Source organism: Cupriavidus sp. OTU4054 (genome assembly GCF_038440175.1).
Classification (GTDB): Bacteria; Pseudomonadota; Gammaproteobacteria; order Burkholderiales; family Burkholderiaceae; genus Cupriavidus; species Cupriavidus pauculus_D.
In genome coordinates, this window is sequence record NZ_JASATF010000003.1 from 285,053 (window position 1) to 340,961 (window position 55,909).

Consider the following 55,909-nt stretch of genomic DNA (forward strand, 5'->3'; position numbering starts at 1 on the left):
ACCGCGGGGCTGAAGCCGAGCTGCCAGGCCAGCGCGGCGCATGCGCGGCCCATATCGGCGGGCGGGCAGACCAGTACGGCACGCCGTAGCGGCAGCCCTTCGCGAATGGCCAGCGCCGTCGCCGGACCGCCGGCCGAATGCGAGACCACCGCGTGGACCGGGCCCACATGCCACGCCACCGCGAGCAGCGACCGCGACAGTTCGACGATCGAACTGCGGTCCCCACCTTGCGCGCCGGCGTCGGAGGCACCGTGCGACAACGCGTCGAATGCCGCCACGCGCATGCCGGCCGCGAGCAGCGGCTCCACCATCGCATGCCACTGCGCCGCATTGCCGCCCCAGCCGTGCGCGAGCAGCACGACGGGACCTTCCTGCCCCCAGCGGTACACGCGCACGCGCCGGCTTGCCCCCTGGCCCGTCACGAGCGCCCAGTCCGCGCGCGCGGCGTCGAGCATGCGCTGCCCGTCGGCCGATATGGGCGCGCGCGGTGGCGAGAACCAGAGGCGCTCGAGTTCGCGTGCGGCGCCGGCCGGGTGCAGCAGCGAGGTCGCCTGCCAGCGGAGGCGGTACCAGCCCGGAATACGCGGCGACGCCGGCGGACGTGCGGCGGGGGGCGCATAAGGCGCCGCCCGGACGGCCGCGCGGGAATCCTGTGAGGGGGAGCTGGATGCAGAAGACAGCACTTCGGACACGGCAAGGACCTCCGGCATGAACGGTAACGGTGGTCGGCGCGGCATCGTGGCGTCGCTTCGCCATCGCCGACGCATTTTTTTGCATTTTGCGACCGACCAGTCGTGCTATTTTTAGGGCAACAAAATGCGGCAAGAATGCCTTTGGAACCCCCGCGCGCGCGCCCTGGCGCGCGGGGTTTCGGTGTCAGTGCGCGCCGGTCGCGGGCATGCGCGCGGGGGTCCCCGCATCGGCGAGCAGGCGCGCGAACGCGTGGCGCGCCATGGCCTGCGCATCGTCGCGGCCCAGCAGCTTGAACGAGGTCTGGAACGACATGCCGATGCCCACCATGTCGAATGCGAACTGGCGCGGTTCCACGTCGGCGCGAATCGCGCCGTCTTCGATTGCATCGCGAATCACGCGCGCGATGGTGCCGTGCCAGTCCTTGAGCGCCTGGACCACCAGGTCCCGGATGGCGCCCGGACGGTCGCGGTATTCCTGTGCCAGCGCCATGAACAGGCAGCGTCCGCCCGTGACCGTGCCGCCCACCCATTCGAGATATCCGTCGAACAGCGTCTGCAGGCGCGGGACACCGCGCGGCGCGCGCATCGCGGGCTGCACGACGATCTCGCCGAAGCGCTCCACGGCACGTTCGAGTACCGCCTCCTGCAGCGCTTCCTTCGACTTGAAATGGGCGTAGAGGCCGCTCTTCGACATGTGGGTGTCGGCCGCGAGCGTGGCAAGCGACAACTGCTCGAAGCCGACCTTGCTGGCGGACGCCAGGGCCTGTTCGATGATCGCGGTGCGGGTGAGTTGGCCTTTCTGCATGCGGTGCAGATTAGCACGACCGGTCGGTTTGTCAACTTGCCTTACTGCACACTTCGACAATACTTATGTGACGTCAACGCAAAGCAGACATCCCCGTTAGTGTGTGTGCGCAGGCCAATGTTGTGCTGTGTACGCCTTTCGGACTAGAGCCCGGAAGACCGGAAAGCGCCATCATAGGAAATCTGCAAAAGTGTTTCGCAAAGGACCTACGGAACGCTTTACGTGCTCTATACTCGAATGCACGTCCGCGCACTTTTTTTTGACTGGTGACTGGAGACCGACATGAACAGTACAGCCGTGCCAAGAGGCGCTAGCGAACCGTTCCGGCAACTGCGGGCGTTGCGCCGTGCGCGCAAGCTCAAGCAGGAGGACGTCGCCCGTAAGGCCGGGATTTCCCGGGAAGCCTATTTGCGGGCGGAATCGGGTCAAGCCGATCCGCGTATGTCCACGTTCCTCGCCGCGTGCGAGGCGCTGGGGCTCGAGGTGGTGTTAGCGCCTCAGCATCTGGCCGCAGACGTGAATGCATTCATTGCCAGCCGCAATGGCGGCGTCACGGCAGCCTCGATGGCTGGCCAGCCCGCACCGTCGGGCGGCACGCCTTCGAGCTCCGCGCCGTCGTCTGGCGGCTTTGGCGCCGGTTCCGCTACCGGCGAAGGCCACAAGCCCCTGTAATGCCCGGCGCCGCCTCCGGGCGGCCTGGTGACGATTGTCGTCGTTCGCCGGTGCCTCGCGCGCCGGCGGCGTCGCTGCCGCCTCGTGCTGCACCGTGCCGCGTGGGTTTCGTCCGCGCCGCATCAACTCGCCTTCCATTCTGCGTTCCCTTACGCGTTCCCTTACGCGTTCCGCTACGCGTTCCCTTCCGCTTTTCACGCCCCGTTTCATTTCCTCACCCCCACCGGGGATTTGACACGCCTCGCCGTCAAAATTACGATTAGAGAAATTCGTTAATCAATACGTAATTCAGGAGATGCCGCCATGAGCGATGCAAGCGACCTGCGCTATCAGTCGGGCTTCGCGAACGAGTTCGCGACCGAAGCCCTGCCGGGGGCATTGCCGGAAGGCCAGAATTCGCCGCAGCGGGTGCCCTACGGGCTGTACGCGGAGCAGATCTCCGGTACGGCATTCACGGCGCCGCGCGCGCACAACCGCCGCAGCTGGCTGTATCGCATCCGGCCGGGCGCGATGCACCGGCCGTTCGTCCGCATGGACGCGTCGCGGTGGGTCAGCCGTTTCGACGAGGTGCCGCCCACGCCGAACCAGCTGCGGTGGAGTCCGCCGGCCATGCCGTCCGCGCCGACGGATTTCGTGGATGGCATCGTCACCATGGCGGGCAATGGCGGTCCGGCCGATTTCACGGGCTGCGGCATCCATCTCTATCTGGCCAACCGGCCGATGATCGACCGCTTCTTCTACAATGCCGATGGCGAGATGCTGATCGTGCCGCAGCTGGGCCGTTTGCTCGTCGCCACCGAGATGGGGCGGCTCGAGGTCGCGCCGCAGGAGATCGTCGTGATGCCGCGCGGTGTGCGGTTTCGCGTGGAGCTGCCCGATGGCGAGTCGCGCGGCTATATCTGCGAGAACTTCGGCCAGTTGTTCCGGCTGCCCGACCTCGGCGTGCTCGGTTCGAATGGCCTCGCCAATCCGCGCGACTTTCTCTCGCCCGTGGCGAGCTACGAGGATCGCGAAGGGAAGTTCGAGCTCGTGGCCCGGTTTCAGGGCAATCTGTGGCGCGCCGAGATCGACCACTCGCCGCTGGACGTGGTGGCCTGGCATGGCAACTACGCGCCGTACAAGTACGACCTGCGGCGCTTCAACACGATCGGTTCCATCAGCTACGACCATCCCGATCCGTCGATCTTCCTCGTGCTGCAGGCACCGTCCGATACGCCGGGTGTCGATACGATCGACTTCGTGATCTTCGGCCCGCGCTGGCTCGCCGCCGAGCATACGTTCCGGCCGCCCTGGTTCCATCGCAATGTGGCCAGCGAATTCATGGGGCTGATCAGCGGTGTCTACGATGCCAAGGCCGAGGGTTTCATGCCCGGAGGCGCGAGCCTGCACAACTGCATGAGCGGCCATGGCCCGGACGCGGACACGTTCGAGCGCGCGAGCCGCGCGGACACCAGCGCGCCGCACCATGTCACGGACACGATGGCGTTTATGTTCGAGACGCCCACCGTCATTCGCCCGACGCCGTACGCCGCGCAATCCGCGCTGCTGCAGCAGGACTACTACACGTGCTGGCAGGGGTTGCGGAAGCATTTCGACCCGACGCAGCGTTGAATACCAGGAACACGAGACACGCTTCATGACCACGCTCAGCTGGATTCCCTCGGCCAATGACGGCCGCACGCATTTCTCCTTGCAGAACCTGCCGTACGGCATTTTCTCGACGTCCGAGCGTACGCCGCGCGCGGGCGTGGCGATCGGTGCGATGGTGCTGGACCTCGCGGTGCTCGACGAGGCGGGCCTGCTGCCGGCCGCCACGCGCGGCACGTTTGCGCATGCCACGCTCAATCCCTTTATCGCGCTGGGGCGGTCCGCATGGCGCGAGACGCGCGCGCGGCTGACGGCGCTGCTGTCGGAAGGGGATGCCACGCTCGCTGGCGATGCGGCGCTGCGCGAGCGCGCGCTTGTGCCGATGGCCGGCGCGGCGATGCATCTGCCGGTCGATATTCCGGGCTACACGGACTTCTATTCGTCGCGCGAGCACGCGACCAATGTGGGGCGCATGTTCCGCGACCCCGAGAACGCGCTGCTGCCGAACTGGCTCGAGATTCCCATCGGCTACAACGGCCGCGCGAGCTCGGTCGTGGTCAGCGGTACGCCGCTGCATCGGCCCAATGGACAGATCAAGCTGCCGAACGAGGCGCGGCCCGTGTTCGGGCCGTGCCGCAAGCTCGACTACGAACTCGAGATGGGCTTTATCGTCGGCCATCCTTCCGCGCTCGGGGAGCCCATCGATGTGGCCGATGCCCCCGCGCATATGTTCGGCATGGTGTTGCTCAACGACTGGAGCGCGCGCGATATCCAGCAATGGGAGTACGTGCCGCTGGGACCGTTCAACAGCAAGTCGTTCGGCACGTCGATCTCGCCGTGGATCGTCACGATGGAAGCGCTGGAACCGTTCCGCCGCGACAATCCCGCGCAATCGCCGGAACCGCTCGCGTATCTGCGGCAGCAGGGGCGCAATGCGTACGACATCGCGCTCGAGGTGGCGCTGAAGCCCGCCGGGGCGGCCGACGCCACCACGGTGTGCCGCACCAATTTCCGTGCGATGTACTGGACGATGGCGCAGCAGCTGGCGCACCACACGGTGTCCGGGTGCAATGTGCGCGTGGGCGACCTCATGGGCTCGGGCACGATCAGCGGCACGACGCCCGGTGCGTTCGGCAGCCTGCTGGAGACCACGCGCAATGGTGCGGAACCGTTGACGCTGGCCGATGGCGCGCGCCGCGGTTTTCTCGAAGACGGTGACGAGGTCGTGATGACGGGATGGTGCCAGGGCGATGGCTATCGCGTCGGGTTTGGCGAGGTGGCGGGCCGGATCCTGCCCGCGCGCTGACGGCTTCGGTCTCGGGCGATCAGTTCACGCGTTCCAGCGTCGCGCATGCGGTGCGCAGGATTGCCGAGAACCGCTCGATATTCGGTTCGATGCGATACACGGGGCCCGCGATCGAGATCGCATAGCATTCGCCGGACAACCGAACGGGCCATGCGAGCGCGCCCACGTCCGGCATCGACTCGCTGAGGTTGACGAACGCGCCACGCTCTCGCGAGGCGCGCAGTTCCGTTTCGATGTCGTCGGTGGTGGTCAGTGTGCGAGGCGTAAAGCGTTCGAGCGGCAACTGCGCGAGCAGCGCCGCGCGCTCGGTTTCGTCCATGGCCGCAAGCAGGGCCTTGCCGATGGAGTTCGCATGGAGTTCGCGCGCTTCGCCGGCGGTGGCGATATAGCGAATGGCGTGCGGGGATTCGAGGACGTCGAGGTACAGCACCGCGCGGCCTTCGTGCAGCTTGCCGATGACGATGGTTTCGCCGGTGGCTTCGCGCAGCTCGGCCATGGTGTCGTGCACGCGGTCGAGCACGGGGTCGTGGCGGGCGATCTGCTGCGCCATCGCGAGCAGGCGGCCGGTGGGATAGTAGCCCTGGCGCCGGCTCGTTTCGTACAGATACCCGAGCGAGGTCAGCGTGCGGATGAGCGCGAGGCAGCTCGAGGCCGGCACCGCGAGCAGCCGCGCGAGTTCCGAGAGCGACAGGGCGCGCCGCTCGCGCGCGAAGGTCTCGATGATCTCGATGACGCGCAGGGCGGTCTTGACGTTGGCGGAGGCAGCAGGGGGTCTGGACGTCGGCGAATTCATCGGCGAATTATAGGGCCACGCCCGTGGTGCGGCGGATGAACGTCGCGGCCTGGCGGAGGGCGGCACGGGCTTCCGGCAGGAACGGCGCGAAGCATGGCCATGCGTGCGGCATCGCATGCCAGATCGCGAGCTCGGCCGCGCTGCCCGCGCGGCGCAACCGGGAGGCGAGCAGGCGGGCGTCGCGATACATCGTCTCCGCGTCGCTGATCTGGATCTGCAGCGGTGGGAGCCCGTGCAGGTCGGCATGCGCGGGGGAGGCCAGCGCCGGCAGGTCGTGGTCGGCGACTGGCTGGCCGCCATCGCCCAGATACATGCGGGTGGCCATGGCCATCGCGGACTGGGAGAGGGGCAATGCGCCGCTGTTCCGCTGGGTTGCGTGGCTGAGGTCCGCCCACGGCGAAAACAGCACGGCGCCTGCGGGCAGATCGACGCCCGCGTCGCGCAAGGCGACCAGCGTTGCGAGGGCGAGGTTGCCGCCGGCGGAGTCCCCGGCGAGGACGATCGACCAGGGCGCGATGCCGCGCGCCAGCAGCGTGCGATAGGCATGCACGGCGTCGTCGAGCGCGCAGGGGAACGGGTGCTCGGGGGCGAGGCGGTAGTCGAGCGACAGCACGGGCAGCCTGGTCAGGCGCGCGAGCGCCGTCGTGACCGCGCGATGGGTGGCGGAGGAGCCGAAGGCGAACGCGCCGCCATGCAGATAGAGCACCGCGCCGTTCGGCGGCGGCCGCGCACCGCCGCCCCGCGCCGCGATGCCCGCCATCCGATCGGCCGAAGCCGGCTGGCCCGGCGCTCGGGCGGATGCGGGCGCGGTGCCCCGGGGGGCGGCCGGCTCGGTCCACTCGCCCGCGAGTTCGCCATCCGCATGCCGCGACACCCGTGCGCCCCACAAACGAGCGACGAACGCCCCCGGCCGGGCGAGCCGTTCCGTGCGGGCCCGCAAGGCCGGGACGTCGCTCAGCGGTGTCGCGCCATCCGTCACGCCCGCCGCGACCAGTCGTGGCAGCATCCTTACGAGCAGCCGGGCCTGCCAGCTGGCACGGCTGCCAGCATCCGGGGCGGGGGGAATCGTGGCCATGGCGTCGGCTCCTTCGCGATCGTTGGGTTTCGGGTCGTCCATCACTTCCATCCGCCACCGGGCAGCGGCCCGTGGTACGGCGTATCGCGGCAGTGGCCCCACGGGCCGCGCCAGAATCCAATCGGGCAGCCGTTCGGACGCACGGTCACCGCGGGCAGGGCCGGCACCGCGATCGGGTAGACGACCGGCGGCCGCGCATAGCGGCAGTGGCCCCACGGCCCACGCCATCCGCCCGGGCCGCACCCTTCGGCGGCATAGGCGGAGTTGGCGGAGGCGGCCGAGACCAGCAGCAGGCCGGCGACGGCAAGGACGGGCGCGAACGATTTCATGATGGTTCTCCTGCAAAGTCCGGAAACGATCCCAACGATGGCTCAGCGCGTGATCGTGACGGCCGACGCTTCCATTTCCGACTGGGCCTCGCGCAGCAGCGCAATGGCGCGGGCCGCGTGGCCGTTCATGTCGTAGTGGTTGGCACGCTGCGCGGCCTGCATGCGATCGATCGCCTGCTGCGCATGGAAGCTGGCCTGCTCGATGTTCGGATGCCGTGCCATCGCATAGTCGGCGCCGGCGTCGTAGTTGTAGCCGTAGCCAACATCGGCCGTGGCGCAGCCGGAAACGAGGGAAAGGGCCAGTGCGCTGGCGGCAAGGACTGCGTAGGGTTGCGTCATGATGACCTCCGAGGTGTTGGTGTTATCTGGGTCAGCGGGGTCGCCGGCTCGGATGAGTCCATTGTGGGAACGCAGAATGAGCCGAAAATGAGATGACGCCGGGTTCACTCCCGGGTCTCTCAGGGTTCACCCCGTTGACGCTGCTTTTCATATCTATAAAATTGAATTCATAAACATGAAAAAGCGAGCGCCATGACTGACACCTATTTCGTCCGCACCGAAGAGGTCGAGGGCTACCACCCCGCCAACCACGTCGGCACGCTCAACCGCCGCATCATCGGGCGCGAGAACGTCGGCGCCACGCAGATCGAGGTCATCCACGGCACGATCGAGCGCGGCAAGGGCGCGCTGCCCCATGCGCATCCGGGCATCGAGCAGGTCTGCTACATCCTCGAAGGCCGGGCGCGCGCCGAGGTCAACGGCCAGTCGCGCGAGCTGGGTCCCGGCGAATGCTGCTTTTTCCCGGCCGATGCGATGCATGTATTCACCGTGGTCAGCGAAGAACCGGTCAAGCTGCTCGTCATCTACGGCCCCCCTTACGAGGAATCGCCGGATCGCGTGATCCGTCCCGCCGCCTGAGCCCATGCGCTGACCGAACGAGGGTCCGAGACAGGACCCCGACAACAACATCTGGAGACAACCATGCCGAATTTCCGCGTGCGCCGGCTGCTGGCCGCCACCGTCCTTACGCTCGCCGGGCTCCCGGCCCTGATGGTCACGGCCCCGGCGTCCGCCGCCGATGCCTGGCCAAGCCGCCCGCTTCGCCTCGTGGTGCCGTTCGCTGCCGGCAGCGGCACGGACGCGGTGGCGCGCATCACGGCAAAAGAACTCGGCGATGCGCTGGGCCAGAACGTGGTGGTGGACAACCGCCCGGGCGCAAACGGCGCGATTGCCGCCGAACTCGTCGCGCAGGCGGCACCGGACGGCTACACGCTGTTCATGACGACCAACACGACGCATTCGGCGAATCCGTCGCTGATGAAGAAGCTGCCGTACGACCCGATCAAGGATTTCACGCCGGTGGCGCGCATGGGCAACCTGCCGTTCATGCTGGTGATCAATCCGAAGCTGCCCGTCAACAACGTGGCCGAGCTCATCGCCTATGCGAAGTCGCATCCGGGCATGTCGTACGCGAGCGGCAACAGCACGGGCATCGTCTCCGGCGCGACGCTGGGCCGCATGGCCGGCATCGATCTGCTGCACGTGCCGTACAAGAGCACGCCGCCCGCGATGACGGACGTGATCGCGGGGCAGGTGCCGATGATGTTCGTCGATGTGGCGGCCGGCATCGCCAACGTGAAGGCCGGCAAGATGCGCGCGCTCGCGGTCACCACCGCGCAGCGCAGCCGCCTGCTGCCCGATCTGCCCCCGATCGGCGATACCCCGGGCCTCAAGGGGTTCGACATCACGTCGTGGAACGGCGTGTTCGCGCCGGCCAGGACGCCGCAGCCGATCGTGGAGCGGCTCAATCGCGAGCTGTCGAAGATCGCCGGCAGCAAGGAGGTGGCGCCACGCTTCGAGGCACTCGGCTTCGAGGCGTTCGGCCAGACGCCGCAGCAGTTCTCGGGCTTCGTCGCAAGCGAGCTCGTCAAATGGACGAAGCTCGTCAAGGACGCGGGCATCCAGCCTGAATAAGAGGGTGCGACACGCATGAACTTCGAACGAACTTCCGAACAGAACGCGATCGTCGAGGCCGTCGCGCAGTTGTGCGCGGACTTCGGTCCCGATTATTGGGCGGATCTGGACACGCGCCACGAGTTTCCGCATGCGTTCCACAAGGCGATGGCGGGTGCGGGGTGGCTCGGCATCGCGATGCCCGAGCAATACGGCGGCGCGGGGCTCGGCATCACGGAAGCCGCGCTGATCATGCAGACGGTGTCGGCGTCGGGCGCGGGTTTCTCGGGCGCGTCCGCGATCCATATGAACGTCTTCGGGCTCAACCCCGTGGTCGTGTTCGGCAGCGAGGCGCAGCAACAGGCCGCGTTGCCGCCGCTGATCGCGGGCGAGGAGAAGGCCTGCTTCGCGGTGACCGAGCCCGATGCGGGCCTCGACACGACGCGCCTGAAGACGCAGGCCGTGGCCACGGCCGATGGCAGCGCGTACCGCGTGGATGGCCGCAAGATCTGGATCTCCACCGCGCAGGTGGCCACGCGCATGCTGCTGCTCGCGCGTACCACGCCGCTGGACAAGGTGGCCAAGCCCACGCAGGGGCTGAGCCTCTTCTATACGAAGCTCGACCGCGAACGCGTGGAAGTGCGCGAGATCGACAAGATGGGACGCGGCGCCGTCGACTCGAACATGCTGTTCATCGACGGGCTGATGGTGCCCGCCGCGGATCGCATCGGCGAGGAGGGCAGGGGGTTCGAATACATCCTGCACGGACTCAACCCCGAACGCATCCTTATCGCGGCGGAAGCGGTGGGGCTCGGGCGCGCCGCGCTCGAGGCCGCCACGCGCTATGCGCGCGAGCGGACCGTATTCGGACGGCCGATCGGCCAGAACCAGGGCATTCAGCATCCGCTCGCGCAGGCATGGATGGCGCTCGAAGCCGCGGACATGATGGTGTGGAAGGCCGCGTGGCTTTACGACAACGGCAAGCCGTGCGGCGCGGAAGCCAATGCGGCCAAATACCTGGCCGCGGAAGCCGCACATCAGGCCTGCCAGACGGCGGTGCTCACGCTCGGGGGCATGGGCTATGCGCGCGAGTATCACGTGGAGCGCTATCTGCGGGAGTCGTATATCCCGCGCATCGCACCGGTCAGCGCGCAACTGATCCTGTGCCATATCGCCGAACGCGTGCTAGGCCTGCCGAAGTCCTACTAGCACGTGATACGTCGCGCTGCGATAGAAACGGAAAAAGAAAAAGCCCCGGGATATCCCGGGGCTTTCCTTTTGGAGGTTTCCCACGCGCCGCGTCATGCAACAACATGTCGAGCGTAACGCCTTTCAGCGATGAAACACGTAGCGCACGACGCGGCGGTGGCGGTGGACTCTTCCCATCAAGAGCCACACCGCGCAAATCTGGGGGACCCTGCCCGTCCGTCCAGACAGCGGAAAACGTTACAGCCTGCTTGTTCTTTACTTGCCCTTTACTTGCCCAACTCGTGGCCGATCACACCGCCGACCACCGCGCCACCGACCGTACCCGCGGTGCTGCCGCCGGTCAGTTCATGGCCTGCATAGCCGCCGGCAGCAGCGCCACCGAGCGTGCAGCCGGACATCGCCCACACACAAGCGCCCACGGTGAGCGCACCTGCTATTCGCTTCCACATGTTGTGTTCTCCTGTGTTCGCTGCCATGACTGAAGCATAGGCGCCGCCAATGGCGTGGCCTCTCCGACGCACGCCGATTGCCGTGTAGGAATCGTCGGACGTTGCGTATTGCGGGCGCATTGCATGTCAAGCATCGTATTGATATGTTTCAGGCCGCTTGAGTTTGCTGCCGATCCTGCCGATATTGACCTGTCGTCCCGCGCCTTTCCCATGATGTCCTCCAGTTACGACGCGCTTCTCGTCCTGTTCTCGCTGCTTGTCGCAGTCCTCGCGTCGTATACGGCGCTCGATCTCGCCGGGCGCATTGCCACCGCGCGCGGCCTGCAGGCATTCGTCTGGCTGGCGGGCGGGGCCACGGCGATGGGCGTGGGCATCTGGTCGATGCACTTCGTCGGCATGCTCGCATTCCGGTTACCGATTCCACTGGCCTACGATGTGGGCATCACGATCCTGTCGCTGGCCATCGCGATCGGCGCATCGGCATTCGCGCTCTGGCTCGTGCGCGGCGACAACCTGCCTTGGCAACGGTTACTGCTGGGCGCGCTGATACTCGGCGGTGCGATCGCGAGCATGCATTACACGGGCATGGCCGCGCTGCGCATCGAGCCGGGCATTATTTACAACCCGTCGCTGTTCGCGCTTTCCGTGCTGATCGCCGTGGGTGCATCGGCCGCGGCGCTCTGGATCGCATTCCAGCTGCGCCGGAACATGCCGCGCGTGCATCAGCTGCGCCTGGGCGCCGCGGTGATCATGGGCGGCGCGATCGCGTCGATGCACTACACGGGCATGGCCGCCGCGCAGTTTCCGCTGGGCAGCGTCTGCGGTGCAGTGGGCAAGGGTCTGCCCGGCGAGTCGCTCGCGCTGCCGATTCTGGTCATCACGATCTGCGTGCTCGCGGTGGCGCTGATTACCTCGGTGCTCGACATGCGGCTCGAGATGCGGACCGCGATCATGGCGGAGGCCCTTGGCGCGGCCAATCAGGAACTCGAATTCCTCGCGCTGCACGACAAGCTCACGCGCCTGCCCAACCGCGCATTGCTCGACGACCGCTTCAATCAGGCCATTCAGACCAATATGCGCCAGCAGGGCAGTTTCGCGGTGCTGTTCGTCGACCTCGATGGCTTCAAGGGCATCAACGACAGCTACGGTCACCACGTCGGCGATGCGCTGCTGGTGGAAATCGCGGGCCGGTTGCGCACGATCATGCGGTCGGAGGACACCATCTCTCGCGTGGGCGGGGATGAATTCGTGCTGCTGGCGTGGGTGGACGAGCCCGAGGATGCGGGCGTCATTGCCGAGTCCCTGCTGGCCGCGCTGCGCGAGCCCGTCTATGTGGCCGGCATGACATTGCACGTCTCGGCCAGCATCGGCATCGCGGTGCATCCGGCCGATGGCGCCGATCAGGACGCGCTGCTGACCAATGCCGACGCGGCGATGTATCACGCCAAGGCGAGCGGCCGCAATGCGTACTTCTTCTTCGAGCGGTCGATGAACCATCAGGCCCGCGCGCAGCAGACGCTGCTGCAGGATCTGCGCGGCGCGCTCAAGCAGGGGCAGCTGCGCCTGCACTACCAGCCCAAATATGCGGCGGGCGACGGCGCGCTGATCGGCGCGGAGGCGTTGCTGCGCTGGGATCATCCGGTGCAGGGGCTGCTGATGCCGGACCAGTTCATCGCGCTTGCGGAGAAGACCGGCGCGATCGTGCCGATCGGCAACTGGGTGCTCGACGAAGCCTGCCGCCAGCTGGCGGTATGGCATGGGGCCGGGCAGACCGAGCTGTCGATGGCGGTCAACCTGTCCGCCTTGCAGTTCTGCCATGTGGGGATGGTCGATGCCGTGGCGCAGGCGCTCGCGAACCATGGCGTGCCGCCGCCGTCGTTGACGCTCGAGATTACGGAAAGCACCGCGATGCGCGATGTGGAGACGAGCCTGGCCATTCTGACGCGGCTCGACGACATGGGCGTGCGCATCGCGATCGACGATTTCGGTACCGGTTACTCGAGCCTGCTGCACCTCAAGCGCATTCCCGCGAGCGAACTGAAGATCGATCGCGGCTTCGTGCGGGAACTGGAGGAAGACTCGGAAGATGCGGCCATCGTGTCGGCGATCGTCGCACTGGGACGCACACTGAACCTGCAGGTGGTGGCCGAGGGGGTGGAAACTGCCGCGCAGCGCGAGTTTCTCGCGGGGCTGGGCTGCGACGCGCTACAAGGGTATCTGTTCGGCAGGCCCATGCCCGCCGAACAATTTCCCGCCTCGGCCGATCACACCCTGCGGGCGCGCGAGCCCGCCGAAGGGATTACGCACCCCGCGTGAACGGGTCGCGCTGATCGTGCACGCCGCGCGCGCCGTCGGTGAACGGGCTGCGCTGGTCGTTCACGGCGCGGGCGCCGTCGGTATAGATGTCTCGCGCGCCCGTGCGGGCACCGTCGAGGTAGGGATCGGCGGTGCGCGTGCCCGCACCGGCCGCGCTCGCGATGCCGGCCGTGCCGGCCAGCGTGGCGAGCAGAGTGGTGGACAGCAAGACATGCCTGAGATTTCGCATCGTTGACTCCTGTTGGTATTCGCTTCGTCTGCGGGCCGGCACTGCACCGACCCACGAACACAGTCTACGAATCGGCCGGCCACGCGAGCATGACTGCGCCATGACAATGCTGTCATGCCGCAAAATTTGTCAGGATTGACAAAGATGGAAGACGATTGAGGTCGCGCGCATGGCACGGCAGCGATTCTCGCGTTCTTGACCCCACTCGCGAGGGGACTCCGGCGCCAACACGCGGTAGAATGTTTCGCGTTCTTCTCGCATCGCCGGTCGTTCGGATTCTGGTTCTGAGGTTCCCCCCCAGATTTCCCAATCTCCGGTATCCCGTTTTCCCGTTTTCATTCGCCCGCTCCCACACGCGGGCCCCGCATACAGTCATGTCCGAGTCAGATTCCGCCAAGCAAGCCGCCGTGACCTGGATCCACGAGCAGATGGAACATCATGGTCTGACCTTCGAAGATCTGGTCGAGGCCGGATGCTTTGCGGATATCGATGCCGCGGACGCGGATGGCGAATCCCACGACGAGGGCGAAGAGAAAGAGATCAAGGCCGTCGCGCCCGCGCGCGCCACGGCGCTCTACCGCAATGCGATGGGGCAGACCTGGGACGGCACGGGCGAGTACCCGGACTGGCTCCAGCGCGCCGTCAACGCGGGCCAGTCCATCGACTTCTATCGCGTCGACTGAGCTTCCGTATATTCGAACGCCACGGTGCCCTTCGGGTGCCGGTACCAGCCCGGATCGCGATAGTCGTTGGCCGCGAGTCCCTCGCGCACCTTCAGCGTGGTGAACATGCCGCCCATCTCGATCGGACCGAACGGGCCCTGGCCCGACATCATCGGCAGTGTGTTCTCGGGCAGCGGCATCTTCATCGCGCCCATGTCCGCCATGCCGGACTCTCCCATCGCCATGTAGTCGGGCACCAGCGCGCTCATGCGGCTGGCCAGGTCCTTCTGCGGCACGCCGATCATGGTGGGCATGTCATGCCCCATGGCATTCATCGTGTGGTGCGCCTTGTGGCAGTGGAAGGCCCAGTCGCCGGGGTTGTCGGCGATGAACTCGATCGCGCGCATCTGGCCCACGGCCACGTCGGTGGTTACCTCTGGCCAGCGTGCCGACGGCGGCACCCATCCGCCATCGGTGCCCGTGACCTCGAAGCGGTGGCCATGCAGATGGATCGGATGGTTGGTCATCGTCAGGTTGCCCACGCGAATGCGCACGCGATCGCCGAGCCGTACCGGTAGCGTGTCGATGCCCGGAAACACGCGGCTGTTCCACGTCCACATATTGAAGTCGGTCATCTCCGCGACGCGCGGCGTATAGGTGCCGGGGTCGATCGCGTAGGACGCGATCAGGAACACGAAGTCGCGGTCCACGCGCATGCGGCGGCTGTCGCGCGGATGCACGACGATAAAGCCCATCATGCCCATGGCCATCTGCACCATCTCGTCCGAATGCGGGTGGTACATGTAGGTACCCGCGTGTTTCATCTCGAATTCGTAGACGAAGGTCTTGCCTGGCGGGATATGCGGCTGCGAGAGGCCGCCCACGCCGTCCATGCCCGCGGGCAGGATCACGCCGTGCCAGTGCACGGTCGTGTGTTCGGGCAGCTTGTTCGTGACGAAGATGCGCACGCGGTCGCCTTCCACGCATTCGATCGTCGGTCCAGGGCTTTGTCCGTTGTAGCCCCACAGGTGCGCGGTCATGCCGGGCGCCATTTCGCGTTCGACGGGCTCGGCCACGAGGTGGAATTCCTTCCAGCCGTTGCGCATGCGCCAGGGGAGCGTCCAGCCGTTGAGCGTGGCCACGGGTTGATAGGGGCGGCCGTTCGACGGCGCGAGCGGCGGTTGCATGGTCGGGCTTTGCTGCAGCGGTGCCTCGGGCAGCGCGGCGGCGCCGGCGCGCGAGACCATCGCGGCGCCCAGCATGGCGGCGGCGGAGCCGCCGAGAAATTGACGTCGGGAGACCATGGTCATCGTTGTTCGTTGGAGGTGGGGCCCTCGGGCAGGCGGCCGCCGAATGTGCCACCCAGCGCGCCGCGCAGTTCCGCGTCGGCGAGCCAGTAATCGCGCTGGGCGTCGAGGTAGCCGTTGACGGCCGCGATCTGGTCGCGCGCATCGGCCAGCAGTTCGAACACGCTGAGCAGCATGCCGTTGTAGCGCAGCAGGTGTTCGTTGCCGATGCGCTTGCGCAGCGGCACGACCTCGTCGCGATAGTGGCGTGCGACGTCGTAGCGCGCCTGGTACGACGCGTACCGTTCGCGTACCGACGAGCGCGCGGCGATCGCGCGGTCTGCGAGTTGCGCGGCGGCCTGCGTGTACACGGCTTCGGCGCGGGCGACGCGCGCCGTGCCCCAGTCGAACAGCGGTACCTCGATATCGATGCCGTAGCCCGTTTCGCGGCGGCCGTTGTCGCTGTTGTGCAGGTAGCCGACGTCGATCACGCTCACGAAGCGCGTGGCGCGCGTCAGGCCGAGCGAGCGCGCGAGGCTTTCCAGCTGGGCGCGGCCCGCCTGCAGGTCGAGGCGCTGCGCGATGGCATAGCTCTCGAGGTCCTGCATTTCCGGGCGGGTGCCGGGGAGGTCGGGCAGACGCTCCGGCAGGCGGTACTGCCGGGCGTCGTCGCCCCACAGGCCGAGCTGGCGCGTGAGGCGTTCGCGCGCGGAGACCGTGCGTTCGCGGGCGCGCGCGAGTTGCGCGGCGGCGTCGGCGTAGAACGCCTGCTCGCGGGCGTGGTCGAGTGCGCTCATATTGCCGGCGCGGGCCATGTCGCGGGCGAACAGCGCGCCGGTTTCGGCGGTGCGGCGGACCTGTTCGGCATAGCGCATGGCCTGTTCGGCGGCGACGGCCTCTACCCACGCGCGGCGCGTGACTTCGGCATGCCGCAGGACGGCGTCGGCGGCCTGCAGGCGGGCCTGGGCGAAGCGGCTGTCCTCGATGCGCGCGGCAAAGGGGAGCGCCAGCAGGTTCATGACGCCGATGGTGACCGCGCGGTCGATCTTGAGCACGTCGTCGCCGCTTTTGCGGCTGAACGAGAAGCCGGGGTTGGGCAGGCGGGTGGCTTGCACGTAGTCGGCTTCGGCGATGCCGAGATTGGCGAAGCTCGCTTGCAGCGCGGGGCTGTTGAGCAGCGCGACCTGGATGGCGGCGTCGGCGTCGAGCGGCGCGGCAAGCAATTCGCGGGTTCGGGTGCGCGCGGCACTGCGGTCGTCGTCGGTGCGGAGCCATGCGGCGTCCTTGCCGAGGCGTTCGCGCGCGGTGTCGGCGACGGGGGTGAAGCCGCCGTCGGACGAGAACTGCGCGCAGCCGGCGAGCAGGGCGGCGGAGAGGAGGGTGGTGAGGGTTTTAGTGGGCATGCGGGGGCTCCTGCATGGGGGAGGTATGACCGGTGGGCGCGTCATGCCCGCTCGTCGCGTGACCTGCGTGTGGATCCGATGGGGCGCCCATGTCATGGCCCGCGCGTGGATCCGATGGGGCGCCCATATCGTGACCCGCGTGCGGGTCCGGCGCGGTGCCCATGTCACGGCCCGCGCGTGGATCCGATGGGGCGCCCATATCGTGACCCGCGTATGGGTCCGGCGCGGCGCCCATGTCATGGCCCGCATGCGGATCGGGCGCGGCGCCCATGTCATGGCCCGCATGCGGATCGGGTGCGGCGGTCATGTTATGACCCGCATGCGGATCGGGCGCGGCGCTCATGTTATGACCGGCATGCGCGTCCGGTGCAGCGCTCATGTCGTGACCCGCATGCGGATCGGGCGCGGTGGTCATGTTATGACCGGCATGCGCGTCCGGTGCGGCGCTCATGTCGTGACCCGCGTGGAGATCGGGCGCGGGGCTCATGTTGTGACCCGCATGCGGATCGGGTGCGGCGGTCATGTTGTGGCCCGCGTGTGGATCGGGTGCAGCGGTCATGTTGTGGCCCGCGTGTGGGTCGGGCGCGGCGGTCATGTTGTGGCCCGCGTGTGGATCGGGCGCGGCGGTTATGTTGTGGCCCGCGTGTGGATCGGGTGCGGCGGTCATGTTATGACCCGCATGCGGATCGGGTGCGGCGGTCATGTTGTGGCCCGCGTGTGGGTCGGGCGCGGCGGTCATGTTGTGGCCCGCGTGTGGATTGGGTGCAGCGGTCATGTTGTGGCCCGCGTGTGGGTCGGGCGCGGCGGTCATGTTGTGGCCCGCGTGTGGGTCGGGCGCGGCGGCCATGTTGTGGCCCGCGTGTGGGTCGGGCGCGCTGGTCATGTTGTGGCCCGCGTGTGGGTCGGGTGCCGTGGCCATGTTGTGGCCGGCGTGCGCGGGCATTGACGATGCGACGCGCGTGTTCGACTGGCGCCAGCCGGCGATGGCCACGGGCGCGAATGGGATGTAGCCGTCGAGCGCACCGACGGCGGGCAAGGGCGGCACCGGCGCGCGCGGGTCGAGCGGATCGGGCGCGCCGGCCGTGCCAGACGGCTGTGCCGCGGCGTGCGTGGCGGCGGACAGCATCAGGCTGGCAATTGCCAGAAGACGCATGGCTTGCATGAAAGACCTCGAGTTCAGGGCGACGCGTGCAATGCGTCAGCGAGACCAACAGGAGCACGTCCGCCGGATAGCGAACGCATGCAGGCGCAGCCAGCGGCCCCGCACCGCGCGCAACTCAGGCGCGCCGTGCGTGCGATGGACGCACCTCGGGTGTCAGCAGACGGGAGTAGGCGGGCGCTCGGCCGGCAGGGGGAGGTAGCTCGCGAATGCGGCAGGCGCCGCGAGCGGTGCGGCATGACGCTGGTGAATCAGCGCCACGGCGGGAATTTCAGGCAGCAGCATCGCACCGGCCGCACAGGCCGCACACGCGCTGCACATGCCACCGGCATGATGGCCGGCATGTGAAGCATGCGTGCCGATCGGCAGCGCGGAGGCACTGCCATCGCGGTCCTTGTCGCCGGCATCGTGCCAGACCGGCTGGTCCTCGGCTTCGCTGACGCCCTGCATATGGCAATGCGCGTGCGTGGCATCCATGCCGATCTCCGCCTCGGCTTCCGCCTTGACGGCCGCATGGCGCTCCGTCATCGACAGGCCCGCCGCTTCCGCCGCGCTGCACACCATCATGACTGCCGCCGCGGCACCCTGGATCGGGAGCGCGAACATGGCAAGACACAACAGGAAACTGGCGAACAGACGTTTCATTACAGGCGGCAGAAACCGGAGCAAGATGCGCGAAAAGGACAGCGGGCATTGTACCGGGTTTGCACGGATAGAAACGGCGCCGGAACGTGACATTTCTGCAATGTATGGCCCTCCCGGCGATTCCTCGGCTATCGTGCGGTTCTGAACAACGGAAACACGGGCACGCTGCCTATGATGGAAGGGCAAAGTGCCAATGAGTGATTGTCAATGCGCATCCTGATCGTGGAAGACGAACCCAAGGCGGGCGATTACCTGCTGAAGGGACTGACCGAATCCGGCTTCGTGGCCGACCTCGCGCGCGATGGCGTCGATGGACTCGCGCATGCGCGCGAGCATCACTACGACCTGATCGTGCTCGACGTGATGCTCCCGGTCGTGGATGGCTGGCAGGTGCTGCGCGAACTGCGGCGCGACAAGGACACCCCCGTGCTGTGCCTGACCGCGCGCGACGAACTGTCGGACCGGCTGAAAGGCCTCGAGCTCGGCGCCGACGACTATATGGTCAAGCCGTTCGCGTTCGCGGAACTGGTCATGCGCATCCGCACGATCCTGCGCCGCGGCCCGCTGCGCGAGAGCGAGTTCATGGAAGTGGCCGACCTCCAGATCGACGCGATCCGCCGCCGCGTGACGCGCGCGGGCCAGCGTATCGACCTCACGTCCAAGGAGTTCGCGCTGCTGCAACTGCTGGCGCGCCGGCGCGGCGAAGTCCTGTCGCGCTCCCTCATCGCCTCGCAGGTGTGGGACATGAACTTCGACAGCAATACCAACGTGGTCGATGTCTCGATCCGCCGCCTGCGGGCCAAGGTGGACGACCCTTTCCCGCGCAAGCTGATCCATACGCGCCGCGGCATGGGTTATGTACTCGACGACGTGGACGAATCCTGAGTGCGGGGCGGCGTGAGTGACGAGATTCCCGCGACGCCGCATCGGACCGCGCACATGAGCTGGCTGCGCCGGCGCATGTCGTCGCTGACCGCGCGCCTGGCGCTCGCCTATGGACTGACGACCGTGCTGATCCTGATCGGCGTGGCCGCCTACCTGTCGAGCGCGCTCCAGAGCCAGCTGGAAGGCCATGCGGACAGCGAACTCGTGAGCGAGGTCCTGCGCGTGCGGCACGTGCTGCGCGAGGTGGAAAGCGAAACCGAGATCCGCGCGGACACCCATCGTTTTGCCGATATCGCCATGGGCCACGAGGGCCTGATCCTGATCGTGCGCACACGCGACGGCGAGCCGCTGATCACCCTCAACCCGCGCAACGAGACGCTGCCGCCCCTGCGCGTGCACGCGGCCAACGTGACGCCCGACCGTGGGATGCTCGAGTCATGGCGCCCGCGCAATGGCACGCCGTCGCGCGGGCTGGCCGCGCTGGGCGAGGTCGGCACGACGGGCCGGACCGTGGAGATCCTCGTGCTCAGCGACGCGGGCTCCCGTTTCGCGCTGATGCGCGAGTATCGCGGGCAGGTGCTCGGCGCCACCCTGTGCGGCGCGATCGTCGCGGCCGCGCTCGGCTTTCTGCTGGCACGGCGCGGGCTGCTGCCGCTGCGGCGCATGGCCGATGACGCCGCGGCCGTGACCACGAGCCGGCTGGCGACGCGGCTCGACGTCGGCAACGCGCCCGAGGAGTTGCGCGAACTCGCCGGCGCGCTCAACGACATGCTTGCGCGCCTGCAGGACAGCTTTACGCGGCTCTCCACGTTCTCGGCCGACCTCGCGCACGACTTCCGCACGCCCATCAGCAATCTGGTCGGACAGACGCAGGTCACGCTCGCGCAGCGGCGCAGCCCCGCCGAATACGAAGCGCTGCTCGAGTCGAACCTCGAGGAGTTCGAGCGGCTGTCGCGCATGATCGAGAACATGCTGTTCCTCGCGCGCGCCGACCACGCGCAGGTGGCGCTCGACCAGCGGCAACTCGACGCGCGCGCGGAGCTCGACAAGGTGGCCGAGTATTTCGACGCGGTGGCGGCCGAGCGCGACCTGACACTGACGATCTCGGGTGCGGCCATGATCAATGCGGACCAGACACTGCTGCGCCGCGCGGTCACGAACCTGCTCGACAATGCGCTGCGGCACGCGCCCGTGGGCAGCACGGTCCGGCTGGCCGTGCTGCGCGCGCGGCCCGGCCATACGGGCATTTCCATCGCCAACGCTGGGCCCGCCATCGAGGCGGAGGCCCTGCCGCAGCTCTTCGGGCGATTCTTCCGCGCCGATCCGTCGCGGCGCAATTCGGCGACCTCCACCGGGCTGGGCCTGGCGATCGTCGATTCGATCATGCGGCTGCATGGGGGGAGCGTGTCCGTGCGCAGCCAGGAGGGGCTGACCGAGTTCGAGCTGCTGTTCCCCGATACGGGACCGTTTCCGAAAGGAACGGTTTAAGGACGGCTTGACTCTGTAGCGGCTACAGGGTCTTCAATGGATTCCATCTTGGCTCACCCCCTTCCGGAATCACGTTATGGCCCGGCACCCGGCACAGGACACGCATCGCGATCATGATCACGCCGCTCATGGGCACGATCATCACGCGCATGACCACCACGATCATGGAGGTCACGACGACCATGGCGGACACGAGCATTGCGGTCATGGGCACGAAGCTGCACCTGTAGCGCCCGTCTCCGCCTGCTGCGGCGGCGGTTGCGGCACGCCCGTGACACCCGCCCGCACGCCCGTCGAGGCCCCGGCCGGCACCCGTGCCGCGCGCTACCGCATCGCGGCCATGGACTGCCCCACCGAGGAAACGCTGATCCGCAACAAGCTCGGCGGCATGGCCGGCGTGGCGGCGCTCGATTTCAACCTGATGCAGCGCGTGCTGACGGTCCACCACACGCTGGACGAGACCGACGTCGTGGTGCGCGCCATCGGCACCCTCGGCATGCAGGCCGAACCGCTCGCCGATGCGGAGGCCGGGGTAGGTGCCGAGGGAGCGCCGGCGGAAGCCGCCGCGCCATGGTGGCCGCTCGCGCTGGCCGGCGCCACCGCGCTGGGCGCCGAGGCGGCCGAATGGTTCGGCATTGCCACGCCATGGTTACCCGCCGCGCTGGCCCTCGCGACCATCGCGATCTCGGGCCTCGGCGTGTACCGCAAGGGCTGGATCGCCCTGCGCAATGGCAATCTCAATATCAACGCGCTGATGAGCATCGCCGTGACGGGCGCCGCGCTGATCGGCCAATGGCCCGAGGCCGCGATGGTGATGGTGCTGTTCGCGGTGGCGGAGCGCATCGAAGCCGCATCGCTCGACCGCGCGCGCAATGCCATTCGCGGGCTGATGGCCATGACGCCCGAGCAGGCCGTGGTGTTGCAGCCCGACGGCAGCTGGCAGCCCGTGACGGCGCGCGACGTGGCCGTCGGCGCCCGCGTGCGGCTGCGCCCGGGCGAGCGCGTGGCGCTGGACGGGCGCGTCGTGCGGGGCCAGTCCGCGTTCGATCAGGCCCCGATTACGGGCGAGAGCGTGCCGGTGGACAAGACTGTGGGCGATCCGCTCTACGCGGGTGCGATCAACCAGTCGGGCGAGATCGAGTACGAAGTCACCGCGCCCGCGAGCGATTCGACGCTCGCGCGCATCATCCACGCCGTGGAAGCCGCGCAGGGCAGCCGCGCGCCCACGCAGCGCTTCGTCGATCGGTTTGCGCGCATCTACACGCCGGCGGTCTTCGCGATCGCCGTCCTGGTGGCGGTGGTGCCGCCGCTGGCAACGGGCGCGGGGTGGCAGGAATGGATCTACAAGGCGCTGGTGCTCCTGGTCATCGCCTGCCCGTGCGCGCTCGTGATCTCGACGCCCGTGACCATCGTCAGCGGCCTGGCCGCCGCCGCGCGGCGCGGCATTCTCGTCAAGGGCGGCGTGTATCTGGAGCAGGGGCGCGACCTCGCATGGCTCGCGCTGGACAAGACCGGCACGCTCACGCACGGCAAGCCCGCGCAGACCGATATGGCGAGCCTTGTCGATGAGACGCACGATGGCGCATCGGCCGGCACGCGGGCCCGCGCCATCGCGGCCAGCCTTGCCGCGCGGTCCGATCACCCCGTCTCGCGCGCGGTGGCCAATGCCGCCGCCAGCGATGGGGTGGCGTTGAGGGAAGTTGCCGAATTCGAGGCGCTACCGGGTCTGGGCGTGCGCGGGCGTATCGATGGCGTGCAGTATTGCCTGGGCAATCATCGATTGATTCACGACCTCGGCGCGTGCTCGCCGGCGCTCGAGGCCCGCCTCGAGGCGCTCGAGCGGCAGGGCAAGACCGTGGTGCTGCTCGCCACGATGGCGCCGAAGCCCGACGCGACAATGCTGTTCGGCGTGGCCGATACGGTGCGCGAGACGAGCCGCCAGGCGATCGAGGAACTGCACGCGCTCGGCATTCGCACGCTGATGCTGTCCGGCGACAACCCGCACACGGTTGCGGCCATCGGCGCGCAGGTCGGTATCGACGAGGTGCGTGGCAACCAGATGCCCGGCGACAAGGCCGATGCGATTGCCGCGCTCGCGGACAAGACGCACTCGGGCGGACGCAAGGTGGCGATGGTCGGCGACGGCATCAACGACGCCCCCGCGCTGGCGCGGGCCGACATCGGGTTTGCAATGGGCGCGGCCGGAACCGATACCGCCATCGAGACTGCCGATGTCGCGTTGATGGACGACGATCTGCGCAAGATTCCGGCGTTCGTGCGGCTCTCGCGCCGGACGTCGGCCATCCTGCGCCAGAACATCGCGCTGGCGCTCGGTATCAAGGTGGTATTCCTCGCGCTGACCGTCATGGGCATGGGCACCATGTGGATGGCGGTGTTCGCCGATATGGGCGCGAGCCTGCTGGTGGTGTTCAACGGCCTGCGGCTGACACGCCGTTGAACGGAGCAGGTTGGAGGCCGCTCAGGGCTGGATGATCAGCTCGCCGCTGCGGCCTTCGATCTCGCCCCACGTCACCGGCAGCCGCGGCAGCGTCGAACGGTCGAGGTGGCGGTACCACGTGGCCATCGAGACCAGCTCGTGGCCCTGCGCGCGCCAGCCGGCCAGCAGCTTCTCGAACACGGGGGCCAGCTTGCCGCCCTCGAGTTCGGTGTGCAGCGTAAAGACATGGTCGCGCGGATCGGCCTCGGTCTGGCGCAGGATCGCTTCGTGCACGTTCTCTTCGGTCCAGCCGTCCACGCCGATCAGCTCGTCGAGCGTTGGCAGTGTGGTCGGCATCTGCACGTGGCGGCACGCCACGCCATCGACGGTCGGGATATACGGCGTCACGCCGCGGCCGTCGGACGCATAGGCCATGCCCCAGTCGTCGATCTGGCGGAACGCCTCGTCGTTCATCTGCCAGCCCGCCGCGCCATGCGTGGGCGGCGCCTCGCCGAAGATTTCGCCGTAGCGGTCGAACGCGTTCTGCATCTGGCGGCGCGTCCAGGCCGCATCGCGGCCGCGCACGTTGTCCTGCCAGTAGACGTGGTCCCACGTATGGATGCCGCACTCATGTCCCGCGGCGCGCGCGGCACGCATCTCGGCGGCGCCCTTGCGGCCGATGTCCGGCGCCGGCAGCAGCACGCCGTACATCAGCGTGCGCACGCCATACAGCGAGACCACCGAGGTGCGGGACACCTTCTTCAGAAAGCCGGGCCGGAACACGCGCCGCAGCGCCCAGCCCGTGTGATCGGGGCCGAGGCTGTAGAGGAACGTGGCCTGCGCCCGCGCGGCGGACAGCATCGACAGCAGCTTCGGCACACCTTCGCGCGTGCCGCGCAGCGTATCGACGTCGACCTTGAGCGCGATGCGGCCCATATCAGTTCGCGGAGTCCACGAGGGTGCGGGCTTCCACGACCTTGCCGCGGTATGCCTCGAAGATGCGGCGCAGCGCGTCTTCCATCGTCACCTCGGGCTTCCAGCCCAGTTCCTGGATCGTGTTGTCGATCTTCGGCACGCGGTGCTGCACGTCCTGATAGCCCTTGCCGTAGAAATCGCCCGACGACGTCTCGACGATCTGCGTCTTGCGCGCTTCGTCGGCGTACTCGGGGTAGTCGGCGGCCATTTGCAGCATCATCTCGGCCAGTTCACGCACCGAGTGGATATTGGCGGGGTTGCCGATATTGAAGATCTTGCCGCTGGCGACGCCGTCCTTGTTCTCGATGATCTGCATCAGCGCGCTGATACCGTCCGAGATATCGGCGAACGCACGCTTCTGCTCGCCACCGTCCACGAGCTTGATCGGTTCGCCGCGCACGATATGGCCGAGGAACTGCGTGACCACGCGCGACGAGCCTTCCTTCGATTCGAAGATCGAGTCGAGGCCGGCGCCGATCCAGTTGAACGGGCGGAACAGCGTGTAGTTGAGGCCTTGTTCCATGCCGTAGGCGTGGATCACGCGGTCCATCAGTTGCTTGGAGCAGGCGTAGATCCAGCGCGGCTTGTTGATCGGGCCGTAGATCAGCGGCGAAGCTTCCGGATCGAACTCTTCGTCGGCGCACATGCCGTAGACCTCGGACGTCGACGGGAACACGAGGTGCTTGCCGTACTTCACGGCGCTGCGCACGATGGGCAGGTTGGCCTCGAAATCCAGTTCGAACACGCGCAGCGGGTTGCGCACGTACGTGGCCGGCGTGGCGATGGCCACGAGCGGCAGGATCACGTCGCACTTGCGGATGTTGTACTCCACCCACTCCTTGTTGATGGTGATGTCACCCTCGGAGAAGTGCATGCGCGGGTGCTCGATCAGCTCGCCCAGTCGGTCCGACGACATGTCCATGCCGTAGACCTCCCAATTCGTCGTTTCCAGGATGCGGCGCGTCAGGTGGTGGCCGATGAAGCCATTGACGCCAAGAATCAGGACCTTTTTCATCGGTTTTCCTCGTTGGGCAGAACGGTAATAAGAGAAGCGAATTCGGATGGGGTGACGGCAACGCCGTCGTCCGCGCTGCGGCCTTGCAGCAGCGTCTGGATATCGAGCAGGCCCCCGTCGCCGCAGACGGCGACGATGCGGCCGTCGCGCACGTGCAGGCCAGGCGACAGGGCACCGGCACCGGCACCAGAGATACGGCGTGCGCGCGCGACCACGAAGCGGCGGCCGCCCAGATCGGTGAAGGCGCCGGGGTAGGGCGGCGCCACCGCCCGAATCAGGTTATAGACGTCCGCCGCCGGCTGCCGCCAGTCGATGCGGCCATCCTCGGGCTTGCGCCCCGAATAATAGCTGCCCTCGGCCAGCACGTTGGGGCGTTGCGGCGTGTGGCCCGCGATCATCGCGGGCAGCGCGCGCCACAGCGTCTGTTCGGCCGCCACGGTGACCTTCTCGAAGACTTCGCCAGCCGTGTCGTCGGGCAGGATCGGTACCGCGGTCTGGTCGACGATAAAGCCCGCGTCGGGCTTGGCTTCCATCGCGTGAAGCGTGGCGCCGGTTTCCGTCTCGCCGTGCAGCACGGCCCAGTTCACCGGCACGCGGCCGCGATACTTCGGCAGCAGCGAACCGTGCATGTTGAACGCGCCGCCCGGCGCCACCGCGAGCAGCGCGGCGGGGATCATCGAGCGGTAGTAGAAGGAGAAGATGACGTCGGGCGCGGCATCGCGCACGGCCTGTGCCAGCGCGGGATCGGCCGGATCCTCGCCATAGACGAACGGCACGCCGAGCTCGGCGGCGGTGTCCGCCACGCGGCGGAACCAGATGTTCTCGTCGGGCCGGTCGCGATGCGTGACGACGAGCGCGACGTCCACGCCGCGCGCATGCAGCACGCGCAGGCAGCGGTCGCCGACGTTGTGGTACGCAAAGACTACCGCTCGCACGAGGCTGCCTCCACATCGTTGCTGGCGGCGCCATCGCGGCCGCCCGCGCCAGCCGCGCCGCCGGTGCGTTCGAGCACGGCCTGGATACGGTAGCGCGGACGATCGCGGACTTCCTGATAGATGCGGCCGACGTACTCGCCGAGCAGGCCGATGCCGAACAGCATGATGCCCATGAGGAAGAACGTCAGGGCGAACAGCGTGAACACACCCTGCACTTCCGAGCCGAGGATGAAGCGCCGGATCAGCAGCACCACGAACAGTCCGGCGGACGACAGCGACAGGATCGTGCCGATGGCCGAGAACCACTGCAGCGGCACGATCGAGAAGCCGGTGACGAGGTCGAAGTTCAGGCGGATGAGCTGATACAGCGAGTACTTCGACTCGCCCGCATGGCGCTGCTCGTGGCCGACCTCGATCTCGATCGGGTTCGACGAGAACGTGTACGCCAGTGCCGGGATGAACGTGTTGACCTCGCGGCACGCGTTGATCGTGTCGATCACGTTGCGGTCGTAGGCGCGCAGCATGCAGCCCTGGTCCGTCATGCGGATCTTGGTGATCTTCTCGCGCAGGCGGTTCATCGCGCGCGACGCATAGCGGCGGAACGCGGTGTCGTTGCGCTGGCGGCGGACGGTGCCGACATAGTCGTGGCCCTCGCGCATCTTCTCGACCAGGCGCGGGATCTCTTCCGGCGGGTTCTGCAGGTCCGCGTCGAGCGTGATCACGATGCGGCCGCGCGTATGCTCGAAGCCCGCGAGAATCGCCATGTGCTGGCCGAAATTGCCGTTGAACAGGATCACGCGCGTCACATCGGGACGCTTGTGATACTGCGCGGCCAGCATCTGCGGCGAGCGGTCGGCGCTGCCGTCGTTGATGAAGATGATCTCGTACGACGTCCCCAGGGCATCGAGCGCCGGATAGAGGCGGTCGAACAGTGCCTGCAGACCGTCTTCCTCGTTGTAGACCGGAATGACGACCGAGACTTCGACCGGGCTTAGTGAGAGAGGCGTTTGCATGTGTCGGTAAAGATTTCGCATACCCGCTCGACGTCGGCAGGCTGCATCGCGGGGAACAGCGGGAGCGTGACGATTCCCTGGCCGATACGTTCGGCATGCGGGAGCATGCCTTCGCGCCAGCCCAGGGAGCGGTAATGGGTGAACAGGTGCACGGGAGGGTAATGCACGCCCGTGCCGATGCCGCGTTCGCGCATCGCTTCCATGAACTGGCGGCGCGCGGTGGCGGGGCCGCCGGCCATGCGCGCGGTGGGCAGCACGACCTGGAACATGTGCCAGTTGGTGGTGGCGGCGTCACGGTCGATCGGCAGCGGCAGTTCGGCGCCGAGGTCCTCGAAGCCGGCCGTCGCGCCAAAGCACTGGAAGTACGTCTCCGCGAGCATCGCGCGGCGCGCGGTAATCGCGTCCAGCTTTCCTAGCTGCTGCAGGCCGACCACGGCATTGACGTCCGTGAGGTTGAACTTGCCGCCGGGCTCCTCGACGTCCATGCCGTCCATGCCCGTGCGGATGACGCCCTGCAGGCGCAGGCGCTCGGCGCGCTGCGCTTCGTCGGGCGAGTTCATGACCAGGCAGCCGCCTTCGATGGTCGTGATGTTCTTGTTGGCCTGGAAGCTGAAGCTGACGAGGTCACCGAACGCGCCGATGCGGCGGCCGCGCCAGCGCGAGTCGATCGCCTGCGCGGCATCCTCGATCACGCGCAGGCCGTGGCGGTTCGCGATCGCGTACAGGCGGTCCATATCGACGGGCAGGCCCGACAGGTAGACCGGCATGATGGCGCGCGTGCGCGGCGTGATCGCGGCTTCCACGGCATCGAGGTCGAGGTTGCGCGTGCGCGGGTCGATATCGACGAAGACGGGGCGCGCACCGACGGCGAGCACCACGTTGGCGGTGGCGACCCACGTGATCGGCGTGGTGATGACCTCGTCGCCCGGGCCGATGTCGGCGATGCGCAGCGCGATCTCCATCGTGGCGGAGCCGTTGGCGAACGTGCGCACCGGCCGGCCGTCGAACAGCGCCGACAGCGCGGCCTCGAACGCCTGCATCTTCGGGCCGGAGGTGATCCAGCCGGATGCCAGCACCTTGCCGACCTCGGCAATGGCCTCGGCATCGATGTCGGGCCGCACGAACGGCAGGAACTCGTGTGAAGCGGTCATCGTGATTTCCTATGAGCGGGCGATCAGGAAGACGCCAGCCAGGATCAGCAGGATGCCGGCCACGCGCAACGGGCCGATCATCTCACCAAACAGCCACCAGGCGGCCAGTGCGTTGACCACGTACCCGAGGGACAGCATCGGGTAGGCGATCGATACATCGACGCGCGACAGCCCGATGATCCACACGCCGACGCTGATCACGTAGAGCGTCAGGCCGCCGAGCACGGGCCACTGCGTGATCACACGGAACGCGGTGTCCAGCAAGGTCGCGCGATCGAGCGTGATGGCGCCCACCGCGTTGGTGCCGGCCTTGAGCAGCAGCTGCGCGCATGCATTGAGCAGCACGCCGGCAAAAATGAAAGCGAAGGTCGAGAGCGTCATGAAGCGGGTTTCGTCTGTTCGGATTGCGCCGGCAGCGGGAAGTTGCTGACGACCACGCGGCGCACGTCCCGTGCGACCACATGCATCGGCACCTGCTGCGCCCGCAGGCCTTCATAGGTGTCGGGCGACATGATACCCAGCGCGGGCTGGCCATCGTTCCATTTGGCGATGAACGCGGCCACGGTGGGAATCCACCGGTCGGGCGCCTGCGTGACACCGAATTCGAGTTCGTCCGGGTGTTCGACCATGGTCAGCGTGTGGCCGAGGTAGAACGGCAGGGTGTGATCGAGCACGCCGACGCCGTAGAACGGCATGTCGGGCTTGAGCACGGCGCGGATCGCGGGCAGCAGGTCCACGCCGGAAGCGCGCCGGCCCATGACCTCGTGGCCGAGCAGCGCCACGGTGCAGCACAGGTACAGCCCGAGCGCATAGGCCGTGATGCTCGGGAACAGCCCGCGCGTCCGCAGCAGGCGGCGCGCGGCGATCGCGCCCGCCAGCAGCACCACGAAGGCGGCACCGACCCAGATCGCGAACAGCCGGTAGACCGCGTTCGGCGTGGACGGCTTGTCGAGCGTGGCGAGATACGGCGTGGCCAGCAGCCCGACCACGGCCAGCACGAGCATCGCATTGATCTGCCGGTTCCACGAGCGCTCGTTGATATGGTCGAGCGCCACGCCGGCGAGGATGGCGAGCGCCGGAAAGATCGGCACGATGTAGCCCGGCAGCTTGGAACTGGACAGGCTGAAGAACGCGAAGATCGCGATGGCCCACACGGCAGCCAGCAATGCGGGCTGGAACGGCTTGCAGCCGGCACCGCGTTGGGCGGTCAGGTCGGCCCCCGCCCGCTCGCGGATCTCGCTCCACATCCGCGGGAGCAGGCCCAGCCACGGCAGGAAGCCCGCGACGAGCAGCGGCACGAAGTACCAGATGCTGCCCTTGCGCTCGTGCACGGTGGACGTGTAGCGGTCCCAGTGTTCGTGGATAAAGAAGAAATGCGCGAATTCGGGATTGCGGGAGTCGATGAGCCAGAACCAGGGCACCGTCACGACCAGCATCACGACGATGCCGGCAACGAGGTGCAGGCGGCGCCAGAGGCCGATATCGCGCGTGATCAGCGTGTAGACCACGAGCACGAGGCCCGGCAGCGCCAGGCCCACAAGGCCCTTGGTCAGCACCGCGACGCCCATCGCGGCCCAGCAGGCCAGCATCCAGTTGCGCCGGGCGGCGGGCGTGGCCGAGGGGTGCTGCGCGACGAGCATGAACGCGAGCACGCAGGCGAGCGCGCCGGACAGCGTCATGTCGAGGGAATTGAAATGGCCGGCCACGCTCCACATCGGCGCGGCGACCAGCGCGAGGCCGGTCAGCAGGGCCACGCGCGGGCCATACCAGCGCACGGCGGCGAACATCGACGCGGCAAGGCCCACGATGCCGGACAGCGCCACGCACAGCCGGGCCTGCCAGTCGCCCACGCCGAACAACGTATAGGAGAGCGCCGTCACCCACATATGGAAGGGCGGCTTCTCGAAGTACTTGAGGTCGTTGTAGCGAATCGTGACCCAGTCCCCGCTCAGGAACATCTCGCGCGAAATCTCGGCGTAGCGGCCCTCGTCGGGGCGCAGCAGATGGCGGGCGTCGAGCGTGCCGAACCATACCACCAGAATCGCGATGGCCACCATGGCGATCATGCCGACGGGCAGCCCGGCGAGGCGCGAGGGCGAGGAACTGCGCATAGATCTCCTGGATTGGGCCGGATCCGGCGGCGCGGCCGGCATGGCAGACCACGGACAACGCGGCATGCCTGCATTCGGTGGACAACAGAGGTGCTGCAATTGAGACCGTCATCGTCATGACGGTTCCCCACGCAGTGCCCCGTCGGGGCACCATGGCGTTCGGGCGCGCAATGTTAGCACGAGCGCATCCCTGTGCCCGATAGGACATGGGCCGATAAACCCTTGGACGCGATTTCGCGCAATACTGACGGGTGCAGATTAAGCAAGCCTTAAGTTTCGCCGGATTGTTGACTTAAAGTGACTAAAAGAACACAAAAATACGGCTCCCTGATGGCGATGGCGCTGCTCGCCGGGCCGGCGCTCGCACAGACCGCACCCGATGCAGCGCCCGGCGCCGCACCGGCCGACGCGGCCGCCATCGTGCAGGCGGTCACGCAGCCGATGGCGACCGCGCCGATGCCGGCAGGCGCCGCGCTATGCGAGGCGCCGTGGTTCCGCTCGGGGTCGCGCGTGCAAATGGAGGGCGACGGCGACATGCCGATGTCCATCACGATGATCCTGCGCGAGGTCATGCGCTGGGACACGGGGTGCAGCGCGCAGCTCGAGGTCAGGTCCAAGTCGGCGCTGGCGGCGCTCAAGGGGCCGCCCGTGGACACGAACCAGATGCACGAGATCAACATCGACCGCCGCGGGGCGACGGCCAAGACCAGTATCGACAGCCGCAATGCCGTGATCAATGCGCGGGCGAAATATGCGCGCGTGTTCGGTGAAGCGGCGTTTCGGGGCAGCGGCGTATTCAATTACGCGGGCCTCGATATCCGCGAGGGCATGATGCTCGAGGGCGAGATGTTCCGGTCGAGCGTCTCGCTCAAGATCTACCCGATTGCCAAGGACGAGGTAGTAGGGTCGATCCAGGCGCTGTATGCGACCGTCCTCGTTGGCTCGCGCCACGTCGGGCGCAAGCAGATGATCGATACCGTGATGGGTCGCAAGGAATGCCTGCCGATTACCTACGAGAAGCGCACCTCGCTGGGTCCGCTGCAGGTCGGCGACGAATATCTGCAGGTGGAGCCGAGCCTGCTGAACGTGACCGACTGGTACTGTCCGTCCGAAGCGTTCGTGCTCCGGACCGAGATCCGGCAGAACAACCGGTTGCAACGCGTGGACGTGACGGCTATGGAGATCGACCCGCCCGACCGGTAACGTCGCGGCGCGCAAGGCCGCGACGCTCCTGACTCGCCCGACTCGCCTGACTCGCTCGCTGCGCGTCACGGCTTGCACGCGGTTTACAGGTAGACGAGGGACAGCGTCGCCGAGCCGTCCAGCTCGATCGTCTGGTCCAGCTTGGGCAGCGCGTCCGCCTTCGGCAGGTAGGCGTCCACGCGCAGCGGCGTCTGGAACTGCCGCCGTGCCGCCGGGGTGGTCGAGCCGGGTTCGGCCCAGCTCAGCATGGAGACGCCGTCGGCGCGGAGCGTACGCAACGAGTTGCGTGCCCAGTTCCGGCCCTTGTCGTCCGAGATCAGCAGCGCGACCTCGCCTTTCTCGGTAGCGGCCGTGGCGCCGGGCGTGATCGTGTAGGCGCCGAGCTTGAATTCGTTGAACTTGCCGAGCCCGAAACCATACAGGTCGATGCCGGTGATGTCGGCACGCGTGCCGACGCGATTGTCCCTGACGGCGACGCCCACGCGCGTTTCCAGCTCGCAATGGATGGTCAGCACCACCTCGCGCTGGCCGGGCGAGTAACCCGCCGTGCTCTTCGAGACGACCGTGGCGGAGATCGTGCCGTAGTCCACTTCTCCGTTCTCGGACAGCGCGATGCGGCAGGCGGACGGGCGGATATTGCCCCGGACGCTGACGTCGCTGTTGTCGTTCGCCGCCATGGCGGCGGGCGCGACGCCTAGCGCGACACCGAGCGCGGCCGCGAGCGCAACGGAAGGGAAAGAACGGGAAAAAGGAGAGAAAACGAGGGAGGTGACGCTCATTAGTGAACTCCGCGTGGTGGAAGTGCACCATTGTGATAATCCATGTGACGAATGGTAATCGCCGTTCTCCGATAATGCGCGGTATGCACCGCATCGGACAGGTTACGCACCACAAGGTAGAATGCTGCCCTTCGCGTAACTTCGCCGTCACCCCATAACAATGAGCTCCCGTCCGTCCCGGATGGCGTGCATCGACGCCCTCAAGGCGGTCAGTTCCCAGCTGATCGTGCTGCACCATCTGTCCTTCTACGGCCCCATGTCCGATGCGGCCCACTCGCTCGCGCCCGGCCTGATCGACTGGATGTCGGACTACGCGCGGATTGCCGTGCAGGTCTTCCTCGTCATCAGCGGATTCCTCGCCGCACGCAGCCTCGCGCCGGGCGGGCATCTGCTGGTGCGGAACCCGGTCGCCACCGTGTGGCGACGGTACCGCAAGCTGGTGGTGCCCTATGCGGCCGCGATCGGCGTCAGCATCGTGGGCGCCGCGCTCGCGCGAAGCTGGATGGTGCACGACTCGATTCCGGCCGCGCCCCATGTGAAGCAGTTCCTCGCGCACCTGCTGCTGCTGCACAGCGTGCTGGATGTGGACGCGCTGTCCGCCGGCGTCTGGTACGTGGCCATCGACCTGCAGTTGTTCGCGTTGCTGATTGGCGCGCTGTGGCTGGCGCGCGCGGGCTCGGCCGCGGGGCTGGCGGGGACTGACGGCCGCCCCTGGGGCATGCCGCTGGTGGCGGCGCTCGCGGTGGCCTCGCTGTTCTGGTTCAACCGCGATGCCGCCTGGGACGTTTGGGCGATCTATTTCTTCGGCGCTTACGGTGCGGGCTCGCTGGCGTTCTGGGCATCGGACAAGTCGCGTTCCTCGCGCGCGCTCGTGGCGCTTGCCGCCGTGGGCGTGGCGGCGCTGGCCGTGGACTTCCGGCTGCGCATCGCGGTGGCGCTGGCCACGGCCCTCGTCCTCGCGATCGCGCGGCGCGGCGGCTGGCTCGAAGACTGGCCGCGCGGGCGCGTGGCCGCCTATTTCGGCAAGATTTCCTACTCCGTCTTCCTCGTGCACTTTCCGGTCTGCCTCGTCGTGAACGCGTTCGTGCACCATGTGGCGCCCGGGCAGCCGGTGCTCAACGCGCTGGGCATGGTGCTCGCGTGGGTCGCGAGCAACGTGGCGGGGGCGCTGTTCCACCGTCACGTGGAAAGCCGGGACCTCGCGGGCCAACTGGCGGCGCAGTGGAAGGTCCTGTGGAAGGCGTGGTGGGCGCGCGACCCCGCCCCTGCCTCGCGGACGACAAAGATCTGAGCACGGCACGCGTCGGACTGGTGCGGCGCGCACACTGCCGGTGCGCGTCTGGACCGTTGCCTGGCGCGCACACTCGTTAAAACCCGATTGGTCTATGGCATGAAGGTTGCCTACTATGGAATCGTAAACCTGACCATTTGGTCAGGATTCCAGTGAGGCTTCCATGTCCGATCACATCGTCCTGACCTCGCATGCCCGGCGCGACAAGCCGGCCGAAGCGATCCACTGGGGCGCGCCGACTGCGGTCGAGCGGGGCCCGGTGATCGCGAGCGTCACCGACCCCGCGCAGCGGAACGTGATCGGCACCCATGCGGGTGCCTACGCGATCTATCGCGCGCTGGCCGTGGCGGCCGGCAACCTGCAGCGCGCGCACCGTCCCGATCTCACGGACACGGCGCCGGCCGAGGCGATCGGCCCGCATCCGCAGTGGGGCGACGCCGGCAAGATCGTATCGCTCGACCCATGGGGGCATCTGGTCTCCACGGCGTTCGAGGACCGCATCGCGGCGGGCGTCGATATCCGCCCGACCATCGCCGTCACGCGCGCCCATATCAACATGCCCGAACTCACCGCGGCAATCGCGGCCGGACGGCTCGCGCCCGATGGCGAGATCCTGTTCGCGAACGGGGACGTGCGCGTGACCAAGGCCGCGATCGATCCGGTGTGGTACCTGCCCGGTATCGCCGAGCGTTTCCATATCAAGGAGAGCGTGCTGCGGCGCAGCCTGTTCGAGCAGACCGGCGGCATGTTCCCCGAACTCGTGACGCGGCCCGACCTGAAGGTGTTTCTGCCACCGATCGGCGGCATGACGCTGTATTTCTTCGGCGATATCGCGAAGCTCGGGCAGGACGACACGCGCGTGGCCTGCCGCGTGCACGACGAATGCAACGGGTCCGATGTCTTCGGCTCCGATATCTGTACCTGCAGACCCTACCTCGCGCATGGCATCGAAGTCTGTATCGAGATGGCGCAGCAGGGTGGAGTCGGCCTGGTGGTCTATAACCGGAAGGAAGGGCGCGCGCTGGGCGAGGTGACCAAGTTCCTGGTCTACAACGCCCGCAAGCGCCAGGTGGGCGGCGATCGCGCGGAAACCTACTTCGCGCGGACCGAATGTGTGGCGGGCGTGCAGGACATGCGCTTCCAGGAATTGATGCCCGACGTGTTCCACTGGCTCGGCATCCGGCGTATCGACCGCTGGGCCTCGATGAGCAACATGAAACACGGCGCGCTGACGGCGCAGGGTATCGAAGTGGTGGAGCAGGTGGCGATTCCCGAGGCGCTGATTCCGGCGGATGCGCGCGTGGAGATCGACGCGAAGGTGGCTGCCGGCTATTTCACGCACTACACGCCGCCCGATGCCAACGAACTCGCTCTCGCGAAGGGCAGGGGGTTGAACGAATGAACGAATTTCCGGAGCGTCCGGCAAGCGGGCATGACGAGGGCAACGGTAGCGGCTGGCACAGCCCCGTGCCGCCCGATCATCGGGCCAGCCCGTTGCTGACCGCCGAAGCGGTGCGCACGCATTGCGCCACGGTGACCGAGTACGTGGCGGCGGGCGAGTCGTCGTTGTTCACCTGGCATCCCGACCGGGTCCATGCGATCGCGGATTACGTCGCCACGACGATCCGCCGCCGCTATCCCGACCTGCAGGTGCCCTATCACAGCCGCTGGCGGCATTTCGAGGCCGGCGCGCCCGGCGAGAAGGTGGACCGCTGGCAGATCCTGTGCGAGCGCGCGGGGCTGTCCGGTGCCGACCATTGCGCCGAACGCGCGCGTATCGGCATCGACCTCGTCATCCCGAGCGTGCTGCTCGATGCGGGCGCGGGCCCGGACTGGCGCTATCGCGATCCGGCCAGCGATATCAACCTGACGCGTTCCGAAGGCCTCGGCGTGGCGAGCTTCGACCTGTTCGCGCGCGGCGGCTTCTCGGCCGAGCACGGCGATCCGCTGCGCGCGGACGGCGAACGGCTGATGCGCATCGATGCCTCGACCATCGCCAACGCGTTCCAGGTGGCGCAGCACAACCCCATCGTCGGGCTCGAAGGACGCGCGGGCCTGCTGCGCCGGCTCGGCGAGGTCGTGCAGGCCACGCCGGCGGTGTTCGGCGCGCCCGCGCGGCTCGGCAATCTGTTCGACTACATCGCGGGCCATGCGCGCGACGGCCGCGTGGAAGCGGGCTTCGTATTGCGCACGCTGCTGATCGCGCTCGGTCCCGTGTGGCCGGGCCGGATCGTGATGGACGGGATCTCCCTTGGCGATTGCTGGCAGCATCAGGCGGCACCGGACGGGCTCGTGCCGCTGCACAAGCTCACGCAGTGGCTCACGTATTCGCTGATCGAGCCGCTCGAGGACGGCGGTCTCACGGTCACGGGCCTCGATGCGCTGACGGGCCTGCCCGAGTATCGCAACGGCGGGCTGCTGTTCGACTTCGAGCTCATGAAGCCGCGCGACCCGGCGTTTGCCGCGGGCGTGCATACCGTCGATGAACCCGTCATCGTGGAATGGCGCGCGCTGACGGTGACCGGACTCGATCTCGTGGCCGATGGCGTGCGGCAGGCGCTGGGCCTGAGCGAGGCGGACTTCCCGCTCGCGCGCGTGCTCGAAGGAGGCACGTGGGCCGCGGGGCGGCGCATCGCCGCGCAGCGGCGCGAGGGCGGCCCGCCGCCGTTCGCGATCCAGAGCGACGGCACCGTGTTCTAAACGAAGCAGCAGGATATTGGCAGCATTGCATCGGGCGACGGGCACCCGTCCGTCGTCTTTCGTCTGGCCTTCCGTCTTAGCGACCGATCTGAGGAGCACACCATGACCGACCTGTCCGCCGTGCCCACGGCAGTGGAAGCCTTTGCCGAAACGACCGCGAGCGCGCTGTCGCCATCGGTGCTGGTCGTCAATCATCCGCTGGTGCAGCACAAGGTCACGCTGGTGCGCAGCGAGGAGACCACGACCGACAACTTTCGCCGGCTGGTGCGCGAGATCAGCCAGTTGCTGACGTACGAGGCCACGCGCGACCTCGCGATGGAAACAGTGGCCATCCGCACGCCGGTCGCGCCGATGCAGTCGCCGGTGCTGTCGGGCAAGAAGCTGTGCCTCGTGTCGATCCTGCGCGCGGGCAACGGCTTCCTGGACGGCATGCTGGAATTGCTGCCCGCCGCGCGCGTCGGGCATATCGGGCTGTACCGCGATCCGGAGACGCTGGAGCCCATCGAGTACTACTTCAAGATGCCCGAGGACATCGGGGAGCGCCTCGTGATCGTGGTCGATCCGATGCTCGCCACGGGGAACTCGGCCATCGCGGCGCTCAACCGGCTCAAGGAAGCGGGCGTGACGGCGCTCAAGTATGTGTGCCTGATCGCCTCGCGGCAGGGGCTGCGCGCGCTGCAGGCCGCGCACCCCGATGTACTGATCGTCACGGCGGCGATCGATGAAACGCTCAACGAGCACGGATATATCGTGCCGGGACTCGGCGATGCCGGCGACCGGCTTTATGGCACCAAATGAGAAATACAGCAGGCATGACGGCCGCATCCGCTCCGGCGAATGCCGTGGCGGAAGCGGCGCGTGAACCCGGCGGGCGCATCCGCCAGGAGAACGAGGCATTGATCATGCGCGCGGCGGAACACGTGTTCGCGCGCGCGGGGTTCGCGGGGGCAACCATGGCGGAGATCGCGCTGCGCGCGGGCGTGCCGAAGTCGAACCTCCATTACTACTTCCGTACCAAGCAGGCGCTGTATCGGGCCGTGCTCGCGCACACGCTGCACCTCTGGCTCTCGGAGACGGATATCATCACGGCCGATCATGCGCCGCGCACGGCGCTGGAGCAGTACATCCGCGCCAAGATGCGGCTGTCCGAAAGCCATCCCGATGCGTCGCGCGTGTTCGCCAACGAGCTGCTGCACGGCGCGCCCGAGATCGGCGGCGTGCTGCGCGAAGCGTTGCGCGAGCTCGTCGCGCGCAAGGCGGTGGTGATCCGGCAGTGGATCGCCAGCGGGCAGATGGCGGCCGTTGACCCGCATCATCTGTTCTTCACGATCTGGGCGGCCACGCAGACCTACGCCGACTTCGAGGCACAGGTCTGCGCGGTGCTGGGCGTGGCGGAGCTCGACGCGCGCACGTTCGACGATGCGACCGAGCATCTGGTCGCCTTGCTGTTGCGCGGTTGCGGGATCGCGGCGGACGCCTGAACAAGTTATCAACGCAGTCAAACGAAAAAGGGGAAGGAAGTCATGAAGACTGAACGGGTAGAAATCGTGCGCCGACAGCGCCGTCTGGTGATCGCGCTGGCCATGGCCGGCACGGCGGCCGTGGCCATGGGCACCGCGCCGGGCGCGCATGCGCAGGCCAAGGTCAAGGTGGCGGCGGTGTACACGGTACCCGTGGAACAGCAGTGGGTGTCGCGCATCCACAAGGCGCTCAACGAAGCGAAGGCCCGCGGCGAGATCGATTACGTGTTCTCGGAAAGCGTGTCGAACGCGGACTACGAGCGTGTGCTGCGCCAGTATGCGGAGCAGGGCTCGGCGCTGATCCTGGGCGAGTCGTTCGCCGTGGAGTCGGCGGCGCGCAAGGTGGCCAAGGACTATCCGAAGACCGCATTCCTGATGGGCTCGTCGGGCAAGCCGCAGGCGCCCAACTTCTCGGTGTTCGACAACTACATCCAGGAACCGTCGTACCTCACCGGCATGATCGCGGGCGGCATGACCAAGACCAACCATATCGGCATGGTGGGCGGTTATGCGATTCCCGAGGTCAACCGCCTGATGCACGCATTCATGGAAGGCGCGCGCGAAGTCAATCCGAAGGTCAAGTTCACGGTGAGCTTCATCGGCTCCTGGTTCGATCCGCCCAAGGCCAAGGAAGCGGCCTTTGCGATGGTCGACAAGGGCGCGGACATCCTGTACGCGGAGCGCTTCGGGGTGTCCGATGCGGCCAAGGAACGGAACAAGCTGGCGATCGGCAACGTGATCAACACGCAGCCGCAGTATCCGAACACGGTCGTCGCCTCGGCGCTGTGGAACATGGAGCCGACCGTCGCGGCCGCGCTGGCGAAGGTCAAGGCCGGGCAGTTCAAGAACGAGGACTATGGCCAGTACTCGCTGATGAAGTACAAGGGCGCGGAGCTCGCGCCGCTGGGGACCTTCGAGGGCAAGGTGCCGGCCGATCTGATGGCCAAGGTCAAGGCGAAAGAGAAAGCGATTCTCGATGGCAAGTTTGCGGTGAAGGTGGTGGAGACCGAGCCGAAGTCCAATTAAACTTCTGCCCTCACTCCCGGCCCCTCTCCCCCAGCGGGGAGAGGGGCACCGATCTTTTCTACATACGATGTCGAATTCCCCACCGCCGGTGCTGCGCCTGACCGGTATCACCAAACGCTTCGGCAGCCTCGTCGCCAACGACGATATCTCGCTCGAACTGCATCGCGGCGAGGTGCTCGCGTTGCTCGGCGAGAATGGCGCCGGCAAGAGTACGCTCGTCAATATCCTGTTCGGCCATTACGTGGCCGACGCCGGCACCGTCGAGATCGACGGGCAGCCGTTGCCTCCGGGCCAGCCGCGCGCCGCGCTGGCCGCCGGCATCGGCATGGTCCATCAGCACTTCACGCTCGCGGACAACCTGTCCGTGCTGGACAACATCCTCATCGGCACCGAACCGCTGTGGCGCTGGCGCCAGCAGCGCGGCGCCGCGCGCGCACGCGTGCAGGAGATTGCCGCGCGCTTCGGGCTGGCCGTGGATCCGCAGGCGCGCGTGGGCGCGCTGTCGGTGGGCGAGCGTCAGCGGGTGGAAATCATCAAGGCGCTCTATCGTGGCGCGCGGGTGCTGATTCTCGACGAGCCGACCGCCGTGCTCACGCCGCAGGAGGTGGACAGCCTGTTCGGCACGCTCGCGCAGCTGATCGCGGAAGGCCTGTCGGTCGTCTTCATCAGCCACAAGCTCGACGAGGTCATGCGTGTATCCCATCGCGTGGCGGTGCTGCGCGGCGGCAAGCTCGTCTCGACGGGCGCCACGCGGGAGACCAGCAAGGCCGAACTGGCCGAACGGATGGTGGGCCGGCGCGTGGAGATGCCGGTTCGCGACGCGAGCCGCACGGTGGGCGAAGTCGTGGCGAAGCTCGACCGCGTGAGCGTGGCGGCCGGCGACGGCCATGGCGCGCTGACGGACATCTCGCTGACGCTGCATGCGGGCGAGATCGTCGGCATTGCCGGCGTCTCCGGCAACGGGCAGGTGGCGCTGGCCGAACTGATGAGCGGCATCGCGACGCCGTCGCACGGCAGCGTGACCCTTGGGGGCCAGCCGCTTGCGGCCGTGCCGCGGAAATGGATCGAGGCCGGCGTGGCGCGCATTCCCGAAGACCGGCATGCACAAGGCACGGTCGGCGACCTCTCGCTATGGGAGAACGCGATTACGGAACAACTGGGCAATCCCGCCTTCGTGCGCGGCGGCGTCATTCGACGCGGCGCCGCGCGCGCATTCACGCGCGGCCTGATCGAACGCTTCGACGTGCGCGGCGGCGGCGCCGAAGTGGCCGCGCGCAATCTGTCTGGCGGCAATATGCAGAAACTGATTCTCGGCCGCGCGCTGTCGGTGCGCGGCGACCAGGCACCGCGACTCGTCGTCGCGAGCCAGCCGACATGGGGGCTCGATATCGGCGCGGTGGCCTATGTGCGGCGCCAGCTGCTGGAAGCCGCGGCGCAGGGCGCGGCCGTGCTGCTGATTTCCGAAGACCTCGACGAGTTGCGCGCGCTGGCCGATCGCGTCGCGGTGATCCACAGCGGTCACCTGACCGCGGCACGGCCCACCGAGGCCTGGACGCTCGCGTCGCTCGGCCTCGCCATGGCGGGCGAGGGCCACGGCGAAGCGCATGCCAACGACCGCATGGAGGCCATCGATGCGGCTTGAGGCAAGAACTTCCGTTTCGCGGCTGGCGCTGTTCGGCGCGCCGTTCGGGGCGATCGTCGTCACGCTGGCCGTCTGCGCGCTGCTGGTCGCATGGGCCGGCGCACCTGTGGGCCGCGCCTATCTGCTGCTGCTCGAGGGCGGTTTCGGCTCGCGCTTCGCGTGGTCGGAAACGCTGACGCGCGCGACGCCGCTGATGCTGACCGGCCTGGCCGTGGCGGTCGCCTTCCGGACGCGGCTGTTCAATATCGGCGCCGAAGGGCAGCTTTATCTGGGCGCGCTGGCCGCGGTGGCGGTGGGCGGGCAGGTCGATGGCGGTATGCCGGCATGGGTGGGCTCGCTGCCGGAGGCGGCGCAGGTGTGGGTGCTGTTCGCCGCGATGGTGGCGGCCGGCATGATTGCCGGCGCGTTGCTGCTGCTGGTGCCGGCCATGCTCAAGCTGCGCCTCGGCGTGGACGAAGTGGTGACCACGCTGCTGCTCAACTTCATCGTGCTGCTGCTGGTGTCGATGATGCTGGACGGCCCCATGAAGGATCCGCTCGCGATGGGCTGGCCGCAGTCGGTCGCGCTGGTGCCCGAGCTCGAGCTGTCGCGCCTGATGGAGCGGTCCCGCGTGCATAGCGGGCTGATCGGCGCGGTGCTGCTGGCCATGGTGGTCTGGGCCATCAACCGCTTTACCGTGTTCGGTCTGCAAATGCGCGCGGTGGGCGCCAATGCGCGCGCGGCCGCATTCGCGGGCATGCCCGTGGCGCGCGTGACCGTGCTGGCGGCATTGCTGTCGGGCGCGCTGGCGGGCCTTGCCGGCGTGGTCGAGGTGGCCGGCCGCACGGGCTACCTGACACTCGATATCTCGCCCGGCTACGGCTACGCGGGCGTGGTCATCGCGATGCTGGCAGGGCTCCATCCGCTGGGCGTGGTGGCTGCCTCGATCTTCGTGGCGGGCATCCTGGTGGGCGCCGACGGCATGAGCCGCGCGGTGAACGTCCCCAATACCATCGCCGACGTGATCGTCGCGGTGGCACTGATCTCGATGCTGGTGGCGACGATGCTCGCGCGATATCGCGTCCGCTTCGACGGTATCCGTTTCGGCCGCAGCGGGAGGGCCGGGTAATGGAACTGCTCGATATCCTGTCCGGCGCCCCGTTCTGGGTCGCCGTGCTGCGCGTGGGCACGCCGCTGATCTTCGGCACGCTGGGTGTGCTGCTCTGCGAGCGCGCGGGTGTGCTGAACCTCGGCATCGAAGGCATCATGGTGGCCGGTGCATTCTCGGGCTGGCTGGCCGTGTATCACGGCGCGCCGCTCTGGGGCGGCGTGGCGGTGGCCGCCGGCGTGGGCCTGCTGTTCGGGCTGCTGCATGGCGTGCTGACCGTGTCGCTGGCGCTGTCGCAGCACGTGGCCGGGCTCGGGGTGACGATGCTCGCGACGAGTCTCTCGTACTACGCGTACCGGCTGGGCTTTGCTTCGGTCTCGACGCCGCCGACGATCACGCCGTTCGCGCCGATGACGTGGCTCGAAGGCATTCCCGTGATCGGTCGCGTGCTGGGGGCGGAAACCGCATTGACGCTCCTTGCGCTGCTGCTCGCGCCCGTGCTTGCGTGGCTGCTGTATCGCACGCCACTGGGGCTCGCCATCCGCATGGTCGGCGAGAATCCCGCCGCGGCCGAGGGGCAGGGCATCCGCGTGGGCGCGATGCGCATCGGCGCCGTGATGGCCGGTTCCGCGCTCATGGCCGTGGGCGGCGCGTTCCTGACCACGTCGGCATTCAACGCGTTCTTCTTCAATATGGTGAACGGCCGTGGCTGGATCTGCGTGGCGCTTGTCGTCTTCGCCTCGTGGCGGCCGGGCCGCGCGCTGCTCGGCGCATTGCTGTTCGCGGCGTTCGACGCGCTGCAGCTGCGCCTGCAGCAGGGCGGCGCGAGCCTGCCGGGACTGCCCGCGCTGCCGTATCAGTTCTATCTGATGCTGCCGTATCTGCTGTCGATTCTCGCGCTGGTGCTCGTGGCGCGGCGCGCGGCGTATCCTCAGGCGCTGATGAAGCCGTACCGCAAGGGCGAGCGCTGACCCCAATACTGGATAACTTCCTCACATCATGTTCGATCTGATCCTGCGTCATTGCACGCTGCCCGACGGCCGCAAGGACGTCGATATCGCCATCGAGGGCGGCCGTATCGCCGCCGTCGAGGCAAACCTCGCGGCACAGGCCAACGAAGAGATCGACGCGGCGGGTCAGCTGGTCACGCCGCCGTTCGTCGATGCGCACTTCCATATGGACTCGACGCTCTCGTTCGGGCTGCCGCGCGTGAACCAGTCCGGCACGCTGCTCGAGGGCATCGCGCTGTGGGGCGAGCTCAAGCCGCTGCTGACGCAGGAGGCGCTCGTGGAGCGCGCGCTCGCGTACTGCGACTGGGCCGTGGCCAAGGGCCTGCTCGCGATTCGCTCGCACGTCGACGTCTGCGATCCGCGGCTGCTGGCCGTGGAGGCGCTGCTGCACGTGCGCGAACGCGTCAAGCCGTATCTGGACCTGCAGCTGGTGGCGTTCCCGCAGGACGGCGTGCTGCGATCGCCGTACGCGCTGGACAACCTGCGGCGCGCGCTCGATATGGGCGTGGATGTGGTCGGCGGTATTCCGCATTTCGAACGCACGATGGCGGACGGTGCCGCTTCGGTGGCGCTGCTGTGCGAGGAAGCCGCCGCGCGCGGCCTGCGCGTGGACATGCATTGCGACGAGAGCGACGATCCGATGTCGCGGCATATCGAGACGCTGGCCAGCGAGACGGTGCGGCTCGGCCTGCAGGGACGCGTGACCGGGTCGCACCTGACGTCGATGCATTCGATGGACAACTACTACGTGTCCAAGCTGCTGCCGCTGATGCGCGAGGCGGGGGTGGCCGCGATTGCCAACCCGCTGATCAACATCACGCTGCAGGGCCGGCACGATACGTATCCGAAGCGGCGCGGGATGACGCGTGTGCCGGAACTGCTGGCCGCTGGCGTGCCGGTGGCGTTCGGGCACGACTGCGTGATGGATCCCTGGTACAGCCTCGGCACGGGCGACATGCTCGAGGTCGCGCATATGGGGCTGCACGTGGGGCAGATGACGGGGCAGGACGCGATGCGTGCGTGCTTTACCGCGGTAACGGAGACGCCGGCGCGCATTCTCGGACTCGAAGGCTATGGCATCGCGCCCGGCTGCCGCGCGGATCTGGTACTGCTGCAGGCGGGCGATCCGGTCGAGGCGCTGCGTCTGCGCGCGACGCGTTTGCTCGTGCTGCGCGCGGGCAAGATCGTGGCACGCACGCCGGCGGCCACGGCGACGCTCGATCTGCCGGGACGCCCTTCGGCCGTGGACTTCCGTCTGCATCGCGGGTGAAGATTTTTTGCGATAGGGTGTTGACAGAGATCTGCCTGGTCAGCATAATTGCGTTCTTCGCTTCGCAAACACAGCAACACGTTAGCGCGACGAAGCCCAGATGGCGGAATTGGTAGACGCACTAGGTTCAGGTCCTAGCGGTGGCAACACTGTGGAGGTTCGAGTCCTCTTCTGGGCACCAATTTTGAAAGCCCTGCTCATCGAGCAGGGCTTTTTCAATTCTGCGCCCAGAAAGGGAAGTCCTGAGGACTTCCCGCGAGGACGAGAAAAGGCTGCGCTTGCAAGCGCAGCCCGGGGTCGCGCATGGGTGACCGAGTCCTCTTCTGGGCACCAATTTTGAAAGCCCTGCTCATCGAGCAGGGCTTTTTCAATTAAAGCCCGCGGCAACGCGGGCTTTTTTGCGTCTGGCCGGTCTGCACGGCACCCCACATTCGTAGCTAACCATTGCATGGGCACTGGCCTATGCTCAAATCGATCGGGCACGATAACGCCCGGCGAGGTGGTTGCCATGACCATGCGGCTGCATGTGGGAGAGAGGGGTGCCGGGCACTGTCCCGGTGGCGCACGTTCTGTCGCCGCGGATATCCGCCTCCGATGTTTCCTGCATGGTTGCTGTCTGCTCGCGCTGATGCTGAGCGCGCTGTCACGGGCCGAGTATGCGGATGGCCTGCTCGTCGCCGCCAATCTTCCCGAGCCCGGTCCGGCCGAGATCGTCAGCGCGACGACCGAGGCCGCGGCCGAGGTGCCAGCGAGCGCGCCAGGCGAGGTCATGACGCTCGCCTCGTTCGGACCGCCGCCGCTTTCGCACCAGACCGTCGACGTCGACTACGCGCCGCCATCATCGCGCTCACCGGGTGCGACGGCGAATCGCATGTCGGGCACGCGAGGCATGTCCCTGCACCTCGACGACGTGACCACCGCCACGGGTTTTGCCGATAGCCGCATTCGCGCGCTCGCGCTCGCGCTCGATGCGGAGGTGCCGCGCATGGGCGGCGTCACGATCCAGCCGCGTGTCGAGGTTGCCTACCGGCCATCGAACACGGCGCTGCCCGCGTTCATGGATCCGCAGTCGGAGGTCAGCGCCACCGGTCTTGCCGTGCGGCTATACGGCTCCCGGCCCACGCGCCTGTCCGGCGTGTATCCGTTCGTCGAGGCGGACTGGTGGCAGGACAATCGCGCCAAGGTCATCAACATCAACGGGACGCGCATCGATACCGATCTGCTGCGCGGGCTGTTCTCGTTCAATGTTGGCGCGCACGGCAATCCTGCGACGGGGCTGAAGGTCTGGTTCAAGGCGAAGGCGGGCAGCAACCCGAGCGCGACGATCGGCGCGCGGTATCGTTGGTAACCAAAGCGGTGGTAACCAAAGCGATGGTGACCAAAGCGATGGTGATCAAAGCGGTGGTGCGGGCCCGATGAAAATGTTGCGTGGAAGGGGGTTGCGCAAATCAGAAACTGCGATACAATTGCGGCCTCGCGTGCGGCTGTAGCTCAGTTGGATAGAGTACTTGGCTACGAACCAAGGGGTCGTGGGTTCGAATCCTGCCAGCCGCGCCACCTATGCGAAAACAAAAGCCCGGAGCTCCGCTCCGGGCTTTTGTTTTTTGTGCGCGCGGTTTTGTACGCCGCCTCCGGTGTGTTCGTTTCCCCCTAAATCAGCCGTTCGGGTCATTGACACTGGCAGGGCCGGGAGACATCATTCGTCGGGAATACAGATGCGCCTCCGAGGCGACACGGCCGCTGCGCCACATGTCTCCGGAAGGCCGCCCGATGCTCAAGGGAAACGGGGTCATGAATCCTTCGATACGCCAGCTGGCGAGCGTGGTCACGCTCGCCGTCCTCATATCCGCGTGCTCGACCGCGCCGCCACCCGCGCCTGCCGAGACCGCCGTCGTGCAGGCGCCCTCCGACCAGGCGATGAAGTCGCTCTCTGCCGAGGTCTTCACGTTTGGCTATCCGCTCGTGCTGATGGACGTCACGCGCGAGATCATGACGGTCAAGACGCCAATCAATACCTTCAGTCACCGCCGCTCGTTCTTCGATGGCGCGTTCACGGACGTCGTCACGCCGAATGCCGACACGCTGTATTCGACGGCGTGGCTCGACGTCTCGCACGAACCCGTCGTGCTGTCGTTACCGGATACCGCCGGCCGCTTCTATCTGATGCCGATGCTCGATGCATGGACCAACGTCATTGCGTCGCCGGGCAAGCGCACGACCGGTACGCGGCGCGGCGCGTTTGCGATCGTCGGGCCCGAGTGGAAGGGCACGTTGCCGAAGGGTGTGAAGGAGATTCGTTCGCCGACGGCGATGGTGTGGATCGTCGGGCGGACGCAGGTCAATAGCCGGCAGGATCTTGCCGCCGTGCATCGTCTGCAGGACCAGTATCGTCTGGTGCCGCTGTCGGTCTGGCAGAAGGGCGGCCGCGTGGCGCCCGCGCCGGCCGCGCCGCGGGCCACGATGATCGATACCGAGTCGTCGCCCGCCGAGCAGGTGGCCGCGATGGACGCGCAGGCCTTCTTCAGCCGCCTGGCCGCGCTGCTGCCCGACAATCCGCCGGCACCGGCCGATGCGCCGATGGTCGAGAAGATGACGCGCATGGGCATCGTGGCGGGCGAGCCGTTCAAGACGACCGTGCTGGAACCTTCCACCGCGCGTGCGGTGCAGGAAGGCGCGACGGCGGCGTTGACGGGCATCGCCGCGCAGGTCAAGAAGGCCGAGGCCGGCGATACCGGATGGCGAGTCTGGCATGAGGGCGGCGGGTATGGCACCGATTACGTGGCGCGCGCCACGGTGGCCATGATGGGTCCCGATCTGAATCTGCCCGAGGACGCCGTGTACCCCACCGCGCGCGCGGATGCGACGGGGCGGCCGTTCGATGGGGGCAGCCGGTACGTGCTGCACTTCGACAAGAGCCAGCTGCCGCCGGTAAAGGCGTTCTGGTCGCTGTCGCTGTACAACAGCCAGCAGGTGTTCGTGAGCAATCCGATCAACCGGTATTCGATCGGTAGCCGCGACCGGCTGCGGTACAACCGCGACGGATCGCTGGATATCTATATTCAATACGACCGGCCGGCGAACGCCGCGCAACAGGCCAACTGGCTGCCGGCGCCGCCCGATGCGTTCAACCTGATGCTGCGCGCTTACTGGCCCGATCAGGCGTTGCTGGATGGGGACTGGATACCGCCGGCAGTGCAACGGGTGAACTGAGGGAGGGGGGGGCTCCCCCCCTCTCAAAATTTGTACTTCACCCCCGCATACAGGGCCCGGCCATTGCCCGGATAGAACAGCGCGGTATTGGTCGCCGTCCGCAGGTCCGCGACCGTACTCACGTCGCTGATGTAACGACGGTTCGACAGGTTGCGCGCATCGAGGAACAGCGTCACGCCACGCGCGCGACCTTCGAGCTCGTAGCTGGCCTGCACGCCGAACAGCACATACGCCGGCACCTGCTGCGTATTCGCGTAATCGACATACGCCCCGCTCGGCACCCAGTCGATCGTTCCCGCCACCCGCAGCCGCTGTTGCCGGCTATACGCGAGCGTCGTGCGCAGTACGTGCCGCGGCACGCCCGCGATGCGGTTGTTGCCGTAGACCGGATCGTTGTCGAAGCGGAAGTCGCTGAAGTTCCACAACTGCGACACCGTGAACTTGTCGCCCTTGCCGACGATGTCGTGCAACACGTCCGCGCTGGCGCCGAGCTCCACGCCCTGCAGCACCGTCTTGTTCGCATTGAACGTCGACGCCGGCACGTCCGGGCTGACCGTGTATTGCAAGAGCTGATCGCGTACGAGCGAGCGGTAGAGCGTGACGTCCCACCCGTAGCGATCGGTCTGTCCGCGCGTGCCGGCCTCGACCGTCCACCCGCGCTGCTGCGCCAGCGGCACGAAACGGTTCGTGGTGCCGATGGTCTGGTTCAGGTCCGAGAAGTCGGGCACATCGGCGCTGCGCGTGATATCGACGAACGCCTGCACGTGCTTCGCGGGCTCCCATAGCAGACCGAACTTCGGATTCACGCCGCTATAGGTCGTGGCATCCGCGCGCGGTGTGGGGCTCGCGGGCAGGCCGCCGAAGTCCGTATAGTCGCGCCGGCTGCGATAGGCCTTCGCGCCGGCCATGATCGCCACGGTCGGCACCACGTAAAGACGGTCCTCGAGGTAGGCCTCGTAGTTGTAGGCATCCTGCCGCGCATTGAGCGTCTGCGCGCCGCGATCGCCGCTGACGTTCACGTACTGGCGCGCGTCGTTGTTGCCGCCAAGGAAGCGCGCGCCCGCAATGATCTGGTTGCGCAGACGGCCGACCGCGAAGTTGCCGGTATAGCGCGGCGCAAAGCCGTAGGTCCACGCGTCCTGGTCGATGACCTGGAAGATCGGGTGGTAGAGGCTCTTGTGCACGACCCACGAGGTGAAGTCGAGTTGCCCGTTGTCGAGCTTGACGCTGGTCACGTTGGCCAGCCGCTCGGTGCGCGTGTTGCGCGCCTGATCGCCCGCCAGCGCGCTGGCCGAGGCCATGCGGGGGTTGTGCAGCGCCTGATCGAGCGTGAGCGAGCCGGGCAACAGCTGATCGACGATATACGCGCCGAAGTAGAAACGCGTTTCCACGGCGGGGCTGAAGCGGTAGCCGAAGTTTGCGTTCAGTTGCTCGTACTGGCCGCGCTCGTGGCTGCGATAACCCTCGGCGTGATTGACGGTCAGGTTGGCGAGAAAGTCGAACGCGCCGATCTGGCGCGAGACCTGCGCGCTGGCGCGTGCCGTGCCGAAGCTGCCGCCGTCCACGCGCACCATGTTGGGCGCGTCGGCAGTGAGCGCCGTGGGCGTGGTGAAGTTGATCGCGCCGCCGAGCGTGGTGCTGCCATAGGCGAGGCCATTGCCGCCCTTGTAGATCTCCGTGGCGGCGAGGCCGAGCGGATCGATCTGGTAGTAATCGCCGCTGCCGTCGGCAAAGTTGGTCGGCACGCCGTCCTGCAGCAGATCGAGCCCGCGCGCATGGAAGCCGCGGGCGATGCCCGAGCCGCGGATCGACAGCCGCAGTTCCTGTCCGTAGCGTTCTTCCACGTAGACGCCGGGCGCGTCCTTGAGCACGTCGCGCAGGTTGCTGGCGTAGGTATCGCTATAGGAGGCCGCATCGACGAAGCCGACCGAGCCGGCCGACTGGAACAGCGACTCGCGTTGCCGCGCGATGCCCGGCGCGGTGAGCGAGCCGTTGGCATTCGCGGTGGCCGTGACCGCGGGCAGCACGCGGACCTCCGGCGTGGACACGGCCGACGGCGGATCGCCCGCCGTCGATGCGGACGGGCTGGCGGACGGGCTGGCGGATTGCGCGGCGGCAATGCCCGTCAGCGCGGCGGCTGGCAACACCGACAGGCGGCGCCAGGCTGTGATTCGTTTCATGACCTTCCTTGCGGCCGGACGATGTGCTTCCGCGAGCAGATGCCATCGGCCTGATCTTATGGGCTCGACCGCAAGGATAGGAATGTGCGGGCGCGGACGCCATGTGACACAGCGCCGCATTGGCCATCGAGGTGATGTCCTACGCCGCGAGGCGTGCGCGCAACTGATGCGTGGCCGCGACCATGTTCGTCAGCGCGGCCTCGGTTTCCGGCCAGCCGCGCGTCTTGAGCCCGCAGTCCGGATTGACCCACAGCCGTTCCGGCGGAATCACTTCGCACGCGCGCTCGAGCAGCCGCGCGATGGCCGACACCTCGGGAACGCGCGGCGAGTGGATGTCGTAGACACCGGGCCCGATCTCGTTGGGGTAGGCGAACGCGCCAAAGCCCTCGAGCAGCTCCATGGCGGAACGCGACGTCTCGATCGTGATGACGTCGGCGTCCATCGCCGCGATGGCGGGCAGGATATCGTTGAACTCGGCATAGCACATATGCGTATGGATCTGCGTCCGGTCCGCGACGCCCGACGCGGACAGCCGGAAGGCTTCCACCGCCCATTCCAGATATGCGGGCCACTCCGATGCGCGTAGCGGCAAGCCTTCACGCAGCGCGGGCTCGTCGATCTGGATCACGCGGATGCCGGCCGCCTCGAGGTCGCAGACCTCGTCGCGTATGGCGAGCGCGAGCTGGCGCGCCGTGGCCGCCCGGGGCTGATCGTCGCGCACGAACGACCACTGGAGCATCGTGACGGGGCCCGTCAGCATGCCCTTCATCGGACGCTCGGTCAGGGACTGGGCGAAGCGCGTGGTATCGACGGTCATCGGTTCGGGGCGGTAGACGTCGCCATAGATCACGGGCGGCTTCACGCAGCGCGAACCGTAGCTCTGGACCCAACCGTTCTCCGTGAACGCATAGCCGCACAGCTGCTCGCCGAAGAACTCGACCATGTCGTTACGCTCGGCCTCGCCATGCACGAGCACATCGAGCCCTAGTGCCTCCTGCCTGCGCACGGCGTGCGTGATTTCCGCGCGCATGCGTTCGAGGTAGGCCAGCGCGCCAAGCTCGCCGCGCCGGTGCGCGGCACGCGCCTGACGGATGGCCGGCGTTTGCGGAAACGAGCCGATGGTAGTGGTCGGCAGCGGCGGCAGCTTGAGCGATGCGCGTTGCAGCGCGTTGCGCGCGTCGAACGGACTCTGGCGCGTGGCCATCTGCGGCGTGATGGCGGCAAGGCGCTTGCGCACCGAGGCATTGACGACGCGCCGCGAGGATTGCCGCGACTGGCGCGCGGCATCCGACGCCATCAGTTCCGCAGCGACGGCGGCCTCGCCGTGCGTCAGCGCCGTGGCCAGCACGCGCAGTTCGTCAAGCTTCTCGGTGGCGAATGCAAGCCACGACCGCAGTTCCGGATCGAGGCGCGTTTCGGTCTCGAGCGAGACCGGCACATGCAGGAGCGAACACGACGGGGCCAGCCAGAGTCGATCGCCTAGCGCATCGTGCAACGGCCGCAGCCGTGCGAGCGCCGCGCGCAGGTCGGTGCGCCAGATATTGCGGCCGTCGATGATGCCGGCCGAGAGCACTGCCTGCGCGGGCAGCACGCGCAGCCATGCATCGAGTTGCCCGGGCGCGCGCACGAGGTCGAGGTGAAAACCGTGCACGGGGAGCGCGGCCACGCGCGCGGCATGCGGGGCGGTCGTGCCGAAGTAGGTGGCCAGCAAGAGCTTGATGCCGAGGCCGCCGAGCGACTGGTAAGCCGTGTCGCAGGCATCGAGCCAGCGCGCGTCGAGGTCCGTGCACAGCGCGGGCTCGTCGATCTGGACCCATTCGATGCCGCGCGCGGCAAGCTGCGCGAGGATGCGCTGGTACGCGGCCACGACGCGTGGCAGCAGCGACAGCCGATCGAAGCCGGCGACATGGCTCTTGGCCAGCCACAGGTAGGTGATGGGGCCGATCAGTACGGGGCGCGTCTTGTGCCCGAGCGCCAGGGCTTCGCCGATCTCATCGAAGAACCACGATGGCCCGCCGTCGAACGTACTGTCCGCATCGAGTTCCGGCACGAGGTAGTGGTAGTTCGTGTCGAACCATTTGGTCATTTCCATCGCGGGCTGCGCCGCGTTGCCGCGCGCCAGTTCGAAGGATTGCGCCAGCGTCAGCCGCGCGGCATCGAAACCGAAACGGCGGGGCAACGCGCCGAGCAGCGCCGTTGTCGACAGGACCTGGTCGTACCACGTGAAGTCCCCGGCCGCGACATGGGCGAGGCCGTGCTCGGCCTGCAGTTGCCAGTGGCGGCGCCGCAATGCGGCACCGGTCTCGCGCAACGGGGCCTCGGCGTCCGCCTTCATGCCGTCGCGCCAGAACGATTCCAGCGCGAACTTGAGTTCGCGGCGCGCGCCGATGCGCGGAAAACCGAGCGTGTGAGTGTGTGCCATGTCTGCGTGCGGAAGAAATCCAGAGTGGCGCACAGTGTCGGATCGCGGCTAGAATGAATCAAGCGACATGTTTTAAACATTATATGAATCGAATTCATGATTGAAGTCAGGCATTTCCGCTCGCTGGTAGCCATCGCGGAATCGGGCAAGCTCGCGGTGGCGGCCGAGCGTGTGCACGTGAGCCAGTCGGCGTTATCGCATCAGATCAAGGCGATCGAATCGCACTACGGCATGGCATTGTTCGATCGCACACGCCATGGGCTGCGCTTTACGCCGGCCGGCGAGCGCCTGCTCGCGCTCGCGCGCGAGTCGCTGGCCGCGATCAGCGAGGCCGAGCGCGATCTCGTCCGGCTCAAGGGCGACACGAGCGGCGAATTGCGCGTGGTGCTCGAATGCCATACGTGCTTCGACTGGCTGATGCCGGTGATGGACGAGTTCCGGCGCCGCTGGCCCGAGGTGGAGGTCGACCTCGTGGCGGGCTTTCACGCCGACCCCCTGTCACTGATCGCGGAAGGGCGCGCGGACATGGTGATCGGATCGAAGCCGCCGACGCGGCGCGGGCTCGTCGTGGCGCCGCTGTTCCGCTTCGAGATCCTGGCCGTCATCGCCAACGAGCACCGGCTGCGCAACAAGCGGCGGATCGAGGCGCAGGACCTCGCGGGCGAGACACTGATCACGTATCCCGTGCCCGAGACGCGCATCGACCTGATTCGCGAGGTGCTCGAGCCCGCGGGCATCCGCCTGCAGCGGCGCACGGCCGAGCTGACCGTGGCGGTGCTGCAGCTCGTGGCGAGCCGGCGCGGGGTGGCGGCGTTACCGAACTGGGGCGTGAAGAACTACGTCGACCACGACTATGTGCTGGCCAAGCGGATCGGGGCGAAGGGATTGTGGAGCGAGTTGTTAGCGACCGTGCCGACCGCGATGGCCGAGCGGCCTTATGTGGACGACTTTGTGTCGATCGTGCGCGATACGTGCGCGGCGGAGCTCGACGGTATCGAGCTGCTGTCCGCGGCGTGACTGGCTGCGGTGGCCTCAGGCGGCAAGCGCTTCCTTTTCCTCGCTGACCGCATCGATTCCCGCATCGATCCCCGCGTCGATTACCGCATCGACCACCGCCATGTCCACGCCTTGTTCGACACGACGCAGGAACAGCTCGAGCAGATCGGCGTCGGGGGCCTCTGTCACGAGCCGCGCGGTGCGGCCCTGCATATGAATCTGCTGCAGCGACAGACCGGTGCGGCGGGCGCTGGCGAGCACCCATTCGAGCGCGCCGAACGTGTCGGTGCCGTCGAGGCGAAGGTCGAGTTGCAGGGCTGGCAGGGACATGGCGGGTATCGGGCAGGGGTGGGCGATGGAAACAATGTACCAGCGGTGCCTCGAAATAGGCTTCTTATTTTTCTCCATTTTTTGCCGGAATGGAGATGAATCACGGGTTTAGTGTAGAGTCTGAGGGATATTCTTCTTCGGACATCGTTTTCCGTGAATAACCCTACCAAGCTCGACGACATCGATCGCCGCATTCTGCGCGAACTGCGCCGCGACGGCCGCATCTCCAACGCGAAGCTGGCCGAGCGCGTCGGACTCTCCGCCACGCCCTGCTGGAACCGCGTGCGCGCGCTCGAGGATGCGGGCGTCATCGACGGCTACGCGGCATTGCTGAACCAGAAGGCGCTCGGTTTTCCGGACACGGTGCTGATCGAGGTCACGCTGGACCGGCACGACGACGACATGCTGCATCGCTTCGGCGAAGCGCTGGCCGAACTCCCCGAAGTCCTCGAGGCGCATCTGCTGACGGGGGAGTACGACTATCTGATCAAGGTCGCGGTGGCGGGCACCGAGGGCTACGAGGAATTCCTGCGGCACAAGCTCTACAAGCTGCCGGGCCTGCGCCACAGCCACTCGACGTTCGTGCTGCGCACGCTCAAGCGCGAGCCGTCGGTACAGCCGTAGGCGAACCCCTGTCCGGGGTCAGGCCAGCGTTGCGCGTGGCGGGGGTAGGAACCGGCCTACAACGCTCTCCGCCGGTCACCGATGTCTGCCGGCGGATGTGCTGCCTACGATGAAGCAGGCTGCAACCATCCGGAGGTGTCATATGTCGTTTGCGCTATACCTGGTCGGCGTGCTGCTGCTTGTCGGCGGCATTGCATGGGGGCTCGTCACGATGGGCGTGTCGCAGGTCTATATCGGCATTGCATGCGTGATCGTGCTCGGTATCGGCATCATGTCCGCGGTGTCGCGGACACGTACCAAGGATCCGTCGTAGATCGGCGGTAGATCAGCGGCGGTTGCGGTCGCCGCGCGCGTCCAGGATGATCATCGTGCGGTCGACCACGCCGGCGTCGGTGAAGTAGACGCTGAAATGCGCGGGCTGGTACGGTGCCACATACATGCGGTACGACCATGCCTCGCGCTTCATCAGCGGGTAGTAGTTGATCGGCTCCCTCGGCCGGCCCCAGCGCTCGAGCACGTCCTGCTTGGTCCAGACGCCCGGCTTCGCCGCATAGATCTCGGCTTCCGTCAGCATTTCGCGGAAGCTCTTCAGGCGGCCGTTCGCGTCGAAATCGGCGGCGTAGATGTCGTAGCCGTACGGTTGCTTCGAGTAGATCCAGCGCGTGGTGCCGTCGGCGAGCTTGAACGTGTCGGTGGGCTCGCCGAACGTCTGACGCACGGTACTTTCGGGGCTGCCGACGAGCTTTTCCGCGGTCTGGATGGGCTGCAGCGTCGAGCAGCCGGCCAGCAGCAGCGCGGCCGCGGCCGCGGCGAGTGTGGCCCGGACGGCCACGTGCAGGAAAGGCGGACGCAGGAGGGGGGGACGATCTTGGGGGGCGGACATCTCTGGGCTCCGTACTTGGCAATGATGAGCATAGTGCATCCACGCTCCTCATAGCTGAGACAGATTGCGCGTCTGCATGTTCTTGAAACACGCGAGCGCGCCGAAATATTCCGTTCGATTCCCTCGATCCCCTCGATCCCCTCGATCCCGCCGCAGGCAGGCGAACTACGCGGCGGCCGAACGCAGGAAGCTCGCCCCGATCTCCTTCGCGAACTCGCCGACGAGTTCGAGTTCGGCCTCGGTCAGCCCGCCCGCGCAGCAGGTCGCGCCCCAGTCGCCGCACAGCAGCGCGACGCACCGGTTGCGCAGCTTGACCGGCGCGAGCAGCACCGAGCGTGCCTCGGGCATCGCGTCGCGATACCAGCGCGGTACGCGCTGGGCCACTTCGGCGTCGTGCGTGTCCTCGAACTGGAGCGGCCGCGGCGAGATCGTCGCGAAGTGAAAGATATCGGGCACGAACCCTTCTTCGAACGACAGCGCGTCCAGCTTTTCGCGCACGCCGTTGCCGAAACCGAGCCGCGCGTCGAAGCGCTTGGCACCGGGGTTCAGCACCATCAGGAACCCATTCTCGAAGTTGAGCGCGCGCATGACGCACTCCAGCGCGAGCGGCGCCATCTGTCCGATGGAGAGCGCCGCGCCTTCGCGGCGCACCTCTTCGAGGCCGACCCGCAACCGCTCGATGGCGTCCGCGGGCTTGCCTTCGGGCGCGGGCGCTTCGGTATCGGGGGCCTCCGCCTGCGCGATGGAGGCGCTGAGCGTTCCCGCCTGGCGGATGGCAAAACGGATATCGGCCGCATCGAGGCCCAGCACGCGTGCGTGCTCGCTCAGCAGGGCTTCCACGTCCTCGGGCGCGGCATCCCGCGTCATCGCGGCGGCCGCCTGCGAGGAAACCTGCGCCATGGCGCCGAGCCAGTCGGTGTGGGTCTCGATGACGGTCTCGGCCGTCACCGGGCGGTGGCTCATCGTATTGGCGATGAGTCCGGGCAGGCGCCATTTGACGGCGGCGGCCTCCGCGATCTCCGCGAGCGATACGCCGACCACCTCGACGCACGCATCGGTCTCGGCCATCTCTCCCGAGTCCGTCAGCGCCTGGATGCGTTCCCACTCGTCCGGGAAATAGAACACGAGCAACAGCCGGCTCATGTGGTACATCAAC

At 67.4% G+C, this 55,909-nt stretch carries 52 protein-coding genes and 2 tRNA genes (2 of these 54 cut by a window edge); 29 read left to right on the plus strand and 25 right to left on the minus strand.

The annotated features are described in order from the left end of the window. Positions 1-710, minus strand: partial view of an alpha/beta fold hydrolase gene (locus AAHB16_RS06115; protein WP_342050357.1) — the 5' portion only. Its footprint begins 301 nt before the window's first position; 710 of the gene's 1,011 nt are visible here — the first part of the coding sequence; its start codon is at positions 708-710; its stop codon lies beyond the left edge, outside the window. A 166-nt stretch (positions 711-876) separates the two neighbouring features. Continuing rightward, positions 877-1,497, minus strand: coding sequence for a TetR/AcrR family transcriptional regulator (locus tag AAHB16_RS06120; protein ID WP_342050358.1), 621 nt, complete (start codon positions 1,495-1,497; stop codon positions 877-879). Between the two features lie 282 nt (positions 1,498-1,779). Between AAHB16_RS06120 and AAHB16_RS06125 the strand changes: the two genes are divergently transcribed. The 3 genes from AAHB16_RS06125 (at position 1,780) to fahA (ending at position 5,062) form a co-directional block, all read left to right on the plus strand. Next, a complete protein-coding gene (locus AAHB16_RS06125) occupies positions 1,780-2,169 on the plus strand; it encodes a helix-turn-helix domain-containing protein (protein WP_342050359.1) in 390 nt (129 codons plus the stop codon). Between the two features lie 303 nt (positions 2,170-2,472). Next, positions 2,473-3,780, plus strand: a complete 1,308-nt coding sequence (gene hmgA, locus AAHB16_RS06130) for a homogentisate 1,2-dioxygenase (protein ID WP_150376907.1) — start codon at positions 2,473-2,475, stop codon at positions 3,778-3,780. Positions 3,781-3,805: 25 nt separating this feature from the next. Further along, positions 3,806-5,062 (plus strand): fumarylacetoacetase, encoded by a 1,257-nt coding sequence (fahA, locus tag AAHB16_RS06135; protein ID WP_150376908.1) that lies wholly within the window; start codon positions 3,806-3,808, stop codon positions 5,060-5,062. 19 nt (positions 5,063-5,081) lie between these two features. On the opposite strand, the gene AAHB16_RS06140 is transcribed toward fahA, so the two are convergent. Genes AAHB16_RS06140 through AAHB16_RS06155 form a run of 4 tightly spaced genes read right to left on the minus strand, consistent with a single transcriptional unit; the run spans position 5,082 to position 7,598 of the window. Next, complete coding sequence (locus AAHB16_RS06140; protein ID WP_150376909.1) at positions 5,082-5,855, minus strand: IclR family transcriptional regulator; 774 nt, start codon at positions 5,853-5,855, stop codon at positions 5,082-5,084. 7 nt (positions 5,856-5,862) lie between these two features. After that, positions 5,863-6,930, minus strand: coding sequence for an alpha/beta hydrolase (locus tag AAHB16_RS06145; RefSeq protein WP_342050360.1), 1,068 nt, complete (start codon positions 6,928-6,930; stop codon positions 5,863-5,865). Between the two features lie 41 nt (positions 6,931-6,971). After that, a complete protein-coding gene (locus AAHB16_RS06150; protein WP_191002311.1) occupies positions 6,972-7,259 on the minus strand; it encodes a GCG_CRPN prefix-to-repeats domain-containing protein in 288 nt (95 codons plus the stop codon). A 42-nt stretch (positions 7,260-7,301) separates the two neighbouring features. Then, positions 7,302-7,598: a hypothetical protein gene (locus AAHB16_RS06155; RefSeq protein WP_150376911.1), complete on the minus strand. Its 297-nt coding sequence runs from the start codon at positions 7,596-7,598 to the stop codon at positions 7,302-7,304. Between the two features lie 192 nt (positions 7,599-7,790). Between AAHB16_RS06155 and AAHB16_RS06160 the strand changes: the two genes are divergently transcribed. The 3 genes from AAHB16_RS06160 (at position 7,791) to AAHB16_RS06170 (ending at position 10,421) form a co-directional block, all read left to right on the plus strand. Continuing rightward, positions 7,791-8,177, plus strand: a complete 387-nt coding sequence (locus AAHB16_RS06160; protein ID WP_150376912.1) for a cupin domain-containing protein — start codon at positions 7,791-7,793, stop codon at positions 8,175-8,177. Between the two features lie 63 nt (positions 8,178-8,240). Beyond that, a complete protein-coding gene (locus AAHB16_RS06165) occupies positions 8,241-9,233 on the plus strand; it encodes a Bug family tripartite tricarboxylate transporter substrate binding protein (RefSeq protein ID WP_150376913.1) in 993 nt (330 codons plus the stop codon). Positions 9,234-9,248: 15 nt separating this feature from the next. Then, positions 9,249-10,421, plus strand: coding sequence for an acyl-CoA dehydrogenase family protein (locus AAHB16_RS06170; protein ID WP_150376914.1), 1,173 nt, complete (start codon positions 9,249-9,251; stop codon positions 10,419-10,421). A 266-nt stretch (positions 10,422-10,687) separates the two neighbouring features. Here AAHB16_RS06170 and AAHB16_RS06175 read toward each other — a convergent pair whose 3' ends face one another. Beyond that, the gene (locus AAHB16_RS06175; protein WP_150376915.1) at positions 10,688-10,870 is read right to left on the minus strand and encodes a glycine zipper 2TM domain-containing protein; all 183 of its coding nucleotides are present in this window, start codon (positions 10,868-10,870) and stop codon (positions 10,688-10,690) included. A 210-nt stretch (positions 10,871-11,080) separates the two neighbouring features. On the opposite strand from AAHB16_RS06175, the gene AAHB16_RS06180 reads away from it, so the two are divergent. Continuing rightward, complete coding sequence (locus AAHB16_RS06180) at positions 11,081-13,186, plus strand: putative bifunctional diguanylate cyclase/phosphodiesterase (protein WP_342050361.1); 2,106 nt, start codon at positions 11,081-11,083, stop codon at positions 13,184-13,186. Here AAHB16_RS06180 and AAHB16_RS06185 read toward each other — a convergent pair. After that, a complete protein-coding gene (locus AAHB16_RS06185) occupies positions 13,170-13,415 on the minus strand; it encodes a copper resistance protein CopQ (RefSeq protein WP_150376917.1) in 246 nt (81 codons plus the stop codon). The genes AAHB16_RS06180 and AAHB16_RS06185 overlap by 17 nt on opposite strands. Before the next feature lie 374 nt (positions 13,416-13,789). On the opposite strand from AAHB16_RS06185, the gene AAHB16_RS06190 reads away from it, so the two are divergent. Next, the gene (locus tag AAHB16_RS06190; protein ID WP_150376918.1) at positions 13,790-14,098 is read left to right on the plus strand and encodes an H-NS family nucleoid-associated regulatory protein; all 309 of its coding nucleotides are present in this window, start codon (positions 13,790-13,792) and stop codon (positions 14,096-14,098) included. On the opposite strand, the gene AAHB16_RS06195 is transcribed toward AAHB16_RS06190, so the two are convergent. The 4 genes from AAHB16_RS06195 to AAHB16_RS06210 form a co-directional block, all read right to left on the minus strand. Next, entirely contained in the window at positions 14,083-15,381 is a 1,299-nt protein-coding gene (locus AAHB16_RS06195; RefSeq protein WP_150377579.1) for a copper oxidase, read from the minus strand. The genes AAHB16_RS06190 and AAHB16_RS06195 overlap by 16 nt on opposite strands. A gap of 2 nt (positions 15,382-15,383) precedes the next feature. After that, positions 15,384-16,766 (minus strand): TolC family protein, encoded by a 1,383-nt coding sequence (locus AAHB16_RS06200; protein ID WP_342050362.1) that lies wholly within the window; start codon positions 16,764-16,766, stop codon positions 15,384-15,386. Further along, positions 16,756-17,928: a hypothetical protein gene (locus AAHB16_RS06205; protein WP_342050363.1), complete on the minus strand. Its 1,173-nt coding sequence runs from the start codon at positions 17,926-17,928 to the stop codon at positions 16,756-16,758. The genes AAHB16_RS06200 and AAHB16_RS06205 overlap by 11 nt, the downstream gene beginning before the upstream one ends. Before the next feature lie 153 nt (positions 17,929-18,081). Continuing rightward, a complete protein-coding gene (locus tag AAHB16_RS06210) occupies positions 18,082-18,570 on the minus strand; it encodes a hypothetical protein (protein ID WP_342050364.1) in 489 nt (162 codons plus the stop codon). Positions 18,571-18,777: 207 nt separating this feature from the next. Between AAHB16_RS06210 and AAHB16_RS06215 the strand changes: the two genes are divergently transcribed. From AAHB16_RS06215 to AAHB16_RS06225, 3 genes are all read left to right on the plus strand, one after another. Further along, entirely contained in the window at positions 18,778-19,455 is a 678-nt protein-coding gene (locus AAHB16_RS06215) for a heavy metal response regulator transcription factor (RefSeq protein WP_150376922.1), read from the plus strand. A gap of 54 nt (positions 19,456-19,509) precedes the next feature. Further along, the gene (locus AAHB16_RS06220; protein ID WP_342050365.1) at positions 19,510-20,943 is read left to right on the plus strand and encodes a heavy metal sensor histidine kinase; all 1,434 of its coding nucleotides are present in this window, start codon (positions 19,510-19,512) and stop codon (positions 20,941-20,943) included. 271 nt (positions 20,944-21,214) lie between these two features. Continuing rightward, on the plus strand, positions 21,215-23,401 hold the full coding sequence (locus AAHB16_RS06225; protein WP_342050366.1) for a heavy metal translocating P-type ATPase: 2,187 nt from the start codon (positions 21,215-21,217) through the stop codon (positions 23,399-23,401). 21 nt (positions 23,402-23,422) lie between these two features. Here AAHB16_RS06225 and AAHB16_RS06230 read toward each other — a convergent pair whose 3' ends face one another. Genes AAHB16_RS06230 through AAHB16_RS06260 form a run of 7 tightly spaced genes read right to left on the minus strand, consistent with a single transcriptional unit; the run spans position 23,423 to position 30,580 of the window. Further along, complete coding sequence (locus tag AAHB16_RS06230; protein ID WP_150376924.1) at positions 23,423-24,316, minus strand: polysaccharide deacetylase family protein; 894 nt, start codon at positions 24,314-24,316, stop codon at positions 23,423-23,425. 1 nt (position 24,317) lies between these two features. Continuing rightward, a complete protein-coding gene (locus tag AAHB16_RS06235) occupies positions 24,318-25,370 on the minus strand; it encodes a bifunctional UDP-4-keto-pentose/UDP-xylose synthase (RefSeq protein ID WP_150376925.1) in 1,053 nt (350 codons plus the stop codon). Next, the gene (locus AAHB16_RS06240; protein ID WP_342050367.1) at positions 25,367-26,305 is read right to left on the minus strand and encodes a formyltransferase; all 939 of its coding nucleotides are present in this window, start codon (positions 26,303-26,305) and stop codon (positions 25,367-25,369) included. Before AAHB16_RS06240 ends, AAHB16_RS06235 begins: the two co-directional genes overlap by 4 nt. Continuing rightward, positions 26,293-27,318, minus strand: a complete 1,026-nt coding sequence (locus tag AAHB16_RS06245) for a glycosyltransferase (protein WP_342050368.1) — start codon at positions 27,316-27,318, stop codon at positions 26,293-26,295. The genes AAHB16_RS06240 and AAHB16_RS06245 overlap by 13 nt, the downstream gene beginning before the upstream one ends. Next, a complete protein-coding gene (locus tag AAHB16_RS06250) occupies positions 27,297-28,469 on the minus strand; it encodes a DegT/DnrJ/EryC1/StrS family aminotransferase (protein WP_342050369.1) in 1,173 nt (390 codons plus the stop codon). Before AAHB16_RS06250 ends, AAHB16_RS06245 begins: the two co-directional genes overlap by 22 nt. A 9-nt stretch (positions 28,470-28,478) precedes the next feature. Then, complete coding sequence (locus tag AAHB16_RS06255) at positions 28,479-28,850, minus strand: DMT family transporter (RefSeq protein ID WP_150376928.1); 372 nt, start codon at positions 28,848-28,850, stop codon at positions 28,479-28,481. After that, positions 28,847-30,580 (minus strand): glycosyltransferase family 39 protein, encoded by a 1,734-nt coding sequence (locus AAHB16_RS06260; protein WP_342050370.1) that lies wholly within the window; start codon positions 30,578-30,580, stop codon positions 28,847-28,849. The genes AAHB16_RS06255 and AAHB16_RS06260 overlap by 4 nt, the downstream gene beginning before the upstream one ends. A 336-nt stretch (positions 30,581-30,916) precedes the next feature. Between AAHB16_RS06260 and AAHB16_RS06265 the strand changes: the two genes are divergently transcribed. Next, positions 30,917-31,783 carry a hypothetical protein gene (locus AAHB16_RS06265; protein ID WP_342050395.1) on the plus strand — a complete coding sequence of 289 codons (867 nt, stop codon included), beginning with the start codon at positions 30,917-30,919 and terminating at the stop codon, positions 31,781-31,783. A gap of 83 nt (positions 31,784-31,866) precedes the next feature. Here the strand turns inward: AAHB16_RS06265 and AAHB16_RS06270 are convergent, their stop codons facing one another. Continuing rightward, entirely contained in the window at positions 31,867-32,562 is a 696-nt protein-coding gene (locus tag AAHB16_RS06270) for a DUF1120 domain-containing protein (RefSeq protein WP_150376931.1), read from the minus strand. 160 nt (positions 32,563-32,722) lie between these two features. Here AAHB16_RS06270 and AAHB16_RS06275 point away from each other — a divergent pair, with 160 nt between their 5' ends. The 14 genes from AAHB16_RS06275 to AAHB16_RS06340 all read left to right on the plus strand — a co-directional run bounded on the left by AAHB16_RS06275 (position 32,723) and on the right by AAHB16_RS06340 (position 47,318). Continuing rightward, complete coding sequence (locus tag AAHB16_RS06275; RefSeq protein ID WP_150376932.1) at positions 32,723-33,853, plus strand: acyltransferase family protein; 1,131 nt, start codon at positions 32,723-32,725, stop codon at positions 33,851-33,853. 163 nt (positions 33,854-34,016) lie between these two features. Further along, on the plus strand, positions 34,017-35,255 hold the full coding sequence (locus AAHB16_RS06280) for a GTP cyclohydrolase II (RefSeq protein WP_342050371.1): 1,239 nt from the start codon (positions 34,017-34,019) through the stop codon (positions 35,253-35,255). Then, positions 35,252-36,553 carry a URC4/urg3 family protein gene (locus AAHB16_RS06285; protein WP_342050372.1) on the plus strand — a complete coding sequence of 434 codons (1,302 nt, stop codon included), beginning with the start codon at positions 35,252-35,254 and terminating at the stop codon, positions 36,551-36,553. Before AAHB16_RS06280 ends, AAHB16_RS06285 begins: the two co-directional genes overlap by 4 nt. Positions 36,554-36,655: 102 nt before the next feature. Then, entirely contained in the window at positions 36,656-37,351 is a 696-nt protein-coding gene (upp, locus tag AAHB16_RS06290; protein WP_150376935.1) for a uracil phosphoribosyltransferase, read from the plus strand. Between the two features lie 14 nt (positions 37,352-37,365). Then, positions 37,366-38,034, plus strand: a complete 669-nt coding sequence (locus AAHB16_RS06295) for a TetR/AcrR family transcriptional regulator (protein WP_150376936.1) — start codon at positions 37,366-37,368, stop codon at positions 38,032-38,034. Between the two features lie 102 nt (positions 38,035-38,136). After that, positions 38,137-39,099 (plus strand): BMP family protein, encoded by a 963-nt coding sequence (locus AAHB16_RS06300; RefSeq protein WP_150377582.1) that lies wholly within the window; start codon positions 38,137-38,139, stop codon positions 39,097-39,099. Between the two features lie 67 nt (positions 39,100-39,166). Further along, entirely contained in the window at positions 39,167-40,741 is a 1,575-nt protein-coding gene (locus tag AAHB16_RS06305) for an ABC transporter ATP-binding protein (protein WP_342050373.1), read from the plus strand. Further along, positions 40,731-41,849 (plus strand): ABC transporter permease, encoded by a 1,119-nt coding sequence (locus tag AAHB16_RS06310; protein WP_342050374.1) that lies wholly within the window; start codon positions 40,731-40,733, stop codon positions 41,847-41,849. Before AAHB16_RS06305 ends, AAHB16_RS06310 begins: the two co-directional genes overlap by 11 nt. Then, on the plus strand, positions 41,849-42,799 hold the full coding sequence (locus AAHB16_RS06315) for an ABC transporter permease (protein WP_150376939.1): 951 nt from the start codon (positions 41,849-41,851) through the stop codon (positions 42,797-42,799). The genes AAHB16_RS06310 and AAHB16_RS06315 overlap by 1 nt, the downstream gene beginning before the upstream one ends. Before the next feature lie 28 nt (positions 42,800-42,827). Then, on the plus strand, positions 42,828-44,108 hold the full coding sequence (locus AAHB16_RS06320) for an amidohydrolase family protein (protein ID WP_150376940.1): 1,281 nt from the start codon (positions 42,828-42,830) through the stop codon (positions 44,106-44,108). A gap of 94 nt (positions 44,109-44,202) precedes the next feature. After that, positions 44,203-44,289 (plus strand) — tRNA-Leu (locus AAHB16_RS06325). Positions 44,290-44,736: 447 nt separating this feature from the next. Next, positions 44,737-45,456, plus strand: a complete 720-nt coding sequence (locus AAHB16_RS06330) for a hypothetical protein (RefSeq protein ID WP_342050375.1) — start codon at positions 44,737-44,739, stop codon at positions 45,454-45,456. A 132-nt stretch (positions 45,457-45,588) separates the two neighbouring features. Then, a tRNA-Arg gene (locus AAHB16_RS06335) sits at positions 45,589-45,665 on the plus strand. Between the two features lie 234 nt (positions 45,666-45,899). Beyond that, positions 45,900-47,318, plus strand: a complete 1,419-nt coding sequence (locus tag AAHB16_RS06340) for a DUF1254 domain-containing protein (protein ID WP_342050376.1) — start codon at positions 45,900-45,902, stop codon at positions 47,316-47,318. A 23-nt stretch (positions 47,319-47,341) separates the two neighbouring features. Here AAHB16_RS06340 and AAHB16_RS06345 read toward each other — a convergent pair whose 3' ends face one another. Together AAHB16_RS06345 and metE are read right to left on the minus strand one after the other, a co-directional pair. Next, positions 47,342-49,498 carry a TonB-dependent receptor family protein gene (locus AAHB16_RS06345; protein WP_342050377.1) on the minus strand — a complete coding sequence of 719 codons (2,157 nt, stop codon included), beginning with the start codon at positions 49,496-49,498 and terminating at the stop codon, positions 47,342-47,344. A 139-nt stretch (positions 49,499-49,637) separates the two neighbouring features. Next, the gene (metE, locus tag AAHB16_RS06350) at positions 49,638-51,920 is read right to left on the minus strand and encodes a 5-methyltetrahydropteroyltriglutamate--homocysteine S-methyltransferase (protein ID WP_342050378.1); all 2,283 of its coding nucleotides are present in this window, start codon (positions 51,918-51,920) and stop codon (positions 49,638-49,640) included. Positions 51,921-52,016: 96 nt separating this feature from the next. On the opposite strand from metE, the gene AAHB16_RS06355 reads away from it, so the two are divergent. After that, the gene (locus AAHB16_RS06355; RefSeq protein ID WP_342050379.1) at positions 52,017-52,937 is read left to right on the plus strand and encodes a LysR family transcriptional regulator; all 921 of its coding nucleotides are present in this window, start codon (positions 52,017-52,019) and stop codon (positions 52,935-52,937) included. Positions 52,938-52,952: 15 nt separating this feature from the next. Here the strand turns inward: AAHB16_RS06355 and AAHB16_RS06360 are convergent, their stop codons facing one another. Continuing rightward, positions 52,953-53,246, minus strand: a complete 294-nt coding sequence (locus tag AAHB16_RS06360; RefSeq protein ID WP_342050380.1) for an AsnC family transcriptional regulator — start codon at positions 53,244-53,246, stop codon at positions 52,953-52,955. Between the two features lie 153 nt (positions 53,247-53,399). On the opposite strand from AAHB16_RS06360, the gene AAHB16_RS06365 reads away from it, so the two are divergent. Beyond that, positions 53,400-53,870, plus strand: a complete 471-nt coding sequence (locus AAHB16_RS06365; RefSeq protein ID WP_150376947.1) for an Lrp/AsnC family transcriptional regulator — start codon at positions 53,400-53,402, stop codon at positions 53,868-53,870. A gap of 142 nt (positions 53,871-54,012) precedes the next feature. Next, positions 54,013-54,183, plus strand: coding sequence for a hypothetical protein (locus AAHB16_RS06370; protein WP_191002312.1), 171 nt, complete (start codon positions 54,013-54,015; stop codon positions 54,181-54,183). Positions 54,184-54,195: 12 nt separating this feature from the next. Here AAHB16_RS06370 and AAHB16_RS06375 read toward each other — a convergent pair whose 3' ends face one another. Beyond that, on the minus strand, positions 54,196-54,753 hold the full coding sequence (locus AAHB16_RS06375; protein ID WP_342050381.1) for a hypothetical protein: 558 nt from the start codon (positions 54,751-54,753) through the stop codon (positions 54,196-54,198). 165 nt (positions 54,754-54,918) lie between these two features. Continuing rightward, positions 54,919-55,909 carry the 3' portion of an HDOD domain-containing protein gene (locus tag AAHB16_RS06380; protein ID WP_342050382.1) on the minus strand. 431 nt of this gene lie beyond the right edge of the window, so only the last 991 of its 1,422 coding nucleotides appear in the window; its start codon lies beyond the right edge, outside the window; it ends in the stop codon at positions 54,919-54,921.

Coding starts and splice junctions, on each gene's coding strand:
- metE (WP_342050378.1), bottom strand. CDS start 51,920: ATGGCACACACTCACACGCTCGGTTTTCCGCGCATCGGCGCGCGCCGC.
- AAHB16_RS06260 (WP_342050370.1), bottom strand. CDS start 30,580: ATGCGCAGTTCCTCGCCCTCGCGCCTCGCCGGGCTGCCCGTCGGCATG.
- AAHB16_RS06195 (WP_150377579.1), bottom strand. CDS start 15,381: ATGGTCTCCCGACGTCAATTTCTCGGCGGCTCCGCCGCCGCCATGCTG.
- AAHB16_RS06340 (WP_342050376.1), top strand. CDS start 45,900: ATGAATCCTTCGATACGCCAGCTGGCGAGCGTGGTCACGCTCGCCGTC.
- upp (WP_150376935.1), top strand. CDS start 36,656: ATGACCGACCTGTCCGCCGTGCCCACGGCAGTGGAAGCCTTTGCCGAA.
- AAHB16_RS06200 (WP_342050362.1), bottom strand. CDS start 16,766: ATGCCCACTAAAACCCTCACCACCCTCCTCTCCGCCGCCCTGCTCGCC.
- AAHB16_RS06270 (WP_150376931.1), bottom strand. CDS start 32,562: ATGAGCGTCACCTCCCTCGTTTTCTCTCCTTTTTCCCGTTCTTTCCCT.
- AAHB16_RS06250 (WP_342050369.1), bottom strand. CDS start 28,469: ATGACCGCTTCACACGAGTTCCTGCCGTTCGTGCGGCCCGACATCGAT.
- AAHB16_RS06295 (WP_150376936.1), top strand. CDS start 37,366: ATGACGGCCGCATCCGCTCCGGCGAATGCCGTGGCGGAAGCGGCGCGT.
- AAHB16_RS06210 (WP_342050364.1), bottom strand. CDS start 18,570: ATGAAACGTCTGTTCGCCAGTTTCCTGTTGTGTCTTGCCATGTTCGCG.
- AAHB16_RS06315 (WP_150376939.1), top strand. CDS start 41,849: ATGGAACTGCTCGATATCCTGTCCGGCGCCCCGTTCTGGGTCGCCGTG.
- AAHB16_RS06245 (WP_342050368.1), bottom strand. CDS start 27,318: ATGCAAACGCCTCTCTCACTAAGCCCGGTCGAAGTCTCGGTCGTCATT.
- AAHB16_RS06125 (WP_342050359.1), top strand. CDS start 1,780: ATGAACAGTACAGCCGTGCCAAGAGGCGCTAGCGAACCGTTCCGGCAA.
- AAHB16_RS06185 (WP_150376917.1), bottom strand. CDS start 13,415: ATGCGAAATCTCAGGCATGTCTTGCTGTCCACCACTCTGCTCGCCACG.
- AAHB16_RS06170 (WP_150376914.1), top strand. CDS start 9,249: ATGAACTTCGAACGAACTTCCGAACAGAACGCGATCGTCGAGGCCGTC.
- AAHB16_RS06155 (WP_150376911.1), bottom strand. CDS start 7,598: ATGACGCAACCCTACGCAGTCCTTGCCGCCAGCGCACTGGCCCTTTCC.
- AAHB16_RS06140 (WP_150376909.1), bottom strand. CDS start 5,855: ATGAATTCGCCGACGTCCAGACCCCCTGCTGCCTCCGCCAACGTCAAG.
- hmgA (WP_150376907.1), top strand. CDS start 2,473: ATGAGCGATGCAAGCGACCTGCGCTATCAGTCGGGCTTCGCGAACGAG.
- AAHB16_RS06305 (WP_342050373.1), top strand. CDS start 39,167: ATGTCGAATTCCCCACCGCCGGTGCTGCGCCTGACCGGTATCACCAAA.
- AAHB16_RS06160 (WP_150376912.1), top strand. CDS start 7,791: ATGACTGACACCTATTTCGTCCGCACCGAAGAGGTCGAGGGCTACCAC.
- AAHB16_RS06265 (WP_342050395.1), top strand. CDS start 30,917: ATGGCGCTGCTCGCCGGGCCGGCGCTCGCACAGACCGCACCCGATGCA.
- AAHB16_RS06360 (WP_342050380.1), bottom strand. CDS start 53,246: ATGTCCCTGCCAGCCCTGCAACTCGACCTTCGCCTCGACGGCACCGAC.
- AAHB16_RS06215 (WP_150376922.1), top strand. CDS start 18,778: ATGCGCATCCTGATCGTGGAAGACGAACCCAAGGCGGGCGATTACCTG.
- AAHB16_RS06285 (WP_342050372.1), top strand. CDS start 35,252: ATGAACGAATTTCCGGAGCGTCCGGCAAGCGGGCATGACGAGGGCAAC.
- AAHB16_RS06330 (WP_342050375.1), top strand. CDS start 44,737: ATGCTGAGCGCGCTGTCACGGGCCGAGTATGCGGATGGCCTGCTCGTC.
- AAHB16_RS06310 (WP_342050374.1), top strand. CDS start 40,731: ATGCGGCTTGAGGCAAGAACTTCCGTTTCGCGGCTGGCGCTGTTCGGC.
- AAHB16_RS06220 (WP_342050365.1), top strand. CDS start 19,510: ATGAGCTGGCTGCGCCGGCGCATGTCGTCGCTGACCGCGCGCCTGGCG.
- AAHB16_RS06275 (WP_150376932.1), top strand. CDS start 32,723: ATGAGCTCCCGTCCGTCCCGGATGGCGTGCATCGACGCCCTCAAGGCG.
- AAHB16_RS06120 (WP_342050358.1), bottom strand. CDS start 1,497: ATGCAGAAAGGCCAACTCACCCGCACCGCGATCATCGAACAGGCCCTG.
- AAHB16_RS06165 (WP_150376913.1), top strand. CDS start 8,241: ATGCCGAATTTCCGCGTGCGCCGGCTGCTGGCCGCCACCGTCCTTACG.
- fahA (WP_150376908.1), top strand. CDS start 3,806: ATGACCACGCTCAGCTGGATTCCCTCGGCCAATGACGGCCGCACGCAT.
- AAHB16_RS06375 (WP_342050381.1), bottom strand. CDS start 54,753: ATGTCCGCCCCCCAAGATCGTCCCCCCCTCCTGCGTCCGCCTTTCCTG.
- AAHB16_RS06355 (WP_342050379.1), top strand. CDS start 52,017: ATGATTGAAGTCAGGCATTTCCGCTCGCTGGTAGCCATCGCGGAATCG.
- AAHB16_RS06280 (WP_342050371.1), top strand. CDS start 34,017: ATGTCCGATCACATCGTCCTGACCTCGCATGCCCGGCGCGACAAGCCG.
- AAHB16_RS06180 (WP_342050361.1), top strand. CDS start 11,081: ATGATGTCCTCCAGTTACGACGCGCTTCTCGTCCTGTTCTCGCTGCTT.
- AAHB16_RS06345 (WP_342050377.1), bottom strand. CDS start 49,498: ATGAAACGAATCACAGCCTGGCGCCGCCTGTCGGTGTTGCCAGCCGCC.
- AAHB16_RS06145 (WP_342050360.1), bottom strand. CDS start 6,930: ATGGCCACGATTCCCCCCGCCCCGGATGCTGGCAGCCGTGCCAGCTGG.
- AAHB16_RS06150 (WP_191002311.1), bottom strand. CDS start 7,259: ATGAAATCGTTCGCGCCCGTCCTTGCCGTCGCCGGCCTGCTGCTGGTC.
- AAHB16_RS06205 (WP_342050363.1), bottom strand. CDS start 17,928: ATGCAAGCCATGCGTCTTCTGGCAATTGCCAGCCTGATGCTGTCCGCC.
- AAHB16_RS06175 (WP_150376915.1), bottom strand. CDS start 10,870: ATGTGGAAGCGAATAGCAGGTGCGCTCACCGTGGGCGCTTGTGTGTGG.
- AAHB16_RS06230 (WP_150376924.1), bottom strand. CDS start 24,316: ATGGGCCGCATCGCGCTCAAGGTCGACGTCGATACGCTGCGCGGCACG.
- AAHB16_RS06320 (WP_150376940.1), top strand. CDS start 42,828: ATGTTCGATCTGATCCTGCGTCATTGCACGCTGCCCGACGGCCGCAAG.
- AAHB16_RS06235 (WP_150376925.1), bottom strand. CDS start 25,370: ATGAAAAAGGTCCTGATTCTTGGCGTCAATGGCTTCATCGGCCACCAC.
- AAHB16_RS06300 (WP_150377582.1), top strand. CDS start 38,137: ATGGCCGGCACGGCGGCCGTGGCCATGGGCACCGCGCCGGGCGCGCAT.
- AAHB16_RS06370 (WP_191002312.1), top strand. CDS start 54,013: ATGTCGTTTGCGCTATACCTGGTCGGCGTGCTGCTGCTTGTCGGCGGC.
- AAHB16_RS06255 (WP_150376928.1), bottom strand. CDS start 28,850: ATGACGCTCTCGACCTTCGCTTTCATTTTTGCCGGCGTGCTGCTCAAT.
- AAHB16_RS06190 (WP_150376918.1), top strand. CDS start 13,790: ATGTCCGAGTCAGATTCCGCCAAGCAAGCCGCCGTGACCTGGATCCAC.